The following is a 57,671-nucleotide window of genomic DNA, read 5'->3' as shown; positions in this document are numbered from 1 at the left end:
TTGATTGAAGGTGTACATTTTGATTTATCGTATACGCCACTTTTGCATTTAGGATATAAGATTGTAAGTGTGGCTTTGGCTGATTTGGCGGCGATGAATGCGATTCCTGCCCAAATCGTTTTGGGTTTAGGACTGAGTAATCGATTCTCCGTGGAGGCTGTTGAGGAACTTTATGTGGGGGTAAAAAATGCATGTGAGGAATACAAAATTGATCTAGTGGGCGGAGATACCACGGCTTCTCCCCAAGGATTAATTGTTTCTGTCACGGCGATTGGGGTAGTCGATTCTACGGAATTAGTGAAACGTTCCGGTGCGAAACCCAATGATGTTATTTGTGTTACAGGAGATTTTGGAGGGGCTTTACTTGGGCTTCAATCATTGGAGCGTGAAAAGCAGGTATTTTTGGCCAATCCAGAAATGCAGCCCGAATTAGATAATAAGAGTTATGTGGTATTACGCCAGCTTAAACCTATGGCGCGTTTTGATATTTTACATGAAATGCGGGATTTAGGGGTCGTTCCTACATCCATGATTGATAGCTCGGATGGCCTCGCTGCTGAAATTTTACACTTGTGTAAAGCATCAGCCACCGGAGCACGTATCTTCGAAAAAAATATCCCAATAGACGATGAGACATATTTGTCGGCAACCGAATTCAATCTCAGTCCTTTGACCGCGGCCTTAAATGGGGGAGAAGATTATGAATTGGTTTTTACGGTTTCGCAGGCCGACTATGACAAAATTGAAAAAATTTCGGATGTCACGGCGATTGGTTATATGACTGATAAGCAAGATGAACGTGTCATTGTTATGAAATCAGATCAGTTGGTAAATCTAACAGCCCCCGGATTCGGCGCATAAGTCATGGCAGTAGCAATCATGCAACCTTACTTTTTTCCTTACTTAGGCTATTTTCAATTAGTTCAAGCAGTGGATCATTTTGTGTTGTATGATGATGTGATGTTTATTAAAAAAGGTTGGATTAATCGTAACCGAATTTCAAACCACAATAGAATTTTTTGGATAAGGGCCCCCATTCAAAAGTTAAGTCAAAACAAAACTATCAGAGACACTTTGATAGCTTGGGATGCCGGTTTTTCATCTAAATTAATTGTTCAGTTACATTCCTCTTATAAAAAGGCACCATATTTTAACCAGGTTATCGGAATTATAGAGAATGTGATTTACAAGAAACCCTCGAATTTGGCAGAATTTGCGGGTGAAAGTATAATTTCCGTTTTTAATTATTTGGGAATAAAAAAGAATATATATTACAGTTCACAACTCGAAGATTGTGAAAAATGCGGAAGGGTAGAGCGCTTGATTTCAATAACAAATTATTTTAATGATTCCACGTATATAAATGCTATTAATGGGAAGCATTTGTACGATAAAAATCTCTTTTCAAAACACAATGTCAAATTACGTTTTTTAATCCCTGAATTACCTGAATATTCAGAATCAACTAGAAAACGATTTATTCCTGGCCTATCTATAATTGACATACTTATGTGGAATGATATTCCCCGAGTTCGCGAAATGCTAACTAGCTATACACTCGATTGAGGCAATCTTTCTCCGTAAAATAAATTTCAAAAATATTTTATCAAGTTATTGGTAACTTTGTTTCATGACTCAATCTATCTTCATTCGTAAATACTCAAACCGCTTCCTCTCTAGGTGGCTGGTATTAGTTATTGATTTGGGGATTGTCATGTTTTCGTTTACGTTAGCAACCCTATTGCGAACCAATTTTAGATATCAAGAAATTGATTTGTATAACTTTCAATTTCATTTTCTATTTCTTTTCCTAATTCGAATAGGAGCATTCCTTTACTTTCAATCCTTTACGGGGATCATTCGGCATACAAGTATTGAAGACGCTGTCTTAATTTTAAAAGCGGTATTTACCGGTACGTTTATTGCTGCATTTTTTTCGATTACACTTCGATATTACAGTGGACTGGATATGTTGTTATATGTTCCTTTGTCCATTCTAGTTATCGATTTTTTCATCTGTTTATTCTTAATGGTGACACTTCGATTTCTTGTCAAATCGTTCTATGAATCATTTATTAACGAGTTTAAGCCTGCCGTGGGGGTACTTATATACGGCGCAGGTTATTCTGGCTTGTTAACCAAAAATGTCATTCAAAATGACCGAGGAATCAATTACCAAGTGCTTGGTTTTATTGATGACAATGAGTCCAAAATTAACAAAACGATCGAGGGTATTCGCGTGTATAGTCTGGTCGAGGCCCTAGATAAGTTTGTTGACAATTACGAAGGCTTACAGGTCATTATGGCCATAAATAACATCGGGTTACAAGCCAAACGTAAGATTTCAGATGTATTTCTAGACCGAGGAGTTATTGTTAAAACATTGCCTCCAGTTGATAAATGGGTAGGCGGGGAATTTGCAATTAATCAAATCCATAATGTCAAAATTGAAGACCTATTAGGCCGAGAGGAAATTCAAATGAATAATAAACGGATCAGCGAAGAAATGAATTCGCAATCCATCATGGTGACCGGTGCCGCAGGATCAATTGGCAGTGAGATTGTCCGCCAATTAATCGCTTATTTCCCAGCCAAAATTATTTTAGTAGATCAGGCTGAGTCGGGATTATTTGATTTGGAATACGAACTATCCGGGTTAATTCCTTCCAATACAGAACTAGTGGTTAAGGTTGCGGATGTGTCGGATTACCAACGAATGGCATTTATTTTCAAGACGCATAAGCCTAGTATTGTTTTTCATGCCGCAGCGTACAAGCATGTGCCATTGATGGAAAAAAATCCATATGAGGCAGTTAAAATAAATATTATCGGGACGCAAGTTTTGGCTGAATTAGCAGCTGAAAATGGCGTGGATAAGTTTGTGATGGTATCCACGGATAAGGCAGTAAATCCCACCAACGTGATGGGTGCGACTAAACGTTTTGCCGAAATGTATACGCAATCTATGAATCAATTAGATGGCATGCGTACCAAATTTATTGCGACACGTTTTGGTAACGTATTAGGATCTAACGGTTCTGTTATTCCATTATTTAAGAAACAGATTGAACGCGGAGGACCTGTAACGGTAACCCACCCCGAAATTACACGCTACTTTATGACCATCCCGGAAGCTTGTGAACTGGTGTTAGAAGCTGCAACGATGGGTGAGGGCGGCGAGGTTTTTGTTTTTGATATGGGTGAGTCAGTTAAGATTGTCAACCTAGCTAAAAAGATGATTACGCTGAGTGGATTGCGCGTAGATCGTGACATCGAAATAAAATATACAGGGCTTCGTCCAGGTGAAAAGTTGTACGAGGAGCTTTTGAATAACGATGAAAATTCATTGCCAACACATCATCCTAAAATTTTGGTGGCGAAAGTTAATACGCCTACCTATGCATTCATGGAAATTCAAGTAGCCGAGATGATTCAGTTATTAGCGGATGGAGGTAATAATGAACTGGTAGCAAAAATCAAGCAAGTCATTCCTGAATACAAGTCAAATAATTCAGTATTCGAAAAACTAGATCGTAAGTCTTTTTCAATCAAGCGTTAATCAGTCGCTTCGCAATCCAAATAGAAGCAAGCGTAGCTATAGGTGCTGCCAAAATATCCCATGTGTAGTGCACATGCTGAATCAGCAAAAGACAAACCAAAATTCCTGTTAAAACAAGTGCGATCCTTCGTTCTATACCCCTTAAATAATAGCAAACAAATACCATCGTTGCTGTATGGCCAGAGAAAAAGAGATCTTTTGTTATCGGTAAAGTATCTCCATATATAAAAAGTTCAGCGATGGGGTCATGTAAGCCCACTAGACCTTGTGGAGGGTTTAAGGCGACAAAATAGATACTTATAAAACGCATTAAGGTTTCTATATTGAAAGCCCATGCAAACCACAGAAATTGATGGGGTTTAGCCAGTAAGCGAATTAGTAAATAAATAACACTGAAATAAATTATCCCAAAAATCAGGTATGATACATTTGCCGAAGGAATTTGCGCTAATAAAAAATCAGGCCAAACCTTGCCATCACGTAACTGTATCCACTGAAAATATTCAGCCGCTTGCCAAGGGAAAATAGCGAATACCACTAATGCTAAAATCAATCGCCACCGAAATTGCTTATCTTGCCAAGCGATAGACCAGGCAGCGGGAATCGATTTTTTAAAACTATTCATCCACTTTGTTAGTTATCTTTCAGTAATTTTAAGTTCGCAAAACTACATTAAAATAAAAAAAGATATGAGCTTCTATTTGAAAAAAGTCGGATTAATACTTAGCATAGCTGGTGCTTTTCTTCATTTTTCGTGCGGAGGTACGTCGATAAAAAAGCCAACCATGCAAGATAATTCAGTCGCAAAATTAGATACAATTACATTCGGAGCCGGATGTTTCTGGTGTGTAGAAGCCGTATACCAGCGGGTCAAAGGAGTATATTCCGTTACTTCAGGATATATGGGTGGCAAAATCAAACAACCTACCTACCGCGAAGTTTGCACAGGGTTGACAGGGCACGCAGAGGTATGCCAGATTACATATGATCCGAATGTCGTTTCATTTCAAACCTTATTAGAGGTGTTTTGGCAGACGCATGATCCGACAACCCTCAATAGACAAGGTGCGGATGTTGGGACGCAATACCGTTCAGCTATTTTCTTTTCCAATGATACACAGAAACAAGCAGCGGAAAATTGGAAACGTAATTTGAATGAAAAACATGTATTCCCCAATCCGATTGTGACAGAGATTGTTGCGGAGTCTACATTCTATCCAGCTGAAGATTACCATCAAGATTATTTCAATCAAAATGGCACTGAACCATATTGCCAGATCGTCATAAAGCCTAAAATGGATAAATTCCTTAAGGCGTTTAAAGATAAATTGAATTAGAATCCTCCCTTATCATAAAAACTTCTTCTCCTAGATAATTTTAAATCTTGGAGCAAGGACGACTTTACACGCAAGTCGAATGAATAATTACTCGCTCGACCATAAAATGGGCTTGCGATAGGTGTCCAGTTAAAATTCATTTCCCAGCAATGCAAGTCGCGGTGCACCGACATATTCGTGTAGGTTAACCCATTAAATTTGAAATCATATCCCGAAGACACGGAAAGTTTCCATTTTTCGGAAAGGCTCAATTCTCCTTGAAAAGTCAAACCTGCGATTTTTTGCGCAGCGGCTAAGCCCATCCGGTTGTAACTAAATTGATAACTGAACGAAAAAGTCCAAGGTATATTCCAATCCACATAATCATCCAAATTGCGATTAATTTGACGTAATTGAGACTCACTCCCTTCTTTGCTTATTTTCTCTTTTGTTTTTGAAGGAGCAAACCTGCGGCCTATGGATAAATTAAGTCCTTGTAGCCGGCCCAATCCCTCGCCCTTACCAAACATCAGGTCGTTGGTTCGTCGGCCCATATCAAAAAATGCCTTGTCTTGAACATATAGATACGGGTCAATACTGCCTCCGATGTTGACATCAAATTCCCTAACACGCGAATTAGCTGTGAAGCTCAGATTGGATAGTGGAAACTCTTTTGCTAGAAAGTTATAGCTTCCATTAATCCCAAAGTTGTCGATTAGGTTAATTTTTTCACTTTGTTTGGTCGCGGTATCTGATTTGGTTTTCAGTTTTGCCTCCAACGTATTTTGAATGCCAAAACTAACTGCACCCGTAGCACCCCCATAACTTAATGTTCGTGGATCAAAGCTTGAAATACGACGAATATCTCCTATTTGTTCTACTCCTTCAGCATTAATAAACTTACGGTTATTGATGCGGACGTCTTGAAAATAACCTAACGATGGATCAGAAACATCTGGTGCATAGCTCAAACTAATACTGGGAACAGCCGTATGACGTATTGCTTCTAGGCGACCTTTATTGAAACGCGCTGTTCCATATACACGCGTATTCATGCTGGCCGAAAATGAAAGTTGGGAATTGAATTTTGGCAATCCCCCCACGGTATCAATACGGACGGTCGAATCTATCGGCATGTAGGTGTATTTGTAGGATCGGGTAAACATATTTCCAGCCAATGAAACGCCTGGAGTCAGGTTGATGTACGGTGTAAGCTTTATATTGGGTAAGGAAAGTGGAACACTATACTGAAATTTCGTCTGCGCTTTTTCCCATAGCATTGGGATTGTACTAGCATTTACAGGGATAACTCCTGGCGGTAGTTCACCTGCGGTAGTTGGCAAAAACGGTCTTTGAACGGTCCCCCGTTGACTATTAGACGCTCTAGGAAAAACATCAAACTCGTAGCGTGTAAAAGGATCCGAAACTTGGTTGGTCAATGAAATACTTCCTGAAAAATCTAATCCCAGTCGAAATTGGTCCATAAATCGATCGCTAATTGAATTCTTTCGCTTGAATGGTTGGAACTGATTCAAGCCAAAGTTAAATTCTGTTCCTGCATCAAAAACGCGTGTAGTAGTGTTTTGGTTGATCCGTAAACTAACACCACTGCGAACGATTTGGCCAATATTTTTCGTGTATTGAACTGAGGATCCGATGGTATTGGTCAGGTACTGTTGCGTTGAAAACGTGTTGAATTGATTAAAGGAATTTGATGCGACATTAACTGATGCGGAGAAACTAGAATTCCCTAGACTACGTGGGCTGTGCGACCATTGAAGTGAGAAATCTGTCCGCTTAGTTGGATTAAATTCTGCTCCATTGCTATTTCTGTTGAAAGCAAAATTAAAGCTTCCATTATATCGATAACGTTTATTGTATTGTGAATTTGCGCCCAATCCCCAGCCACCTTTGGAATAAATTTGTCCGGTAAAACGTATACCAATATTTTCGCTGGCCGCCCAATAGTAACCACCTTCACGAAGATAAAACCCACGGCCTGTAGGCTCTTCTCCATAGGTAGGGAATAATATACCCGATTTGCCCGCCTCTTTTGGTTGGGAATAAGGAAAAAAGCCAAAAGGCAGTCCAATTGGCAAAGGAATATCATTTAATTCGAAGTGAAAGGGGCCAGAAATAATTTCTTTTTTACCTACTACTTTAATTTTACTCGCATTGATGTGGAAGTGTGGATGGCTTAAATTACAAGTTGTATAAATAGCGTTTCGGATGTAAAGATTTTCCTCCTCATCTTTCTTGACAGTTTTCCCTTGAACATATCCTTCGCCCTGCTGAGTCACAATTCCTTTTATCGCCGCGCGTTTACTCTTGAAATTATAGCGTATTTCGTCCGAATCATATTTATCTCCTCCTTGGGTAAATACGGGTAATCCGTCCATTTTATGGGTAGTTGAATCATATGTCCCCTTGGCAAATACTTCATTTGTTTCCCAATCTAGCCGAATGTAGTTAGCTTCTAGTACGATTTCTCCATACTTAACTTTTGCCTTTCCGTACAGATAAACAACCTGGTTTGCCGCATCCAAGATAGTCGAGTCTGAAGCTGAATAATATACGGTAGTTTGTAAATCTTGGGATTTGTTTAGCGAATCTCCCTGAATGACGCGCGACTGAGCCGAATCTTTCACAATAATCCGTTGGGCGAAAGAATCCGATATGCCAACAAGGAATAGTCCTATGAACAGAAAAAGGTAATATGTGGATTGCTTTACCAAATGGAATTTAAAAATTATCTTTGCGTGTGGCAATGGAATTTGTAAAATTACATCATTGCCACTTACCATACGTCTAATAATTGAAAAAATAATGTTTTCAGCGATTCGAGTTATTTTTATTGCGGCTTTATTTTTGGTCTACGGTCATGCACAAGCGGAACTGCAGCCTTCAACAAATCCAACTAAAAAGAATGTAATTCGGACGATTTGTTTGGATGCAGGGCATGGAGGAAAAGATCCAGGTTGCTTAGGCCCCAAGGGTGCTCGCGAAGGGAAAGTTACGTTAAAGATTATTTTAGAATTAGGACGCAAATTAAAGGCAGAATACCCAGATTTAAAGGTGATATATACCCGCGAAACAGATGAATTTATTGAGTTATTCGAGCGAGCTGATATTGCGAATCGGAACAAAGCAGATTTGTTTATTTCGGTACACTGTAACGCAGCGACGAATAAGTCGGCCTACGGAACCGAAACCTACACCATGGGTTTGCACAAAACAGACGGTAATTTGAATGTTGCAAAGCGTGAAAACTCGGTTATCCTACAAGAGAAAGATTACCAGACTGCTTATAATGGATTTGATCCAAGTTCACCATTAGCACACATTATGATGGCAAATTACCAAAGTGCCTTTATGGCTAGCTCGGTCAAATTTGCTTCATTAGTAGAAGACCAATTTGCAAAAACCTACAAACGGAAAAGTTTTGGGGTAAAGCAAGCTGGATTTTTGGTAATTTGGCGTACGGCCATGCCCAGCGTACTCGTGGAGACGGGGTTTTTGACTAATGCCGAGGAAGAGGAATATTTAAACTCAGAGCACGGACAATCCCAAGTGGCAGATGCCATTGCAACAGCATTTAAGAAGTACAAAGAAGACATAGAAAAATAGCCCAAATGTTCAAAAGCAACGAATTAAAGGTAGGTTTTTTGGCCCTATTGGCCTTTTTAATCCTCTATTTTGGGTTTAATTTCTTGAAAGGGAATGACCTATTTTCGAAGTCGAATACGTATTACATTCAATACGATAACGTTGATGGCCTCACGGCATCCAACATTGTTATGGTCAATGGTGTTGAGGTAGGCAAAGTGAAAAAGGTATTTTTGGATCCAGCAGACGGGAATAAAATCAAAGTTGAAATTTGGGTAAATAAAGGTTTGGTTTTACCGGATAAAACAGTTGCCATTTTATCAGACGGAGCCTTGCTTGGAGGAAAAGTTATTCGCTTAGAGTTGTTGGGTAAAGGGGCGATTGCCGACGAATCAACGATACCTGGCATAAATGAAAAAGGGCTTTCTTCGTTATTAAAGGAGCGTGCATTGCCCGTCTTGTCTAATGCTGATTCACTGCTAGTTACTTTCCGTAAAGTGAGTTCTAAATTTGAAAAAACAGGGTTGTACCTAAATCGATTAATTGAAAATTCCAATAGTGCTGTATCTAACATTAATGGCTCAGTGAATACGCTGGTAGCTGAAAATAGTGTAAATATCAAGCAAATTACGGCCAATATGCGCAATCTGTCACAGAGTTTAATTGAGACTGAGAAAGAATTAAAACCATTACTAACAAAGTTTAATTCGGTAGCCGATTCCATTCAGGCGGCACGGATTGGGCAAACCATACAAGAGGCTAGCCGGGCGATTGTTTCGCTCCAACGAATCGTTACAAAACTAGAACAAGGTCAGGGAAGTGCGGGTAAATTTTTGACAAACGACTCACTTTATACGGGCCTGAATAAGACGATTGTAGATCTAGATCGCCTATTGATAGATTTTAGAACGCAGCCGAAGCGTTATATACATTTCTCTGTTTTTGGGAAAAAAGACCCCAATCCGCCCACTGATAAATAGACCCTTACATGGCTACGAAGCAATTGCTTATTTCGGCATCTGTTGAAATAACGGATATTTTAATGGCCGAATTGGGCGAAATTGGATTTGATATTTTTGAGGATCTTGATTCAGGGATTGCTGCTTATTGCCCGGCAGCTTTGTATGATGCTGATCAAGCGCAAGAAATTATAGATCGCTATCGCTTTTTAGGTTCAATCGATGTAGTTTACAATGACATCGAAAAGGAAAATTGGAATGCAGTTTGGGAGACCAATTACGATCCGATTCGCATTTCAAATGAAGTTCATATTCGAGCTAGTTTTCATGAGACTGATGAATCATTTCCGCTTGAAATTATCATTAATCCCAAAATGTCTTTTGGTACCGGTCATCATCAAACTACGGCGTTGATGGTAGAGGCTTTGTTGGAAATAAATTTGACCAATAAAACGGTGCTTGATGCAGGCACAGGCACAGGCATTTTGGCTTTTGTTGCCTGTAAGCGTGGTGCTTTGCGTGTTCATGGTTTTGATATTGATTCATGGGCCGTGGAGAATTCCATAGAGAATGCTGGACTCAATGATTGTACTTCAGTGACTTTTTCACTTGGAAATATTCGGGATGAAGATGCAACCGTATACGATGTTTTGATTGCAAATATTAATCGAAATATTCTACTTGACGAATTGGAAGAATATGCGAAGCGGATTCGTTCTGGAGGTTATTTGTTCTTAAGTGGGTTTTATACGTCCGACGTATCTTTGTTGGCCGAAGCAGCCAGTTTACATGGGCTTACATTGCAGGTTCAATCTGAGAAAGAGCAATGGGCGTGTCTACGTTTGTTAAAGGCTTAGATTAAAATATCGGCAAAAAAGTCATTAATTCATGAAAAAACCTTATTTTTGAAGGTTTTACGCATATAACTCGTTGGTTCGAGTTTTTTATAGCACATGAAGATCTCCCCAAACAAACCCTTTCAGGTTGTTTACTCTTTATTATCACATGAATGCTTGGGCTACTTGTTCGAGGTGTTTGTCGTGCAATTAAATGAGAAGGGTCAGTTGACTTGGGAATATCAAACCCTTACCACCCGCAATTACCATGAATTTGTTGCAGGCTTGGATGAGCGCGATGAGGCTTGTGTGAAGTTGATTGAAGGAATGAAGCCTGCGGCCATTTTTGAAAAATACAATACATCGAAGCGTAAAACGATTGAGGAATTTTATCTCAAAACCTTTGATCCTGAGAAAGGGGATAAGGAGATTGCGGAATCAGTACACGCTAATATTGAGCGTCGGCGGGCTCAAATATTTGAACTTATTTGCCCAGATAAAACGCTTTTCATCATGGGGAATGATGGAAACCCCATGCGGCAGCCGGTGCAAATCCAGGCTGAAGCTGTTGAGGTTTTGTTTCATTTCATGCGTAATGAAGAGAATACGAATTATTTCCCCACATTAAAATATCAAGGAAACAAGCTTGAGTTCCAATATAAGGATGCGCTAATTTTATGCGATGAACCAGCTTGGATGCTTTTAAATCAAAAATTATATCACTTTAAGCCCCAGTTAGAGGGTAAAAAATTACGTGCTTTTCTGAACAAAAAATTTGTTGTCATCCCCAAAAATATGGAGGAAGACTATTTTCGAAAATTTGTAAAAGCGATGGTTGCCCGTTATCCGGTGCACGCCAAAGGGTTTGAAATAACGAATACGGAGAAGAATTGCCAGTACTTATTATCCTATGGCCCGATTGTGCCTAAGCATGATGGGGATGATAAGCCAACTTCGAAAAAGGCATTGGAAGCGGCGGATCGTTGGCAATTTGTTTTATCATTTCAGTATGGGAACAACCGTTTCCCGTGGGATGGGTTGGCGGCGGAGGCGAATGTTCTGTTTGAGAAGAAAGCCGATAGTTTTGCATTTCAAAAGATCATGCGTTCGCTTGTCAAGGAAAAACGTAGTTTCCAAAGTTTGAAATCGATGGGTTTGCCGATGGAATCGGATGGAAGGGCCACGATTTCTCGTTCAGATGCCGTTCAATGGCTGACCGCTCACAAACAAGATTTAGATCAAGCTGGATTTACCGTTCACTTTAAAGGAGATGGCTCAGCTCCGCGCTACTTCTTAGGTAAGCCAGAAATTAGTATTCGTATTGGTGAGAAATTTGATTGGTTTGACATTCAAGCCATTATTTCGTTTGGCCAATTTCAAATTCCATTTTTGAAGATTCGTCAATTAATTCTTCAGAAGAAAAAGGAATTTCATTTGCCGGATGGCTCCATCGCCATTATTCCAGATAACTGGTTTCACGATTACCAAGATTTGTTTTATTTCTCCGAGACACGTCCCGGTGATGATGGCGTTTATCTGCGCAGACAGCATTTTCAGTTGATTCAGGAGTGGGAAAATCAGGATTTGGTCAAGACTTCATTGAAGACAAAAACCCTCAATGACCTGAAGTTAGAGACGAAAGAATTTCCGATTCCAAAGAATTTCAAAGGAACACTCCGTCCGTATCAGCTTGAAGGCTACCGGTGGATGCGAACGCGTCAAGTGGCTGGCTTAGGGGCATGTTTGGCGGATGACATGGGTCTAGGAAAGACGGTACAAACACTGTGTTTATTGCAAAGTTTAAAGGAGCAAGGAGAGACACTTCCAACGTTACTCGTGATGCCCACTTCCTTGTTGTATAACTGGGAAATGGAGGCTAAAAAATTTACACCTCAGCTTCGTGTAATGGTTTATAGTGGGCCCCAACGGGAGAAATTACAGGCTCAAATTGGCAAGGTTGATTTGATTTTGTGTTCCTTTGGAATGGTGCGTTCGGATATTGATTGGTTTGAAAAGCAGTCATTTAGCTATGTTATTTTAGACGAGTCGCAGGCGATTAAAAATCCGCTCGCAAATATTACCAAGGCAGTGCAAAAATTAAATGCCAAATTTCGTTTAGTTATGACAGGCACACCGTTGGAGAATTCCACGATGGACTTGTGGTCGCAGATGAATTTTGTCAATACAGGCCTGCTTGGTACGCAACGTTATTTCAAGGATTCTTTTCAAATACCTATCGAGAAAAAGGCGGATGGTGATCAGAAAAAGCGTTTATACTTTTTGATTAAACCCTATTTATTACGAAGAGAGAAGCGTCAGGTGGCGGCCGACTTACCTGAAAAGATGGAGTCGATTACGTATTGCGCTATGTCGGAGGAGCAAGAACGCTTGTATGATAAAACGAAATCGTTTTACCGTGACATCCTTTTAAAGCAGATTAAGGATGAAGGATTACAAAAATCGCGCTTTTCGGTGTTGCAAGGTTTAACGAAATTACGCCAATTAGCCAATCACCCGGCCTTGTGTGAAGAAGGATTTACTGGGGAATCAGGTAAAATGGAAGCGGTGTTAGAAAAGCTAGAAACGGTGTTAGAGCAACATCATAAAGTGTTGATTTTTAGCCAATTTGTTCAGCATTTGGGATTGATTCGGAGGGCTTTGGACGAACGAGGTATCGCTTATGCATATTTAGATGGTAGTACATCTGACCGTATGGGTCAAGTGGAAAGTTTTCAAAAAGATGATGGGCAATCCGTTTTCTTAATTTCACTTAAAGCCGGCGGAGTAGGTTTGAATTTAACGGCTGCCGACTATGTATTTTTGTTGGATCCATGGTGGAATCCAGCTGCAGAGGCACAAGCGATTGACCGAGCCCATCGGATTGGTCAAAAGAAAACGGTGTTTACCTATAAGTTTATTAGCAAAGAAACAGTAGAGGAGAAAATTCTTTCGCTCCAACAACGTAAATTGGATTTAGCGAATGATCTAGTTACGTCAGATGAAAGTATTTTACGTGCTTTGAGTGAAGACGAGGTCTTGGATTTATTAAGCTAGCGTTTTACCAATACATTTTTGGCCACTTCGTGGCTAATCAATACCGGCGGATTATTGTCGATGCGGAGTGATACCGATAAATCAAATGCATTTATTTCAATTATTTCTAACGTCGCCCCCAATCTTAAGTTAAGTTTGGTCAGCAATTGTAGAAAAACGGCGGAGTCTTGAGCTACGCCTACTAGATTGCCCGCTTTTCCGATAGGCATATTGGCCAACGAAACATACCCTAATTGTGGTAAAATTCCATCTTTGTTCGGAATAGGATCGCCGTGTGGATCAGACCTCGGGTAGTCCAAAAAGGCATCTAACTTGTCGATGAGTTCTTTCGACTCAATATGTTCGAGTTGCTCTGCGATTTCGTGCACTTCATCCCAATTGAACCCCATTTTTTTTACGAGAAACACTTCCCATAAGCGATGCTTACGAACAATATCCAATGCTAATTTTTCACCTACGCTGCTTAATCGAACGCCTTGATATTTTTGATAGTTTACCCAACCCTTTTCTGACATTTTACGAAGCATGTCTGTCACTGAAGCCGCTTTATTCTGAGTTAATTCAGCAATGGCATTGGTTGAAATGTCTTCTTTAGTTGACTCGGATAGCCTAAAAATAATTTTCAGATAGTTTTCTTCTGCGAAGGAAATAGCCATATTATTGATTTGAAAATCAAAAGTACAAAAAATTTGTTCTAATATTTTTAGGTAAGTCTAAAAATTATTTTAGAATATTCTATATATTTGATTTTTGATTTTCATTTATGTCTAAGCCTTGGCGTTCTGAAGTTAAAACTCATTCACTGAGTGAAGTTTATGCGAGTATCCCTATTCCGAAAGGAGGGAGTTTTTGGAAGAATCTTCGTGCTTTCATGGGTCCTGGCTTTATGGTGGCTGTTGGCTATATGGATCCCGGAAATTGGGCAACGGATTTAGCTGGTGGAGCGCAATTTGGGTACACGTTGCTATCTGTTATATTAATATCAAGTTTATTTGCTATTCTTTTGCAGCACTTAGCCTTAAAGTTAGGGGTCGCCTCTGGACGTGACTTGGCTCAAGCTTGTGGCGATGCCTTTTCCCGACCTGTCGCAATTTTCTTATGGGTGATTTGTGAACTTGCGATTGTGGCCTGTGATTTAGCTGAGGTTATAGGTTCGGCATTAGCTTTAAATTTATTGTTTGGGATACCTATTTTGGGAGGAATTGTTATTACAATTTTAGATGTTTTCTTAATTTTATATTTTCAAAATCGAGGATTTAGGGTTCTTGAATCAATCGTTTTGGCACTTTTGGGTGTAATTAGTGCCTGCTTTATCTACGAGATTTTTATTGCTCAGCCGGAGATTGGCCCTGTATTGCAAGGCTTGATTCCATCGGCGGGAATTTTTCAGGATTCCAATCAATTATATGTAGCAATTGGTATTTTAGGTGCGACCGTCATGCCGCATAATTTATATTTACATTCAAGTATTGTTCAGACGCGTGCATTTGCTCATACAGATGAAGAACGGACGAAAGCCATTAAATTTGCTACATGGGATTCAACGCTTTCACTTTCTATTGCCTTTTTTGTTAATGCTGCAATTCTTATTTTGGCAGCTGCGGCGTTTCATTGGAGTGGACAACAGCATGTAGCCGATATTCGGGATGCGTATGAATTGTTAAATCCTGCCCTAGGGAGTCGGTGGGCTGCTATTTTGTTTGCTATTGCCTTATTAGCTTCTGGGCAAAATGCTACGCTAACAGGTACGTTAGCAGGTCAAATCGTTATGGAAGGGTTTTTAGATTGGCGCTTGAAACCTTGGATTCGTCGTTTGATTACACGTATGCTGGCTATTTTACCCGCTTTTTTTATTACTTGGGTCTGGGGCGAAAGTAAGATCGGTGATTTATTAATTTTTAGTCAAGTTGTTCTTTCCATGCAACTTAGCTTTGCGGTGATTCCGCTCGTTTTGTTTACGAGTGATGTAAAAAAGATGGGCAAATTCGTAAACGCACCTTGGTTGACCGTCAGCGCATGGATCATAAGCGCCATAATCTTAAGTCTTAATTTGTATTTATTAGCGCAGATTTTCTTTGGCGCGTAGCCAGTGGTTATTATTTCCTACTTGTTCGATCGAGTCCCACATAATATCTTTAAATGGACTTTTGATTCCTTTTAAAAGAGATACATCTGATCGGATTTTCAGGATTTCATTAGACAATCCTGCCGCGTAAAATGCCTCCAAGGTTTGCGCACCTCCTTCTACCAAAATTGATTGAATTCCCTGGTTGTGACAATATTTCATTATCCCCAAAAGTAGATTTTCTCCAAGCGCTATCCATTGTTTATTACTTTCTTCATACGAGAAATCTTGTGTAAATATGGTGACCGCACTTTCGTCAGTAATGAGTGTTATGTCGCGAAGCATACGGTTGTGAGGATCAATGACCATACGTATTGGGGTATTGCCCGGCCAAAATCGTGCATTTAATTTTGGATTATCAGCATTGGCCGTATTTACGCCAATCAAAATTGCCTGATGCTGTGTGCGTAATTTGTGCACCAATTTTTGGCTAAGTAGATTTGAAAAGCCAACAGGCTCTCCCGTTTCACGCGCAATAAATCCATCGCTAGATTCTGCAAATTTTAGTGTGACCCACGGCCGGCTTTTATCATGAAAATGAAAAAAATGCCGATTTAAATAGGCTCCTTTTGATTCAAGTATGCCTATGTCAACTGCGATTCCCGCTTGTAAAAGTCGCTGCATTCCTTTCCCTGACACGAGTGGATTGGGGTCTAAATTACAGATGACGACGCGAGCGACCTGTTCTCGAATTAACAAATCAGCGCATGGAGGCGTTTTCCCAAAATGACTGCACGGTTCTAAATTAACATAAACGGTTGCGCCCTTTGCTGTATGACCAAGGCTCTTAAACGCATTTACCTCTGCGTGCGAATCACCATATCGGGCATGATACCCTTCACCGATGATCTGGTTTTCGAGTACAATTACGCAGCCGACTAACGGATTAGGTGCAACGTGCCCATCGCCTAACAAGGCCAGGTCTAGCGCACGTTGCATCCAAATTTCGTCTTTAGTCATGTTCAACTTTTTTCCGGCTTGATGACATGTAACTGTAAATTGCTGGAATGATGTATAGTGTTAATGTGGTTGAGAATAACATACCTCCTACGACCGCAATACCCATTGAAACGCGGCTTTGTGAGCCTGAACCTAGGGCTAGCGCGATAGGTAAAATACCTAAAATGGTACAAAGCGATGTCATGATAATAGGGCGGAAACGAGCAGATGCTGCATTTTTTACGGCCTCCATTTTCATCAATCCCGTATCTTTTTGTTGGTTCGCAAACTCAACAATCAAAATACCATTTTTGGTCACGAGGCCAATCAACACGATAATACCAATTTGAGAGAAAATATTCAATGTTTGACCAAAATCCCAAAGGGATAACAGTGCTCCGGCAACGGCCAAAGGCACCGTAAATAGGATGATAAATGGATCAACAAAACTTTCAAATTGCGCTGAAAGAATCAGGTAGATCAACAAGATTGCTAACGCAAACGCGAAAAGTAATGAGGAGCTTGATTCTTTAAATTGCTTACTTTGACCATCATATGCTGTTGAGAATGATTCGTCGAATGTCTCCTCGGCTAATTTATCCATTTCATCAAGTGCCTCACCTAATGTTACACCTTTGGCCATTTGTGCGGTCACTGTCGCTGCTGAATAGCGGTTGAAACGAAACAATTGTGGCGGCGTACTTTGCTCAGTTATTTTGACCATGTTGTCCAATTGAATCAAATCGCCCCGATTATTTTTTACATATAGGGATTTGAGGTCGTTAACATCATTTCGAGAGGAACGATTTATTTGACCTATAACCTGATATTGTTTTCCATCCATGATGAAGTACCCGAAGCGACGACCCGAAAGTCCCAATTGTAAGGTTTGGGCCACATCTTGAATCGATACCCCTAGGTTTTGCGCTTTTGAACGATCGATTTCAAGGCGTAATTCTGGTTTAGTGAATTTTAAGTTTATGTCTGAAATTTCAAATTTTGGGGAATCACGTACCTTCGCCATAAATTGTGGCATCATTTTTTTCAACCTATCGAAATTGGGAGCTTGTACGACAAACGCAACTGGCAAGCCTCCACCACCACGCTGACCCGTTTGTAAAGTTGGCTCTTGAGTGACGATTGATTTTGCACCCGTGAATTTCTTTACCTTGGGTTGAATCGCATCTACGATGGCTTGTTGGCTCCTACGCGACGTCGTGTCCCTCAATAAAATACGAACGAAGCCAGAATTTGAACCTGCATTCCCAAATCCCGGAGAAGTAATCGTATAAATCGAAGTTCGTTCTGATTCGGGGATTTCTTTCATAAGAAATCTCGAAATTTCATCCGTATAGTTGAGCATATAATCAAATGTTGCTCCTTCAGGTGCCGTCGCACTAATCCGCATTTGACCTCTGTCTTCAAGTGGAGCCAATTCAGAAGGAATAGCACCTGTTTTGAAAAGTGTGTAAATCAAGCCCATTAAGCCGACCATGATTACCCAAGCGACCCAACGAACCCGAAGGAATGCACTAAGTGAATTTTCGTATGCTTTTGTCATCCAGACAAAGAATGGTTCGGTTACTCTGTAAAACCAAGGTTTTGAATGACCTCCTTTGAGTAATTTTGAGCTTAACATAGGTGTTAAGGTCAACGACACAAAGGCGGATATGATGACGGAACCAGCAACCACAATACCAAATTCACGGAATAATTGACCTGTAATACCCTCTAAAAAGATAACGGGTAAAAATACCGCTGCTAGTGTAACCGTGGTCGAAATAACGGCAAAGTAAATCTCGTTTGAACCTGCTAAAGCCGCCTGCCAAGGTGTTAAGCCTTCCTCGATTTTGGAATATATGTTTTCCAAAACAACAATAGCATCATCTACCACAAGACCAATGGATAATACGATTCCGAGTAATGTGAGTACATTGATTGAAAATCCTGCTAGATACATAAAAAAGAAAACACCAATTAACGAAACAGGAATTGCTGTCAGCGGAATGATCGTTGACCGCCAATCACGTAGGAATAGGAAGATAACTATTGTCACCAACAAGATAGCAATCAAGATCGTCTCCTCTACCTCTTCGATCGATTTACGCACGTATCTGGTATTGTCATATCCCTCCTTCAAAATCACATCACTAGGGATGGTCGTTTGAATTTGCTTCATTTTTTTATGAATCTGGTCGACAATTTCGATTTGATTTGAACCTGGCTGTGGAATCACAGCAATCGAAATCATGGGCACCATGTCTCGTTTAAAGAATGTCTTTTCGTTTTCGGGCGCTATGACGGCATTGCCAACGTCCGAAAATTTCACGATGCGGTCACCTTCCTCGCGGATGATTAGGTTATTAAAATCCTCCACCGTGGCTAATCGGCCTTGCGTGCGCACCGTAAGTTCCGTATTGTTTCCCTCGATACTGCCGGAAGGAAGTTCGATATTTTGTTTCGTTAACGCATTCACGATATCGGGTGCTGTTAACCGGAATGAGGCCAAGCGTTCTGGATCTATATTTAAGCGCATCGCATATTTCTTTTCGCCCCACATTTGAACAGAAGAAACCCCTGGAATTGTTTGCAGTTTTTCCTTCACACTACGTGTTGCGATTTCGTTTAAGCTTAACAAATCCCGCGTATCGGAATAAATATTCAAGTTATAGATGGGGCTTGAGTCCGAATCCGCTTTGGATACGACGGGCGGATCAACATCTTTAGGTAATAATGCCAACGAACGTGAGACACGATCGCGAACATCATTTGCGGCATCTTCAATGTTCACCGACAAATCAAATTCAACTGTGATGCTGGACCTTCCGTCTCGACTTGAGCTGGAAAGCGTCTTGATCCCGGCGATACCATTGATGGACTCCTCGAGGGGTTCCGTAATTTGAGACTCAATAATATCGGCATTCGCACCTGTATAACTTGTCTGGACTGTAACCACAGGTGGATCTACGGAAGGATATTCGCGAATCCCCAAATAGGAATAGCCAATTAACCCAAATACGATAATTGAGACCGACATCACAATGGATAAGACCGGACGTTTAATGCTAGTTTCTGATAAAGAGGCCATATGTTAAGCTAGGTTTTTTTGTGGTAGTTGGGCATAAACGTCTTCGAATGTTAATTCGGACGCGGTGCCTTTTGAGTTAAATACTATCTGAGCAAGACCATCATGTTGATATGCGCCAGAATATACATTGTATTGATCGAAATTTACAAATCGACCGCAAAGAATTAGTGCGGGAATACGAAACGCGTTTGCAATATGTGCTGGTCCAGACTCCACACCTATGAAATATTCCGCATCGCGGATAATCTGCAAGGTTTCATAGAGGCTAGTTTTTCCTACCAGCGATGTGAATCGTGACGATTGATATGCCAATGGCTCAATTACGCCTATTTCAACGACATGAACATCGTTTTCTGCAATAATCTGATCGATTAATCGGCACCATAATGAATCTTGCCAATCACGCATTTGGGCATTGGATTTGCGATGAATAATCCAATATGGTTTTTGTAATAGCGTGTTTTTTACCCCTTTTTCGAGGTAGATATGTGGATATCCGCTCAATTTTCCAAGGTCGGCTAATTGCGAAACAACTTCTAATAGATTGAAATGGTGAAGGTAGTTTTCCTTTGTTATTCCCATCTCAGCTGCTTTGGTATTTTTTAAAAATTGTCCCGGGAAGAAAGGGTCACTTCGTAAATAACCAAGGTGCAAATTGTAAAATAGGTCAAATGGATGTTTTTTTGTTACATACATGCTGAACAACACGCTTTGCTCGTCGACGAGCAATTCGATTTTCGGGTGATTTTCAAGTATTGAGCGAAAAGCGGGCTTTATAATCCACACAATTTTTGCCGAGGGGAATTTGCTACATAAAGCTTCAATTATCGGTTCTGCCGCAACGATATCACCGAGGTGCTCGGCGAGCAATATTCCTATGAATTTATCAGTTGGTCGCCTCCATTTTTGTACGCGAATTTGCAAATAGAATCGAACATAGGCAATTTGAGCCGCTAGCACGTGAGCTAGCTTGCGCCATTTATATTGCCAAACTGACAGATTCCAAAACATGTTTATTTATTGAAGAACTTCTTTGATTTCAACTTCGCCGTCTGGTTTCACTTGAATGATACCATTGGTGATTAGCGAGTCCCCAATGCTTAGTCCTGAAATGATTTCCACATTCTTTTCCCCACGGTTACCCAGTTCTACTTTTACAGGAATAGATTTTCCATTTTTCACAATGAATACCCGACTTCCTTTTGCTTCCGGCACCACAGCTTCGGTAGGAATAAGAATGGCATCACCTTTGGTTTTCAAGATCAAGTTTACCTTTGCAAATGCTCCGGGCACTAAATTCCCTGATGGATTAGGTGCTAAGGCACGTATTTGAACCGTACGTGTCAACGGGTCAATTTTAGGATCAATCGCATATACATTTCCGCGGTACATTTTTTCTTCACTCTCCGTAATAAATTCGATTGTGCTTCCCTTGCGAATAGCCGTCGCATATTTTGCAGGAATGGAGAATTCAATTTTAGCTGGGTTTGTATTCGTTAACGTCGCAATCCGTGTGGCCGGTGAGATATAACTACCCAAAGACACATAGCGGAAACCTATCGTTCCTGCGAACGGGGCCAAAACGGTCGTTTTTAATATTTGGGCTTTCAGATCTTCAATGTCAGCAGAAATCGTATTGACCGAGTTAACGGCGATGTCATATTCCCGCTGGGAAATCGCTTCTTTTTGTAAAAGTACTTTTTGGCGTGCCTCGTTATCCTCGGCTAATTTCTTATTGAAACCTAACTTGCGCAAACGGGCTTGTAAATCGTCGTCGTTGATACGGAATAATACCGTTCCTTTTTTAACCGCATCGCCTTCCTTGATATTAAGTAAAATAATTCTTCCGGCGATTTCTGAGCGTACTTCTACCTCTTCGTTCGCCAATATCGATCCAGTCGAGCTAATTAAATCGTCTAATCGGGTAGATTTGACCACTGTAACGACGACGGAAGTTTTACCGCCCTTGCCATTTTTGTCTTTTTTTGCATCCTCCGTTTTCTCTTTGCTAAACGTTTTTTTGATTTTTGGATAAAAGGCGAGTCCTAAAACAAGCGCTAGGATCAAAATTCCAAGGATCGATTTTGTTACTTTATTCATGGTTAAATGGTCAACGGTTTAAATCAATATTAAAATTACTGAGTGTGGCTAACTGCGCTATCCTCAATTGTAGGTTTATTCTTTCTTTCCTTGATTAAGCCAAGGTAAAATTTGTTCATTTTGTATTTGATTCATCACAAAATGGCTTTGAGCGTTACCGATATTCTTGATACTGGCCAATTTATGTAAAATAAAATTCCGGTATTCATCCATGTCGGAAACCACGATTTTCAACAAAAAATCACTGTGTCCCGAAACGCAATAACATTCCTGTACTTCTAAAAGCGACATGACATCCGTTTCAAATTGCTTGAGGTAATCAGCCGCATGTTCTTTTAAGGAGATATCACAAAATACGGTAAGTGATTTACCTAATTTATTCGGATTAATCATCGCACGGTAACCGGTAATGACCCCCTCTTTTTCCATCCGTTTAATGCGCTCGTGAATAGGTGTTGCACTCATTCCGAGCCGAGTGGCCATTTCCTTGTTAGATAAGAATGCGTCCTCATGCAGAAATGCCAAAATTTGTTTGTCAATATCGTCTATCTTGGCCATTGTTATAGTGGGCTAGGGACTAATGATGCGCCGACGGAAACGACACCTTTGAGTGTATCAGTTCGCATATACTGCTCCAAAGCTACGCGGTATTTTCCGCGACGTGGAAATTTCAAACCCTTTAAAATAGTATATGAGTGGCTGTACATATCCCCTAAACCGCCGCCTTTTGGCTTGCCTGTTTTGGGATCATAGAGTATCGCTTCAGCAAAAGCTTTTTTCCAAACGCCTTGTTTTTCTTGGATGAGCCAACAATTAAAATATAAATTGTAAAAGGGGTATTCATTTGATTGCCGAATCGCGACGCGTAAATCGTAGACGGTTACGGTGTCTTTAATTTCGAAAGGAAAAACGATTTGTTTTTTCTGCACCCAGCCATTTTCTGCCAAGGATTCAGTTTGGTCAAAAACGGCGTCCGACTGACAAGAGCTGCTCAGGAGACTTATCAATACCATAACCCATAAAATACTAGAGGTTATTTTCATGTCGTTTTAGGCTGATGGGGCTTCGGAAGATCCCCCTTCACGTGGTGGTCTTGGCTTAAATTTCTTCTTAAATTTCTTTTTGAAGGGTTTGGGTTGGCCCGTTGTATCTGTCAAACCACCTTCTGCTGTCGGATTTGCATTCACGTTCGGTTGAGTTGTTGCATCTGGGCGTGGTCCCCGGTTATCCGGTCTTGGTCCACGCTCAGGGCGTGGGCCTCTATTTTCAAATCGGTCACGGCCTCCGCGATTGCCCCCTTTTCCGCCTCCAGAACTCGGTTTTTTACCACCGTATTTTTTGTCCATCCGCTCTAAATCCGAATTTAATTCGGATAAGGTTGGCTTTTCAACTACCGGGGCATCTGGATTTAAGTCACTAAATGACTCAGGAATGATTCCTTTTTTATTAAGATCAATGATTTCTTTAACGCGGTCACAGCTAACAGGTATCCAGATTGCTTCTTCTCCCACAATCCCAAACCACATCATGCGCTTGAAAATATCTGTTTTTTGTAAAACAGCTTCCCCTTTTTTAGTTTTTAATCGGCCTTCAATTGTTGGGATGCTTTTTAGTGCATCCATATACGTCTCTAATTCGTAATTTAAACAACATTTTAGGCGACCGCATTGGCCACTTAATTTAACAGGGTTAAGCGATAAATTTTGATAACGCGCCGCTGAAGTAGTTACATTTTTAAAGTCGGTCAGCCATGTCGAACAACATAACTCACGCCCACAGACGCCAATACCACCCAAGCGGCCTGCTTCTTGTCGCGAAGAAATTTGTTTCATTTCTACGCGCACTTTAAATTCCGTTGCTAATAATTTGATTAATTCACGAAAATCGACGCGATCTTCCGACGAATAATAAAAGATGGCTTTCGTTCCGTCTGATTGAAATTCAACATCCGAAAGCTTCATATTTAATTTAAGATCCCCAATGATTTGTCGGCCCCGATACATCGTAGGCATATCCCGCGCTATCATTTGGTTATGTTTTTCGAGATCTTTATCGCTAGCGATCCGGATGATATTTTTTAAATTATCATCGTCTTTAATTGACTTTTTCATCAATTGCAGGCGTACTAATTCGCCTTGCAGGGAAACAACTCCCATGTGTATTCCCGAGGATGATTCCACCATGACACCATCACCTGTGTGTAGCATGAGCCCATTCGAATTCCTGAAATATTCTTTACGACCTCCTTTGAATTTGATTTCGACGATATGAAAACGCTGAAATTGAGGGACATCCAAGTCAGACAGCCAATCAAAAACATTCATCTTATTACACCCACCTGTGCCGCAACCGCCATTACTTTGGCAGCCCGAAACTTCTCCTTCTACACTTTTGGATCCACAAGATCCCGTTGAACACGATTTACATGCCATAAGCTATTGATTCCATCGATCGCTTATCCTTTATAACGTAGGATGTCGAGACCAATATCTCTTCTAAAGTTTTTACCTTCAAATTGGACCGATTGGGCCGCCTTTTGAGACTTTTGTATCGCCTTCTCTAGGGTATTTGAAGTTGCTGTGAGAGCAATAACTCGCCCCCCACTAGTCAAAATTTGTCCATTTTCTTCTCGCGTTCCCGCTTGGAAGACAATTGCATCTGTTACTAAATCCAATCCGCTAATTACGTCTCCCTTCCGATATTCTTCTGGGTAGCCCTCAGCGACAACCATTGTCGTTACGGCAAATTGCTCCGAGATTTCAATTTTCTCTTCGTGCAAAGTGCCACGTGCAGCTGCAAGCAGCAAAGATAAGAAATCCGATTCGATTCTAGGTAAGACTACCTCGGTTTCAGGATCACCCATCCTTGCATTGTATTCAATCACATAAGGTTCCCCTTCGTGATTCATTAAACCAATAAATATAAATCCCTTATACGGAATGCCTTCTTTTTTCAATCCAGCAAGCGTCGGTTTAATCACTTTTTGATCCACGGCACTCATGAACTTAGCCGTTGCAAATGGTACGGGCGAAACAGCGCCCATTCCACCCGTATTCAATCCTTCATCATTTTCACGAATCCGCTTATAATCCTTCGCTTCCGGTAAAACCACATAATTTTCGCCATCTGTCAAAACAAATACAGACATTTCAATACCACGCAAAAATTGCTCAATGACTACTTTTTCGGATGCCGCACCAAACTTTGCGTCTAACAACATCTCTTTCAACGAGCTTTGAGCCTCCGCTAATGTTTGGGCGATAATCACCCCTTTTCCAGCAGCGAGCCCATCGGCCTTCAATACGATTGGTAAAGATTCGTTTTCTAAATAGACTAAACCAGCCTCAATAGTATCCTTTGTGAATGTTTCCGAAGCGGCCGTTGGGACGCCATACATATGCATGAATTTTTTTGAAAAATCCTTGCTTCCCTCCAATTGTGCACCCGCCGCGCCTGGACCTACAATACCCACATGCGTTAAATCGGCATGTGATTCGATGTAATCTCGAACTCCTTTTACAAGGGGCTCCTCAGGCCCTACAACCACTAATTCAATTTGATTTTCGCGGATTGCCTGAACAATACCCGCTAAATCAGCAACGCCTACAGGTAAATTTGTGCCAAAAGTGGCTGTGCCCGGATTACCCGGAGCAAAAAATAAATTACTAAGTAATGGGCTTTGGGAAACCTTCCATGCAAATGCGTGCTCACGACCTCCCGAACCGATAATTAAAACATTCATAAATCTAATTGGCTAATTCACTCAAAAACTTAATGCGCATCAAACGCAATTCTTCTTCACTCACATCTTCAATATTACATTCATCCAGTGCCTGTGCGATGTTATCGGTGTCTGCCGATAAGAAATAGTCGAATATTTCGTCTTGTTTATCCGGTTCAATTACTTGATTGATAAAATAATCCAAGTTCAATTTGGTTCCTGAATAACAAATAGCCTCAATCTCCTCAATCAATTCCGACATGTTCAATTCTTTCTGCTCGGCAATTAAATCTAAATCAATCTTGCGATCAACCTGTTGAATGATGTAAATTTTGATTTTTGATTTATTGACCGTCGACTTGACCACCACTTCTTTAGCAGTTTCAATTTCGTTTTCATCCACATAGCGAATGATCGTATCTATAAACTGCTTTCCAAATTTGACTACTTTGCCCATTCCCACACCTGTAATCTGCGCCATTTCCTCCTGATTTGTCGGGTAGGTAGTCGCCATTTCCTCTAGTGATGGGTCTTGGAAAATTACATATGGAGGAAGGTTTTTCTCCTTCGCTACTTTTTTACGTAAGTTTTTTAATATTTCAAATAATGCATTATCATACGCTTTTGCGCCCAATGCCGCATTTTCTTCCTCATTTTCAGCCGTTATCGCCTCTTGCTCATAATCATGATCACGCGCGAACGTTAATGGATACGAATCTTTTACGTAGGCCGCTGATTTTTCATTAAGCTTTAAGACCCCATAATTTTCCACGTCCTTAGCAAGTAAGTCATAGATGACCATTTGCTTTATAAACGAGATCCAAGGTGATTTTTGGCTCTCCGGATTTGGCTCTCTTTTTGTTTTCTTAAGTAGCTTTGGTTTTTTCGGCGCGTCGTCATCTCCGTCTTCATCATCCTCGTCATCCTCGTCATCCTCCGGTTCAATAACATTCCAAGGTGCTATTGCCCCAATCCCAAAGCAACTCAGTTTTTCATGCTCGTAACTTTGGGTATATTGATTGCTTTTCCCTTCCAATACATCCGCTAAATGCTCTGCATCAAACCTTTCCCCCGTTTGTTTCACGGCATCTAAGACCCAATGAACTTCCTTTTCTACCTTAAATGTGGCCGTTGGGTGCTTGCAATTATCGCAGAAACCACAATTTTCAGCCATGTGCTCGCCAAAATAGCTGAGTAGTTGCTTGCGCCGACAAACCCCCAAATTGGCATAATAGACCATTTCACTCAAGAGTAATTTGGCATTTTCTTTTTCGGAAACGGCTTTGTCTTTATTGAATTTATCAAGCTTCAGTATATCGTCGTAGGTATAAAACAAGATACATGTGCCATCCAGGCCATCACGTCCTGCTCGACCTGTTTCTTGATAATATCCTTCCAGCGATTTAGGCGCATCATAGTGAATTACAAAACGCACATCCGGCTTGTCGATGCCCATTCCAAAGGCTATCGTCGCCACCATCACGTCTACTTCCTCATTCAAAAATGCCTCTTGATTGCTTATACGAACCTGCGGATCTAAGCCGGCATGATAGGGAAGGGCGTTTATCCCATTCACCAAAAGCAGGTCAGAAATTTCCTCCACACGCTTTCTGCTTAAACAATAGATGATACCCGCTTTTCCGGAATGACCTTTAATGAAGCGGATCAGTTGTTTGTCAATATCCTTCTTAGATCGAATTTCATAGTAAAGATTTTTCCGATTAAAGGACGTTTTAAAAACTGTCGCATCTTCTAAATTTAATGTTTTTTGGATGTCTTGTTGGACCTTCGGAGTCGCCGTCGCCGTTAACGCAATAATTGGTAATTTTGCATTTATATTCTCAATGATCGTTCGGATCTTACGGTATTCAGGTCGGAAATCATGGCCCCATTCGGAGATGCAATGCGCTTCATCGATCGCCACGAATGAAATATTGGCTTGTTGGAGGAAATTCAAATTCTCCTGCTTATTCAACGACTCAGGCGCGATGTACAATAATTTGACGACACCACTAATCACTTCTGCTTTGACGCGATTGATTTCGGCCCGACTTAATGAAGAGTTTAAAAATTGAGCATTGATGCCAAAAGCAAGCATTTGGTCTACTTGGTTTTTCATTAATGCAATCAAAGGCGAGATGACGATTGCTGTGCCTGGCATGATGATGGCAGGTAATTGGTAGCACAGTGATTTGCCGGCGCCCGTAGGCATTAGGACAAAACTGTGGTTTCCAGCAATTGTATTTTGGATTATCGCCTCTTGCTCGCCTCGAAACTGACTAAAGCCAAATGTCTTTTTGAGTTGCTCTTTTAAAACATTAGGTGAAATGGGATTGGTCATACGATTGATCGTGGCGTTTGCGTTTTGTTACTTGGCGGAATTCTTTTTGATTGTCTTATCTTTGAACCCTTATAATCCTTACTAACATTGAAATTAAGCAAAAATATTCAATCCACAGCAAAAAAAGTTTTAACGCAAGAAGCGAAGGCCATTTTACATGTAAGTCAAGCAATCGATTCCGAATTTGAAGCCTGTGTTGAACATTTGCTAGCTCGCCCGGGCAGGATTGTATTTACGGGAATTGGTAAATCTGCCATTATTGCTCAGAAGATTGTTGCCACAATGAATTCAACGGGGACGCCCGCTTTGTTTATGCATGCTGCCGATGCCATTCATGGAGATTTAGGAATGATTCAGTCGGGTGATTCCGTGATTTGCATCTCCAAATCCGGCGATACCCCCGAAATCAAAGTGCTTGTGCCCTTAATTAAACGTCTAGACGTTTCGTTAATTGCCATGGTTTCGAATAGAGAGTCGTATTTGGGGCAGCAGGCCAACTATATTTTACATGCGTTCGCAGAACAAGAGGCGGACTTAATGAATTTGGCGCCTACAACATCAACGACCGTAGCCTTAGCTCTTGGTGATGCCTTAGCCGTTTGCTTGTTGGAATGCAAAGGGTTTACCGCTCAAGATTTTGCCAAATACCATCCCGGTGGAGCCCTTGGAAAGCGGATGTATTTGAAGGTTTCTGATTTATATCCTCAGCATGATTTTCCTTCCATTGTGTCTGCGGCAACTATTAAAGAGGCAATTCACGAGATTAGTTCGAAGCGGCTTGGGGCCACCGCTGTAGTAGAGGGCGGTGAATTATTGGGGATTATTACGGATGGCGACGTGCGCCGTATGTTAGAAACGCAGGCCGACTGGTCAGCTATTCAGGTCATCGATATGATGAATCGAACCCCAAAAACCATTGATTCAGACGCTTATGCGACGGAGGCATTGGCGATTATGCAATCCTTAAATATTACGCAATTGATTGTGCTTGCAAATAAAAAGGCCGTGGGATTTGTCCATATCCACGACCTTTTAAAAGAGGGAATTGTCTAAATTAGCGCATGCGATTCGAAGACTGCACGAGCATTTCGTCCTTCCGAATTAACCGATTCGCAATCATATTTGCTAGTAGCGCGACCACCATCGCGTAAAATCCATAGCCATATTTTCCTTGAATTTCCGGATCAAATGTAGGCATCGCCTCTTTAAATATCACCCAAAAAGCGTAGGCCATCGCGCCTGCAAGTAATAAGGAATTGACTAAGCCCAACATCATTTGGCGGACGCGGTTTTTAAATGAAAAAATCGTTACTATGGTGATGATGGTGGATAAGGTGATTAAAATCGCAATCGCGATCGTCGGGTGAGTTGCTGTTATTTGTTCCCCTTGCGATACTGTCCATTCATTGAAGAAAAGGGTTGCTTTTTGTCCTGATGCACCTATTTTACTCCATATTGGCCAGCCCGTTGATGTAACAAGGCTGTTGGCGATAATTACTAAGGCTAATAAAAGGGATTGTGGTCTCTGAATCATACGTATTAAGAATTTGATGCAAAATTAAGCATTTTCTTGAAATAGCTTGGCTGCGATTTTTGCTGAGCTGAGGCATAAAGGAATCCCGCCTCCTGGATGGACACTTCCGCCAATCCAATAGAGGTTTTTGATGCTCGGTCGGTAATTAGGATGCCGTAAAAACGCCGCAAATTTATTATTGGATGCATTGCCATACAAGGCACCACCTGAAGAGGAGGTACGCGTTTCGATACGGCGGGGATCCAGGTAGTCCTCGGAAACAATGTGTTTTTCAAGATCCACCCCTAAAATTTGGCTAATTTTTGCGATTACATTTTTACGTGTTTCAGCGACTAGATTGTCCCAATCTTGCCCGCTATTTGCCGGGGCATTCATTAAAACAAACCAGTTCTCACAACCTGCAGGTGCATCTTCTGAAGCTACTTTACTTGAAATGTGAACATAGGCCGTTGGGTCTTCGTCCATTGTTTGCGTTTTAAAAATTGCGTCAAATTCCCGCTTATAATTTTCTGCAAAAAAGATGTTATGCACGCCCAATTCATCGAATGTGCGGTTTACCCCCCAATAAAAAATAATTCCTGAGCTTGATTTTGGCTGATTTAGTAATTTTTTCGGTTTGGTGATTTCAGGTAATAATCGATCATATGTGGGACGAATGTCTGCATTGCTAGCTACGTAGTCAAAGTCATAAGTTCCTTTTGTTGTGTCCAACCCGGTAACTTGATTACCAGCACATCGAATGTTGGTCACCGGTTCTTCCAGGTGGAATTCAACGCCTAAATCTTTTGCCAAGCGGGTTAAAGATCTAGGTATTTCAATCATTCCCCCTGATGGAAAATACGCCCCCAAATTGTATTCTAAATGTGGAATAATGGATAAAGTGGCCGGTGTTTGATAGGGGTCAGACCCATTATAGGTGGCATATCGATCGAATAACTGGGCCGTTTTGGGGTTTAAAAATCTTTTTTGGTGATGTGTATGCATGGTCTCGAAAAGACCGAGGCGGTGTAAATTGGCATATCCCGTTAGTGCTTTTTTGCCTGTCCAGGTAGCTAATTTATGTAAGGAGTTGTCTAGAAAAAGATCGCTTACGATGTTATATTTTATTCCTGCCTCCGCGATATAATTACGAATGTTGGTGGCTGATTCTCCAAGTACTTCGGCGATTTCCTTAGAAGTTTTATCAGGATCTTGATGGGTATTCAGGCGTGTCCCATCTTCCCAGAAGTACCGACAAATTTCCGGCAGACGTTCGTATTGTAAGTATTCTCGTGGGTTTTTTCCAGCAAGGGTAAATAATTCATCAACGAGTTGCGGTAATGTAAATAACGACGGCCCCGCATCGAATCGATAGCCATCGAGCGTGATTTCGGCTAATTTTCCGCCAGGATAGGCATTAGCTTCAAACACGTGAACTTGTTGGCCCAAGCATGCCATTCGAATCGCAAAAGCGATACCTCCAATTCCTGATCCTACGATTCCGATTTGCGCCACTGATTTATTTTTGAAGCTCTAAATTAACTAAATAAGAATAAACGGGTAAATGTTTTACACTCCATTTCATTTTCTGTAATTTTGCACGAATTTTTAATTTAAAATATGCTACGTACACACACGAACGGCGAATTGCGCATGGGCCATGTAGGTCAAACGGTCACTTTATGTGGTTGGATACAAAAGACGCGCGACAAAGGAGGGATGATTTGGGTTGATTTACGTGACCGGTATGGGATTACGCAATTGATGCTAGAGGAGGGGAAATCGACTCCAGAGGCGTTACAAATCGCCCGTAGTTTAGGCCGTGAATTTGTTGTGGAGGCGATAGGTGTGGTTGTAGAACGTTTGGCGAAAAATGACAAAATGCCCACGGGCGACATTGAGATAAAAGTGACGGGAATTCGGGTTTTAAATCCAGCCAAACTGCCACCTTTTTTGATTGAAGATGAAACGGATGGAGGGGATGATATCCGCATGAAATACCGGTATTTAGACTTACGTCGTAATCCGATTCGTGCGAGTTTGCAATTGCGCCATCACGTAGGTCGCGAAGTGCGTAATTACTTAGATAAGCAAGATTTTATTGAGGTTGAAACGCCTGTATTAATCAAATCCACTCCGGAGGGAGCGCGTGATTTTGTCGTGCCTTCGCGCATGAATCCAGGTGAATTTTATGCCTTACCACAATCTCCACAAACATTTAAGCAATTATTGATGGTTTCCGGTTTCGACCGTTACTACCAAATTGTGAAGTGTTTTCGGGATGAGGATTTACGCGCAGATCGCCAGCCTGAGTTTACGCAAATCGACTGCGAAATGTCATTTGTGGAGCAAGAAGATATTCTGAATATGTTTGAGGGATTGATTCGTCATTTGTTCCAAAATGTGAAAGGCTTCGACATCGGCCAAGTGCCACGTATGACCTATGCGGATGCGATGAAATATTACGGTTCGGATAAGCCGGACATTCGATTTGATATGAAGTTTGTGGAATTGAAAGGCGAAGGCGTGGATTTAACGTCTGGCAAAGATTTTCAAGTTTTTGATACGGTGAACACCGTAGTGGGTATTTGCGTTAAGGGTGCTGCTGAGTATACGCGGAAGCAATTAGATGAATTAACCGATTTTGTTCGTCGGCCGCAAATCGGGGCCAAAGGCTTGATTTATGCCCGTGTTCAACCGGATGGAGTTGTTAAATCGTCGGTGGATAAATTTTATTCAGAAGCAGATTTGGCAACTTGGTCAGCAGCTTTTAATGCGGCGCCTGGCGACTTAATTTTAGTTCTTTCAGGGGAAGGTGACAAGGTGCGCAAGCAATTAAATGAATTACGTTTAGAAATGGGAACGCGTATGGGATTACGTGATCCGAATAATTATAAAGTTCACTGGGTAGTTGATTTCCCACTATTAGAGTACGGTGAGGAGGAAGATCGCTGGTTTGCGATGCATCATCCATTTACAAGTCCGAAACCGGAAGATATTCCATTGATGTTAGCGGGCGAATTTGCAAAAGTTCGTGCGAACGCCTACGATTTAGTCGTGAATGGCGTGGAAGTAGGAGGAGGTTCGATTCGTATTTTCCAAAAAGATCTTCAGTCTAAAATGTTCGAAGTGCTTGGATTCACTCCAGAGGAAGCGCAAGCACAATTTGGTTTCTTATTAGATGCCTTTGAATATGGGGCGCCGCCGCATGGTGGTTTGGCCTTTGGTTTTGACCGCCTTTGCTCGTTGTTCGGTGGTACGGATTCAATTCGGGATTACATTGCCTTCCCTAAGAATAACGCAGGACGTGACGTGATGATCGATTCTCCTTCTCCATTGGCGCAAGCACAGTTGGATGAATTGAAGATTAAGACGACGGTTTAAATTAGTGAATATAATGAAAGAGGGGGCCGCGCAGCGGCCCCCTCTTTTTTTTAAAAATCGTAATGGAAAACAGGACTTTTCCATTCGCCGGCATTGATATTCAACACCTCTTTAATCTCGCCTTTGTGGATATCGAATACCCAGCCGTGCAAGTGAGGGAATTGGCGTTTTCCCCAAGCTTTCTGGACGATAGAAGTCTTGGCTAAGTTTTGGATCTGTTCCGCAACATTCAATTCCACTAGTTTATTGAAACGTGCCGTTTCATCCTTGATGTCATGCAAATCTTCGTAGTGTTTTTCATAGACCTCTTTGATGTTACGTAGCCATTTGTTAATTAGTCCAAAATCGTGATTGGTCATCGCTGCCTTCACCCCACCACAATTATAATGCCCACAAACAATGATGTGTTTTACTTCAAGTACTTCGACGGCGTATTGAAGCACCGACAATAAATTAATGTCCGTATGGACGACCATGTTGGCCACATTCCGGTGAACGAAAATATCACCTGGATCCGCATGCGTAATTTCTTCCGCAGGGACGCGGCTGTCAGCACAACCGATCCAAAGGAAAAGAGGGGTTTGGGTTTTTGACAAATTGTCAAAATAGGTCGGGTCTAATTCTAGTCTTTCGCTAGCCCAAGCTTTGTTACTCAGTAGTAATTTTTTGTATTCTTTCATGATTATTTCTTTTTTAAATCTGCCTCAATGCCTCTTTCGTGAGCTGTGGCGATAAATTCTTGAATAAGTAAATTAATGTCGTGATCCATGAAATGCACTTTGGAAATATCAATAAACACTTCAGAGCCAGTTGGGATCTTCCGTAGCGCTTCTTTTAAGGCCATTTTGTGTAAAAAAGTTACGTCCTTTTGGAATTTAATTAATACTTCATTTCCATTTTGGAAAACGGTGAAAACTGACGAATAATTCGTCACTAAGACGAAGACTAGGCCCACCAAGGTTCCTACAAAAATACCCCACAATAAGTCAACACCTACGACTACGACGATAGTGACTAAAAAGGGAACCCATTGCTTCCAACCTTCTGCAATTACCTTTTTAAAAGCGGAAGGGTGGGCAAGTTTATAGCCCGTGTACAATAAAACACTCGCTAAACAGGCCAATGGAATTTTGTTCAGGTACAACGGCAAAGCAAGTACCGCTGCGAGAAGCAAGATACCATGGAAAAACCCTGACATGCGGCTTTTTCCACCCGAATAGATATTTGTGGAGGAGCGTACAATCACCGAAGTAATCGGAATTCCGCCTAATAGTCCACTAGCTACATTTCCAGCCCCTTGAGCTAAAAGTTCTCTATCTGGTGAAGAGATTCTTTTTAAAGGGTCTAAAGAATCTGTTGCTTCTAAGGACAATAAGGATTCTAAAGATGCGACAATCGCTAATGTTAAGGCGATGGAATACACTTTGGAATTCGAAATAAAACTCCAATCAGGCGAAACTAATCCACCCCAAACCTCGCTAGTCGAAGCAAAAATGGGCAGATTCACCATATGATCTTTAGAATCCCCTAAATACCAGTCAGGCGCCCAAAAAGCAAAACTTTCATTCATCGCCACTCCCGCCAAAACCACAAATAAGGAGGCAGGAAGCGCATTCATAAATCGAAATGTTTCACCTAGCTTCGTCCAAGAAAACAGAATAATTAATCCAATGGTCGAGATGAGTAAGGCCCCAGATTTAAGGGTAGTAAAGGATGCTAAAATCTCCGAAAAGGTATTTTTTCCATCTTTTTGGTCAAATTCAAATTCGCCAATAAAGTCCAAATCATCCCCAATGGCATGCGGAATTTGTTTTAAAATGATGACAATTCCGATTGCAACTAACATGCCTCGAATGACAGATGAAGGGAAGAATCCACCGATTTTCCCCAACTTAAGCAGCCCAAGTGCAATTTGAATTACACCGGCAAGTATGACAGCAACTAAAAAGCCAGGAAATGAACCTAGATCAATAATGGCAGTCGCTACGATGATCGTAAGTCCAGCGGCGGGTCCACTGACAGATAGCTCAGATCCAGATAAAAGAGAAACGATAATTCCTCCCACGATACCAGCCACAAGGCCAGCTAACAAGGGCGCACCTGATGCAAGTGCTATCCCTAAGCAAAGAGGAAGGGCTACTAAAAATACAGCAATGCCCGATTTCCAATCTCCTTTGAGAAAGGACTGTATGTAATGATTCATATGTTTTTATATTTTAATTAATGAAAAGTTAGTTAGGTCAGGGCATGCAATCAGGTGGGGTTAGGATCGGATTTACATGCGCATTTGTTTTCCTTACTAAATAAAAATTAATTAAAATATTTTTATGAAAAGAGTCTGGGAGTAAGCTGCATTCCATTGAATAAATTGATTCATCTGAAAAATCCTGATCCTCATCCGTTATTTCATCCTCCTCTTGATTTTCTTGTTTTTGATTTACGGGCTTCGAATGATGATCAGATTGCGTTGTAAGTTGACATGGCGCGGAGGCACGCGCATACGTCGTCGCCTGTACTTGCGAGAAGCTCAGTAAGCAAATCAATAAAGTGATTATCGCACGCATTAGTCGAATTTAATTTTAGTCTGATTCGTTATTTTGCCTTTTTCATCGCGTTCCTGAACGACAATAGGTTCAATATCCTCAAATTTATCTTTTCCATAGCGCATTTCCTTTTTTAATCGGCCTCCCGATCCAAATTCGTAAAATTCACGCCATCTACCCACGCGAATACCTTCGTCTAGTTTCCCCTCAATCGCTAAATTCCCAGACGGGAAAAAAAGTAAATACTGGCCCGTTGACTTCCCATAAACGAACGGAATGACCTCTTTAATCTTAAGCTTAGCCGCATCAAAATAACTTATTTCGGACCCTGCAGGAAATCCACGGTCAAAATAATTTTTCGTCAAAAGTATACCTTCTGAATCATAGGCTTCCCATCGGTCATTCTTCGCCCCCATGTAAAAGTAGCCCTCTTCGACGAGCACCTCATTGATTATTTTTCGATACGAACCATGGCAAATTTGTGCGCGTTGGTTTTCCTTTAATGGCGTATTTACGATACGAGATTGGCCGGGATCGTACCACCAAATCTCCTGCACATAGGGGCTTACAGATTCATCTTCGACATACTTGACGACATTGAATTCTTCAATGGTAGCTCTTCCTCCTGTACCGTAACTTCCAACTCTACGTTCTGTTTTAGTACCCTCGTACTCGTCTTTAAGTTGGACTTTCTTTTTCAACCGCCGGGCTGTCATGCTTGCTTTTAGGCTTACATCTTCCCAAATCGCCTGACTTTCATTTTTGATATTTTTAGCTGATTCCAGCCCTTGCTCGAGTCCTGTACTGAGCCGACCGCCAAACAAACCTCCTGCTTTTTTCGTCGTATCTGTTAAGGGCTTATTGCTTGAAAAAATGGATTTGTCTTGCGCCCCACTTAAGAAGCAAATGGACAGCAACAAACAGAAAAAGACACAATTAAATTTCATATGTATGGAACGTTCAACGTCCAAAAAAATTTTCCAAAAATAGGAATTTAAATGTTTCCCTCGGGTAGTTTGTGTATTTTTGTAACGTTTTTTATTACAAGAAGATAAATAATCAAATTACGCATTGGAAAAGCACGCAAAAATATATGTAGCTGGGCACCGCGGGATGGTCGGTTCTGCCATCGTTCGGTCACTTGAAAAAAGAGGATATCAAAACCTTATTTTAAAGACTTCGGCGGAGCTAGATTTGAGGAACCAACAAGCCGTTGCGGACTTTTTTGCAACCGAAAAGCCAGCCTATGTTTTTTTAGCAGCTGCCAAAGTGGGGGGGATTGTAGCAAATAATACGTATCGCGCCGACTTCCTTTATGAAAATTTGGCTATTCAAAATAATGTCATTCATGCCGCTTATGTGAATCAGGTAACTAAATTAATGTTTCTTGGATCTTCGTGCATCTACCCTAAATTAGCCCCTCAGCCACTTAAAGAATCTTATTTATTGACAGGTCTCTTAGAGCCGACCAATGAACCTTATGCGATTGCCAAAATTGCAGGCATTAAGATGTGCGAAGCTTACCGAGCCCAATATGGTTGTAATTTTATTTCAGTGATGCCCACCAATTTATATGGCCCGAATGATAATTACGATTTGCAAAATTCACATGTTTTGCCGGCAATGATTCGAAAGTTTCACGAAGCTAAAGAACGTGGTGATCAGTCGATGGAATTATGGGGTACAGGGTCTCCAATGCGCGAATTTTTGTATGCTGACGATTTAGCCGAGGCATGTATGTTTCTTATGGAAACATACAATGATGCCGAATTAGTTAACATTGGTACCGGAGTTGATGTGACGATTAAGGAGTTAGCAGAAACAGTCCAACGGATCGTTGGCTTTACGGGAACTATCAAATGGGACACTTCGCGTCCTGACGGCACACCTCGTAAGCTGATGGATGTGAATAAGTTACACGGCTTGGGGTGGAAACATCATATTGAGCTTGCTGATGGTATTCAATTAGCCTATCAAGATTTTTTGGCGAATGTTACGATTCGCAAATAATGGAAAAAGAGCTGGAGTGGTTTAGTGCCTGGTTTGATTCGCCCTATTACCACATTTTGTATGCGGAGCGTGACGAAGCGGAAGCAGCCATGTTTATTCAATCGTTGCAAATACATTTGCAAATTCAAGTAGGTGCCCACGTGCTAGATGCTGCCTGTGGAAAAGGACGCCATGCCAAAACGCTCGAACAATTGGGCCTTCAGGTAGATGCGTACGATTTGTCCCCCAAAAATATTCAAGAGGCGAATGAATTAGCTTCCGAGAATCTAACGTTTTTTGTGCACGATATTCGCGTGCCTGTGCCCAAGCGCCTCAGCTATGATGTGGTTTTTAATTTCTTTACAAGCTTTGGTTATTTTGATGAAAAGGTAGATAATTTATTGGCTTTTCATGCCTTTGCAGATGCATTAAAGTCAGGAGGAATGTTAGTTATGGACTTTTTCAACCCAACGTATGTGTTAGCTAATTTGGTGCGCGAGGAAGAGGTGCAGCATGGTGGAATTACGTTTTCGATTAAGCGCTGGGAGGCCAACAGTTTTTTATATAAATCGATTAAGTTCTCAGACAAGGGTAGGGATTTTCAGTTTGAGGAAAAAGTTGAATTGATTCCGAAACAGGACTTTTTCACGTATGCTGCCGAGTCCGGGCTAATTTTAGTAGATTTAATGGGAGATTATTCCCTTGCGCCATTCGATGAAAATACCTCTCCTCGAATGGTTTTCATTTGGGTGAAAAAATAAATGCTATGGAAACTTTTCAAGCACTTTGGACATCAGAAATGGCTGATGGAAAATTCGAAACATCAGTGCACGCATTGCCTTTTAGTACGTTAGGTGAGCAAGATGTACTTATTCGAGTAAGCTATTCATCCCTAAACTATAAAGATGCGCTGTCGGCCAGTGGCCACCGCGGTATCACACGGGATTTTCCACATATTCCAGGGATTGATGCTGCAGGAACGGTGGTCTCAGATAAACGTGGAATTTTTCGCGCCGGGGATCACGTTTTGGTAACAGGTTTTGACCAAGGAATGAATAGTCATGGTGGGCTATCTGAATTTGTTGCTGTACCGGGGGATTGGGTAATTGTAATGCCCGAAGGTCTCAATGCGCGCTCTGCGATGCAAATTGGAACCGCGGGACTGACGGCGGGTTTGGCGGTCCAAGCATTAATAGGCAATGGTCTTAGGCCTGAATCTGGAGAAATTTTAGTGACTGGAGCTTCAGGCGGTGTAGGGATGATTGCTGTCAAGTTATTAACGCACTTGCATTTTAATGTAGTCGCCATGTGTGGCAAACCTGAATTGGATGAAACTTTATTGGGTTTGGGGGCGAAGCGGATTGTGCGCCGACAAGATTATTTGTCCGAGAAACCAAGGGCATTATATCCCATGCAATTTGCCGGAGCGATTGATGTGCTCGGCGGAGAGGTACTCGTAAAATTGTTGAAAAGTTTACAATACGATGGTGTTGTCGCTGCTTGCGGAATGGCGGTAGGCATTGAATTGCCTTTGCAAGTTTATCCTTTCATTCTTCGTGGAGTGCGGTTAATTGGCATATATTCAGCAGATGCACCTTTAGCTCGGAAGCAAGAAATATGGCAATTATTGGCAAAAGACTGGTCGATTGCATTGGGTGATTTCACGACTGAAATTTCACTTTCCGAAGCTCCTCAAATCCTGAATGAGCTCTTAGCTGGTCGCTCATCCGGGCGTTACCTCGTTAAAATTTAATGAATTTGATGGGTTTTTGGCCGGGCACGCCAATGAATTGGATGAAATAGGCCCCAGCAGGTATGCTGCGAAGATCAATAAATTCACTGTTCAAGGGCTTTTCCAACCATCGTTTTCCGGTTAAATCCACTATTTCGATGCGCGCGCTTACTGTTTTCCAACGCGTTGGGATGCCCATTTGTATTCCACCTTGTGTTGGATTCGGATAGGCCGTAATTTGGGTAAATGGATTTTCTGCTTCTTGACCCAAAATACTAACAAAAATCTTATCTGATAAGGCCAAGCATTTATTAATATCAACTAACTGAATTTGATAGGCTCCGGTTTGGGTTGGTAAAAATTTCGCTTCGGTAGCTCCTGTAATTTTTTTATCATCTAGTAGCCATTGCATATTTGTTCCTGCCGTTGTCGAATTCAGGTAGCCATCTGAATAGGATACAAGCGGCGATACGGGGTTTGTAATATTCAGGGTGAATGTATTTGAAAGTGTTGGGCAAACACCCCCAAAACTAGCTAAAACTTGGTAGGTCCCATTTTTTGATGCCGTGATATTCGGTCCCGTTTGGCCTGTTGGTACTCCATTGAATTGCCAACTTAAATCTGCGTTATCTTTTGTGACTGCGCTTAGTGTTTCACTTGTCCCATTGCAGATTGTTTTCGTTCCAACTTTATCCAAGCTAATGACTGGGGATTTCAGTTCGCTAAGGGGCACATTTACCCGAGGACTTGGGCAACCCAATGAGCTAAATTTCATGTCATATAGGTAATAAAAACCCGATGTGATGGGTGCTCCATTGAATAAAGCACCTGTCATGGATAGAACAAATGGGATTGAATAAGGGTAACCTAAGTTGATGGGGGCATTAATTGTATCATTCAAGGAGCGGTTACTTCGGAAGATACTTGCTCCATTGCTGCAATTTTGTGAAATCATGTAATTACCAGCTTTCGGGAATGGGAGGTTAAGTTCGACAATTTGGCCGGGATCATTTTTGTCATCAATTAACTGGCTGTTTATTCTAGTGGAATTACGTTGTGTCCGAGTAGCAACGAGGTCTTTGGCGATGGAATAAATTAATTCGCCAGTATCCTTATTTAATACAGAGAATGTGATGGTACCTGAGGTGCCCACATATACACGTGCCGTTGTTAAAATTACCGGGGTTTTAATTTCAAAGATTGGAGTTGGGCCAAAATTTTCAAAGTAGCTCCCTGAACCAAATGCCGATTTGGTCGTTGGCCCAAAATCACCTTTAAAATCCCCCGTTGCCACAAAATAGGTTTGCCCGGGAGTGGCGGAAACTTTTAACCCTGCGCCTATTAGTGTGTTATTTGCATACCAAAGAGGATTGCCGCTATTTGCACTTAATGTTAAGTTGTTTGCTCCTAGGCAACTAATTCCAGTTGCGGTAGGGGCAATTGGGCTTTCAGTTTGGTATTGAATGGAGACCTCATTATTCCCGGTAAATTGATCATTGGGAAGGTTCGATTGAAGGACAAATTGGTAATTTTTTCCTGGCTGCAATGAAATTGGCCCACTGACTGAAACTAACGTTTCTTTTCCTGAAGCGAGGTTGGGAACCGTGCCGGTCATTTGGCCTATTTCTACTTGATTTAAAAGCACACGTACGCGCAGAGGAATTTGTGACTGTGCCTTGCTACCTACATTTTTAATTTTCGCTTGTAGGGTGGTTGACCCTGTTGTGGCACAGTTAAATCCGGTCGTGCTATTCAGTGAAATAGCTGCGATATCTTTTGAAGCTTGGGTGATTTCCAGTAAAAACTCGTTCGTTTCACCGGCAGCATAGTTGCCGCAGGTACTCGGACGTCCATTCGTGCTCGAAATGAGTCGCATGCGGTAATAATTACCGGCGGTTGCCAACGAAGAAATACTGAGGCTTTCGCGATAAGTTAGGTTAGCTTGGAAGGATTTAATGGTTTCATCTGCATCGTCAAAGTCCCCATCTTGATTCCAGTCAGCTAGTAGGATTACTTCTTTTGATTGTGCTGTTGTGAAATCAAATTGGCAATCCAATTGTGACCCTTGTTCCGTTTGAATTCTTTTTTGGGTAAAATCTCCTGTGCTCGCGTCACTAAATTCAATGGATCCAAATTTAGATTTAGCTATGTTATTATTGTTGGTCGTGGGCGCAGACACACAATACCCTCTTCCTCCGATGCCCGACATGATCAAACTAAAATCTTGTTTATCTAGTTTTAAAACGCCTTTATGGGAAAGGGTTAAGGTATATGTTTGGCCTGGGATGGTGCCGATAACGCGGATTTTCTCCACGTTATCGCGGAAGTTGTTTCCTGTGGTAGCGGGATTTCCTGGATTTTCCGGATCTAAAATATAAGGAAGGGATACACCTTGCGCATTTTGAATTTGAATGTCTAAATCATTGACAAGCCGAGGGCTACGATTGTTCAGATTTTCGGGTGTTATTGAAAGCACATTTGCCTCAGGGTCAGTCCATGAAAGGGTTACCTCGAGATCCCCTTTCCCGGAAGCGATGAGCGGAAAGGTTTGTTTTGTTCCGGTGGCCAAAGCCCCCTCAGTAATGCGGTATGCACCATTTTTGTTTTGGATGGCCATGGAAGCTTTTTCAACATTGATTAAACCCCAACCGCTTTTGTAGTCAGGGCCCACATTTCCGATGTCCAACGCGGTATGTATCGCTAGCCCTTTTAGTGTTGCGGCACGCATGAATGCCCCTTTATTTAGACGATTGTATAATTGTTGTAATAAAAAGAGTGATCCGGCAACCTGTGGAGATGCCATGGAGGTTCCAGTCAATGAGGCATACGAAGAATTGCCTGTATTTGTTGTGGATAAAACATCGGTCCCTATGCCTACAACGTCTGGTTTGATACGTCCATCGTCTGTAGGGCCCCAACTTGAAAATTCGCTGATTTGAACATCTGAGCCATACATTGGCACTTGCGTACTTAGCTCAGCCGCACCTACTGTCAATATATTTTTTGCATTTCCGGTTGTTGATATGATATCGAATCCGTCGTTTTTGGTGCGTGAAATTGCGGAAGAGTCTCTCGAATTTCGAAGTAGGTAAAATGAGCCGGCTGTAGGACCATTTTGGTTGCGGCTATTCCCCGCAGATTTGGTCATTAGGTACATGGGGGCATTAAAAGCGATGCGATCGAGGGCTTGTGTATTACTGTCGTAAAAGCCAAATTTGTAGTCTTCCAATGAACTGACTGCATCATTTCCCCACCATTGCCATTTGGATTTCGTGGAATCGTACACCCAGCCAGCTTGATAACCGTAGGAATGATTACTTATTAATAATTTAAGAGATGCGGCGCTAATTTCGGAATTGTCGTTCGTATAATCCCAAGCTTTTAGATTTGCCCCAAAAGCCATACCCCGTGCTGAGCTATTAATTCCTGACGCGATTAATGTCCCAGCTACGTGTGTGCCGTGCGAATCAGAGGTGATTGCCGATTCCTGTGGCATGATTCGGCCGGTAAATTCTTGGTGGGTAGTTAAGGGTGTTCCTCCATCCCAAAGCCCGAGCCATCCCGAAAGTGTGTCTGATCCGCCACTCAAAGAGAGGCCTAATGAACCACCTCGATATAGCTGATCCGTTCTTGTCATCTGCCCCGCGAACCGGTTGGAGTGGTGGGTCATATACATGGCTTCACCGATTTCATTAAATTGCTGGAACACAATTTTCATCCCCTCACCAAGGTCCTCACTCAAATGAAGCCCCCTAATTTTAGCTTGTGCCTGACTTTTTTGGAATAAACTGTCGCTTGATTTACTGAATGCTGTTGCATTGGCTTGTCGTTTACTTAATTGATCATCCAGCCGATAAAGCGACTTGGCTTGACCGAAAAGTGGCCTATTTCCAACCAAGAGTAGGGTAAAAAGCAACCAGATTAGGTATTGAGGCGAGGCCTTCGACTGCATGTTGTTACTAAAGTAAAGATCTAATTTAGCTTATTTCTTTTATTTCCACACGAAAGGTTTTTCGGTGGATTGGACTAAATCCTTTTTTTAGTACAGCTTTTCTATGTTCTAAGGTTGGATACCCTGCATTTCGTTCCCATCCATATCCTGGAAATTGGAGTGCTGCCTCGCGCATCCATTGATCGCGGTAGGTTTTGGCCAATATCGAAGCGGCTGCAATGGAAAAAAATTTCGAATCCCCTTTGACGATGCAGGTGTGTGAGATAAATGGATATTCGATGAAGCGGTTTCCGTCCACCAACAAATGATCGGGACGAATGGAAAGCTGTTCTACCGCTAGGTGCATCGCGTGTACGCTGGCCTTGTAAATATTGATTTCATCAATTTTCGCGTGATCTACTTCGGCGATTGCATACGCTATGGATTCGGTTTTTATGACTTCGATGAGTGTTTCTCGTTGCTTGGCCGATAGTTTTTTCGAGTCGGTCAATAGGGGATGATAAAAGTCTTTGGATAAAACAACAGCTGCCGCGACTACAGGGCCTGCTAAACACCCACGACCCGCTTCGTCGAGTCCAGCCTCAATCCCATTCGGTGAATAATATGATAAAAGCGTACTCACTTTATTTTGCATATAATGTACCCATTAATCAAAAATACTTGGTGATTACATAAATATGGGTTAAAATTGAAGATTATTTCCAAAGGTATCCTTATGTTACGTCAAATTACACTGCTTACTATTTTCATTTTTGCATTCGTTGGCCAAATCTCCGCTCAAAAATACAAGCCGAAAAAGATTTTCCATTTAGAGGCAAAGTCGGCGCGATTTGTAGGCAGCGGCATTTCAAACGAATCTTACTATTTCAAGCCCTCATTGGAGTTAGGAATTGGTATTCAGTATCCCATTACATCGCGTGTGAATTTTAGCCCTCAATTAACCTTATCACAGCGCGGTTTCAGTGGCAAGACTACTTTCTCTGATTCGGCATATACCAAACGTAATATTACTACCCAGTATTTAGACGTAAGCCCAAATTTTGAATTCAAGCTAGGTAGTTTATCTGAGTTTGGTAGTGGCTATTCTATTTGGGGTGGTCCATATTTGGGCATAGGTTTGTGGGATAATTCAACGTATGAAAAGCGGGCACAGACAGCGGCAGGAAATTTTGCTACGGTTACAACTACCGGTGAAAGTTTTTCTCGGGATATTCGCCGTTTAGATATGGGTATTAAAGTGGGTATTGGCGTAGTAACACAAAACTTTGTTTCCTTTGGTCTTACGTATCAAACGGGTTTTATGGATATTTCCACGAAACCAGGTGAATTACGCAATCAATCACTTGGTTTTTACATGCGTGTCTTTTTCGACGAGATTTTATAGTTAACGCGTAAATAACAAACGTTCCCCTTTTTTCGAAAGATCAAATTTACCCGCCTGGTAAGCTATATGGCCGGATACAAATGTGTGGCTGATGCTGTGCGGAAAAATGTGTCCTTCCAAAGGTGACCACCCACATTGGTATTCAATATTTGACTTAGAAACGGTATACGGAGTTTGCATGTCGACGATAGCTAAATCAGCCCAATAACCTTCGCGAATATATCCTCTTTCCGTTATTTGAAAGCATTCTGCAACATGGTGAGCCGTTTTTTCAGCGATTTGTTCCAGGCTCAAGACGCCTTCTGTGGACATTTCCAATAGCATCAAAAGTGGATGCTGTACTAAAGGCAGACCTGAAGGTGATTTCCAATATCCTTGTTGTTTTTCTTCCCACGTATGTGGCGCGTGATCCGTTGCAATAACATCAATTGCTCCGGATTGCAATGCAGCCCGAATTGCTTGGCGATGTCTTACTTCCTTTATAGCCGGATTACATTTGATTAAGTCACCTAAGGTTTCGTAATCCGATGCATCAAACCACAGGTGGTGAACACAGGCTTCGGAAGTGATGCGTTTATCTTTGACAGCTTTCCCCGTTTCAAATAAGGCAATCTCCTCCGCTGTACTGATATGCAGAATATGCAAGCGGGTGTTTGACTTTTTAGCTAAGTCCACAGCCATAGAGGACGATAAATAGCATGCCTCTTCATTTCGAATCAATGGATGAATGAAGGATGGAGCATCCTCTGGATACCTTGAACGAAACAATTCCAACCGCGCGCGCACGGTAGACTCATCCTCGCAATGTGTCGCAATTAACATTTCGCTACTAGCAAATAGGGTTTCAAGTGTTTTCATGTTGTCCACCAACATGTTTCCCGTACTTGAACCCATAAATACCTTAACTCCACATACATTTTGTTTATTAGTGCGAAGCACTTCCTCTAAATTGTCATTCGCCGCCCCCATAAAAAAGGAGTAGTTGGCCAACGAATTTTCGTGCGCTATGTGGTATTTATCAGCTAATAGTTCTTGAGTCAATGCATTGGGAACGGTATTGGGCATTTCCATAAAGGAAGTTACGCCACCAGCCACTGCGGCACGCGCTTCACTCGCAATTGTCGCCTTATGTGTCAAACCAGGCTCCCTAAAATGAACTTGATCATCGATCATCCCGGGAAAGATATATTTGCCCGTCAAGTCAATTACCGTATCGGCAGGTGTGGCACTAATTTGCGATGCAATCTGGTCAATACGTCCATGCTTAATTCGGATATCTCCCGAACTGATTTTTCCTTCGTTGACTATTTGGGCATTCTGCAATAGATACTGAGCCATGTTAATCGATTTTGATTTGGGTAATTCTGAATTCCGTCCGACGGTTTTGTTGGTGCATCTCTTCCGGACAATCCACGCCATCCACACACGCGTTCAGCAATTGGCTTTCGCCAAAACCCTTAGGTTTTATGCGTGTTTGACTAATTCCCTTAGCTAAAATATAGTTAACTGCAGACTCAGCTCTCGCTTGCGATAATTTCTGATTATAGGCTTTCGTTGACCTAGCATCTGTATGCGCACCTAATTCTAAATTTATTTGTGGATTATCATTTAGAAAATAGATGACTTTATCTAATTCCTGTGCGGCATCTGGCCTAATATCTGATTTATTTACATTGTAATAGATGGAAGAGATTCCATATAATTGGGAAATTTCTTGGCCTACTTCCGGTTGGTCCATCGCTAATTCGAATGTATACGTTGTATCTGTTTGGTCCTTTGTGAGCTTGCTTACAGGAATGTTTCGACCTTGCATGGAGAATGCGTTTCGAACGGTTAGGTAGGATTCTTTTGATCCCTTAAAGTTTAGCTCATCTGTTTCCAGTAGGTCAAAAATGGGCAAATACCCTTGTTTATCGGAGCTGAATACCTGAGCTTCTTCATTTTCGCGTTTGATGCTAACGCTCGCACCAGGAATTGCTTGCCCTTCTAAATTTACGACACGCGTTTTTAAATGATAAGCGACTGTTTTGTTAATGGGGCTTTCTTTGAGTTTTTTGGGATCTTCGATTCCCCACCATGTATTCTCAGCTTGAGGTGATTTAAAATAATAGATGTCGTCGTCTCCTTTGCCACCTGGTCGGTTTGAACTAAAATATCCAGAAGTGGAATCAGAGAAGCAAATGGCAAAGTCATCCCCAATGGAATTCAGAGGTGTGCCTAGGTGTTCAACAACGATTTCATTTTCGTTCCGACTGGCCACATATAAATCCAGACCTCCAATCGAAGGGTGTCCATCAGAAGCAAAATATAATTTACCGGCGTCACTTACTTGTGGAAATACTTCATCTCCCGGGGTATTTATGGTTGATCCCATGTTAATCGGTCGGCCAAATCTTCCCGAATTATCAATATTAACGCGGTATAAATCGAGCCCACCTTTTCCACCTCTTCGGTTTGAGCTGAAATATAGGGTCCGGTCATCGGTTGAAAAGCATGGACTACCATCCCATGCGACGGAATCTGATATAGCCAGTCGTTCTGGGGTGGACCATGAATCCCCAATTTTGGCAGAAATGAATAAATCTACATCAGGCGAAGCATCTTTTTTGCCCGTATTTCCGCGCGCAAAAACCATTTTTTTACCATCGTTTGAAAAGGCTGGGGTGCCATCATTCGCATTTTCTAAATAGATTTGTTTACTAAAAAATGTGGGTGTGCCAATCTCAAGCTCGGATTTTAATGGGGCAGTCACTAAACCCAAAAAGGGTAATCCATTATTCTTGTAAATCAGTGGCTTACTCGAACTTGTAAAAAGTAAGTTGGCCCCCTGTAAAACTGGAGCAAATTCAGTTTGAGCTGTATTTCCAATGATTGGATAAACCTGAACAAGACTTTTTTGCTTAATTAAATCGGGAATTTTGCTTAGGTTTTCTAATTCCATTTCGGCTTTTATTTGATTAGGCCGACTGGGTTTAGCGAGTAGAAATTTTTCAAGGTAAGTTTTGGCTTTGGCATAGTCACCCGTAGACTTAGCGGCCATGGCGATATGATAGCTGAGTAAATCGTCTGGTATTCCGGCTGTTAAAGCTTTTTCGAGATAGGGAAGCGCGTTGCTGATGCGGTTAGAGAGGCGGTACGATTCGCCAATTATATACGCGGATTGATTATCAAGCTTGTTTTTGGTTGCTAAAGGTTTTAGCGTTTGAATCGCCAAATCGTACTCTCCTCGTTCAAAATAGTTTTGTCCTTTTTGTGTAACCGATTGCATGAAACTGCAGCCGGTCCCGATTGAAATAATCAGGACATAAATCAATGGACAGGCTAAATTTGATATGAATCGAGGCATAGCGTAAGTAAGAACTTTCAAATGTAATAAGCTATGCTCATTATTTTCATGTACATTTGTAGAAATTATCAAATAGGTAAGGAATATTATTCCGAATTAATACAGCAGTGATGTTGCATGTTTTATGAGAAAAAGAATTCAAAAGGACGACAACCGTCGTTCAGATGCACCGCGTAACGCGTCCGCATCAAGATCTGAAGGTAGATCATCAGCAAGAAATTTTGGAGATAGTTCGACAGGACCGCGCAGCGAGTCAAGAGGAGAGCGTAAACCATTTAACCGGGAAGGATCAAGCGATCGTCCGTATACACCTCGCGCACCTCGTGCAGAAGGTGGCGAACGTCGGCCATATAACCGGGAAGGATCAAGCGATCGTCCGTACACGCCTCGCGCGCCACGTGCAAATGATGGTGAACGTCGGCCTTACAACCGGGAAGGATCAAGCGATCGTCCGTATACACCTCGCGCACCACGTGCAGAAGGTGGCGAACGCCGACCTTACAACCGGGAAGGATCAAGTGATCGTCCGTACACGCCTCGCGCACCACGTGCAGATGATGGTGAACGCCGACCATACAACCGCGAAGGTTCTAGCGATCGTCCGTACACGCCTCGCGCACCACGTGCAGATGATGGTGAACGTCGGCCTTACAACCGGGAAGAATCTAGTGATCGCCCGTACACGCCTCGTGTTCCTCGTGAAGAAGGTGGTGAGCGCCGTGCATATAATGGAAAACCTTTTACTCCTAGGACGCCACGACAAGAATTTGACGGAGGAGAAAATACGCCTACACCATACCGCCGCGACGGGGGAGATTTCGAGCCTCGACCTGCGCGCGAATCAAAACCAAGTTTTGAACCAAGAGAGGAAAGTCGTTCTTTTACCCCACGTGAAGAGGGTGCTAGAAAAACTAAATTTTCGCAACGAGAAACATTCAAAAGTAGAAATCGGCATGATGAAGCTCCTGCATTTACCCCACAATATAAATTAGATCGTTATAAGGAGCGCGCTCCTGCCAAAATTCAAAAGAAAATTGCTCAAACGGAGCGAAGAGGAGACGAGGTTCGCTTAAATCGTTTCATTGCCAATGCGGGTATATGTTCGCGACGAGATGCGGATAAGTTGATTGAGGCTGGTGAAATCAAAGTGAACAACAAAGTGGTAACCGAAATGGGTTATCAGGTGAACCCGACCGACGTGGTGAAATATGGTAATCGTAGATTAAACCGCGAGAAGCCAGCCTATGTATTATTAAATAAGCCTAAGGATTTCTTAACGACAACGGAAGATCCTCAAGATCGTAAGACTGTTATGGAATTAGTGAAAAATGCGGGCGAAGCACGTATTTATCCGGTAGGTCGTTTGGACCGAAACACAACGGGCTTAATTTTATTGACAAACGATGGCGAATTAGCAGATAAATTGACGCACCCATCGAATGAGATTGAAAAAATCTATCAAGCCGAATTAGACAAACCGCTTACGGATGAGGACTTTGAGAAAATCAAGGCCGGTTTAACTTTAGAAGATGGTGAAGTTAAAGTAGATGATTTGGCGAAAGTAACTCCCGATGGCTATGTCGTTGGCGTGAAAATTCACTCAGGTAAAAACCGCATTGTTCGTCGTATTTTTGAACACTTGGGTTATGAAGTGACTAAATTGGACCGAACAACTTTTGCAGGGTTAACTAAAAAAGATCTACCTCGAGGAAGTTGGCGCTACCTAACAGAGCGCGAGTTAGTGAAGTTGAAGTACCTATTATAACAAAGAAAAGGCCCGATTCTCATCGGGCCTTTTCTTTGATTTGGAAGTACATATTAAATATTCATCAATGATTCGCGGCGTCTCATTTTTCCTGCAGGAATACCAAACATCATTTTAAATCGACGGCAGAAATAGGCCGTGTCTTTGTACCCAACTTCAGAACCAATCGCACGGATGGATTTCTTAGTTGTGCGAAGTAGGCCAACGGCCGCTTCCATGCGTTGATATTCAATATAGTCTTGTGGATTTATACCGGTCAACATTTTGAAATATTGGCCAACGTAATCTTCGGAAACGTTCGCAACATTTGCGAGCACTTTATTGGATAAGTCGCCACCAATATGATCTTTGATGTACGCAAAAATATCTATTAAACGTGGATCTTTGAAATACGTACTGTTCGTTGCTAGCTGCTCGACGAACAAACGGTTTTGGATAATGTACCGAATAACTTCGATGACAATTTCTTCCGTTTTAATTTTTATAATACGGCCTTTCCCGATTTCATCCGATAAATCTTCGAGCAAAATCTCCTTGATCGTTTGTGCTAATTTTTCGTCCTTCTTGATCAAAAAAGGAGGAATGTCTAAGGAGGTAAAGAAATTGACCGAATCAAAAACTTTTGCCTCAAAAGCAACCATACCAAATGAATTTTGATGTGATCCAATTAGGGAAGAATCCATATTCAGATCAAAATATAATTCACGGTGTGTCATGAATTCCTCGTTATTGACAGCCTTTGGTTTTTCAGCGTTACCATAGGTTACGCTAACCATTTTACCGCCTGGAATAAAAAGCATATCACCTTCTTCTACAGGAGTATCTTCTTCGCCAAATGAAACCTCCCCTTTGTACAAAATCAAGAGGGAGTTTTCTACATCGTAGTAATTTTTGATGCGAATAGGTTGTAATATTCTAATGTTTCGGGCCTTGATAAATTTAACTCCAAGGGACTCGATGATCTTATTATAATCTTCCATAAAATGCTGAATTAATGGCTCTAAACGCTACTTTGATTTTAAAAACTTGGACAAAACTAATAAATCAGATAATAATTCCAAATTATTTAGCGTAATATTTTAACGAAAATGACAAATCATTTTTGACGTATATTATTGTAATATACCTATAAGCTTCGTTTGAGGGCTTTGAGAACTTTATAAATCAATGCCAGTCTGTTTTTTATAATTATTTTTAGAGTTGGCAGAAAATTGAAATAAAATAAATTATTAGGTCATTTTTTATCTGTAAATTTGTTTTTTATGAAATTAGGCGGCGCTTTGACGCCCTTTTTTGAAACACCATGGGACTATTTAATTTCCTTACCAAGGACATTGCAATCGATTTAGGAACTGCAAATACCTTGATTATTCACAAAGATCAAGTGGTTGTGGATGAACCATCCATCATTGCGCTCGACCGGAACACAAATAAAGTGTTGGCTGTTGGTCGTCAAGCCATGATGATGCACGAGAAAACCAACGATAATATTAAAACTATTCGTCCTTTAAAGGATGGCGTTATTGCTGATTTTACTGCGGCAGAGTTAATGATGCGCGGTTTGATTAAAATGATGGACAAGGGTAATTCCTTTTTCACTCCAGCATTGCGCATGGTAATTTGTATACCATCAGGTATCACGGAAGTTGAGAAGCGTGCGGTAAAGGATTCAGCTGAGCATGCGGGCGCTCGCGAGGTTTACATGGTTCATGAGCCTATTGCCGCAGCTATTGGTATTGGTATTGATATTGAGCAGCCTAATGGCTCGTTGGTAGTTGATATTGGTGGTGGAACAACCGAAGTTGCGATCATATCCTTAAGTGGAATTGTCGTTGAAAATTCGATTCGTGTTGCTGGAGATGAATTCACACGTGACATTAAAGATTATTTATTGCGTGAGCACAAGTTGGTTATCGGAGAGCGTTCTGCTGAACAAATTAAAATACAAGTTGGCGCTGCATTACCGGAATTAGATAATCCTCCAGCAGATTTTGAGATTCGTGGACGTGATCAAATGACGGGTATTCCCAAGGAAATTTTAATCAACTACTCGGAGATTGCCTACGCATTGGATAGTTCGATTACGAAAATTGAGGTAGCCATCATGGAAACCTTGCAACGTGCTCCAGCTGAACTTTCGGGGGATATATTCCACAATGGAATTCACTTAGCCGGTGGAGGAGCGATGTTACACGGATTGGATAAGCGTATCGAAAAGAAGACTCAATTAAAAGTACACGTGGCTGATGATCCGCTGAAGGCGGTAGTACGCGGTACGGGAGAAATCTTGAAAAACTTGGAAAAATATAAAGCAGTTTTAATTACCTAGATTTTCCATTCATTTTTAATTGCGTTTGGCATGAATCAATTGTTCCAATTCCTACTGAGACAGCGGACATTCCTCCTGTTTTTGGTGTTGGAAATTGTGAATCTTTGGGCGATTTTTAGTTACAATTCATACCAGCATACCTGGTATTTTAATACCACTAATCAGTGGGCTGCTTCGATTTTATCTACCACTCAGGAGGTTAAAAAGTATCACCAATTACGTATTGTAAATGCGCAGTTAGCCGCGGAAAATGCACGATTACACACGCAATTATTGCAGTTGCGTAGTCAGCAGCAACCAACTGGAAAAATACCTTATTTTGCGAGTGCGGCGCTATTAAATCGCTATCAAGCTGTTGCCTGCAAAGTGATGGATCAAACGACGCAATTGGCTCAAAATTATTTGACAATAGACAAAGGACTTGCGGATGGAATTAAACCAGGAATGGCGGTGATTTCATCCACGGGAATTGTGGGTAAAGTCATGTCGTGTACTCAAAATTTGTCGCTGATTGTTTCCGTATTACATACGAGTAATACCGTTTCTGCTAAATTGAAATCTTCAGGGGAATTGGGCTATATGAAGTGGTCTGGCTACCAAGCGGAAGTAGGTGAATTAATGGATGTATCAAAATATAAGAAAGTGGTTAAAGGGGATACTGTTGTAACTTCTGATTACAATGCCGTTTTTCCTCCCAACGTCCCCATTGGGATCGTTGCGAAAGTAGGGATTGAAAAGGATGATACATTTCATGACATAAAAGTAATGTTGCTCACACAGTTTTCTACGTTGACATATGTGTATGTGATAAAGAACAGACTAGCTTACCAACAAGCTAAATTGGAGCAAAATAAACCTAAAGCGGAATAGCATGAATACGAGCTTATCGGTGAAGTGGTTTTTGGGGGCAACGGCAGCAATGGCTTTGCAGGTTTTATTTTTGCGGGATATTGCGTTTGCCAACGTAGCTTTTTGCTTTATTTACGTGTGGGTAATTATCAAAGCGCCCATGCGTGTAGCCACCCCTTTATTACTTGTGGTTGCTTTTTTTTCTGGTTGGATCATAGATGTGTTTTATAATACCCATGGACTACATGCCTTTGGGACGGTTCTAGTTGCCTTGTTACGGCCTACTTTTTTTCGGATTTTAACACCTGCAAATGGCTATGATGAGCGGTCTGAAATCTCGTTATCTGAAATGAAATGGCTGTGGTTTTTTCCGTATGTAGGTTTAATGCTCGTATCGCATCATTTGATTTTGTTTCTTTTTGAAGCGAGTGATCTTGCGATGTTTGGCCTTAGTTTAGTTCGCGCCTTCAGTTCAGCTATTTTAGGGTTACTCGTATTTGGGTTATTGGAATTTTTCAATCGGGACCAATAAGTCTTTTTGGCAGATTATTTCTTCGAAATTTTTTGGATACGGAATTGCAAGAGTTAGTGCACGCAAAATTTTGCCTAAATGCCTAACTTATGGATATTCTAATAGAAAATTCTAAAATTTCTCCAACTGTGGCGCATGCTACTTTTAAGCGAGAGTTTTTTCCACACATGGATGCGATGTACAATTTCGCATTAAAATTAACGAATGACGTGGATGAGGCGCGTGATTTGGTACAGGATACGTGCATGAAAGCCTTCCGCTTTATTCATTCCTTCGAGCCAGGGACGTATGCCAAAGCCTGGTTATTTCGCATACTTAAGAATAATTTTATTAATGATTACCGTAAAAAATCACGGGGGCCATCCAAAGTTGAGTTTGAATGGGTCGAGCAATCAATCACAGGGGATGAAGATTCGGAACCTGCCTTTCAAGCTGATTTGCAGGCAGAAACTGTTAATGAAATGCTTGGCGATGAAATTACGGCGGCGATTCAAGCCCTACCTGTCGATTTTCGCATGATCATTATACTCTGTGATCTTGAAGAATTTAGCTATGAAGAAATGGCTCGAATTTTGAATATCCCGATTGGCACCGTGCGTTCGCGACTACATCGTGCGCGGACTTTACTTAAAGAGGCTTTGACTACCTATGCTAGATCAAAAGGATATGTATGACACTTTGTCATTGAATAAACGAACTAAAATGACCTTGACCATTGTTAGGTATGAGTCCAAAATGTAAGCTATAGGGTATGAAAACGAGTTGCACACATCATAAAGAATGCCTTCAGGTGATTCAGCGAATCTTAGATAAGGAAGCAACATCAGCCGAAGAGGCTCAATTTTTGGCTAATAAAGATCAGTGTTTACCTTGTCAAGAAGGGTACAACTTAGAACAATCCTTGAAAAACGCGATTAAAACTAAATGTTCCGTCTCTTGTCCATCGGACTTATTTACGCGCATTGAGGCAAAACTTTTTTTAGTTTTAATCCTTATTTCCATCTTAATTCCCTTATTTTGTTAGCTTAAATCAATAACCTTGGAAGGTAAATTAATCATATTCTCTGCGCCCTCCGGTTCGGGAAAAACAACAATTGTTAAACAATTACTCGCAAATAATTCCAATCTGGGATTTTCTATTTCTGCGTGTACCCGAGATAAACGAGGTCGTGCAGAGACAGATGGACAAGATTATTATTTTTTATCACCCGATGAGTTTCGTAACAAAATTAATGAAGGAGCTTTTGTTGAGTGGGAAGAGGTGTATCCAGGGGCCTATTACGGCACCTTGAAATCTGAAATTGAACGTATTTGGGCGTCAGGGAAACATGTGATTTTTGATGTGGATGTCAAAGGTGGTTTAGCGCTTAAACAGTATTACAAAGAACGGGCTTTGGCAGTTTTTGTCAAAGTTCCCTCCCTGGACATTTTGGAAGAGCGGCTTCGTTCGCGCGGGACTGAAACAGAAGAATCGCTTTCCAAGCGTATATTTAAAATGAAGTTTGAATGGGCTTTTCAGGATAAATTTGACGTTGTTTTGGTGAACGATGTGCTAGAAAATGCGGTGGAAGAAGCCCAACGCCTATTTGACAATCTTACTCAATAGTATGAAAATTGGCTTATTTTTTGGTTCGTTCAACCCCATTCATCATGGCCATTTAATCATTGCACAAGCCGTATTGAATCAAACGGATGTGGACCAAATTTGGTTTGTTGTATCACCACAAAACCCGCTTAAGAAAAGTAAGACTTTATTGCATGAATTCGATCGGCTTGATATGGTAGAGCGTGCAATTGAGGCGAATTTTAATTTTAAGAGTTGCGACATCGAGTTCCATCTGCGTAAACCATCGTATACGATTGATACACTCACGCATCTGTCAGAACGGCACCCAAATCATACATTTACGCTTATACTTGGTGGCGACAACTTAGAACAGTTTACGCGCTGGAAAAACTATAACCAAATACTTGATTATTATGGTCTTTTCGTTTATCCAAGAGGGGAGGAGCAAATTAGTGATTTGTGGCATCACAAACATGTTACACGAATTGATGCACCTGTTTTACAGATTTCGGCAACCTATATTCGCGCGTGTATTCAACGTGGGAAATCCATAAAATATCTAGTTCCTGATCAAGTGGAGCAACAAATCGATATTAAAAAATTCTACCTTTAGGCCTTTTCGCCTCAGGTCGTGTATTCATTTTTTAGTCCATTTCCTTATGTTCGTTTATTGATTTATTGGGTTCTCGGAACGCTGATGGCACGATTTTGTCCGCAATGGACTTGGGCTCCTTTAGCCACGTTAGGCCTTTGTTTAAGTCTTTTTCAAGCTGAATTTTTGTTCGCACTCGCATTAATTACCCTCAGTATTTTTCGTTTTGATCAAGTACAAATTCCTTGTTCCCTAGCCCATGATTCAGCCATGCGTGCATGTGTGGTGGAGGTAGTGGAGCCACCCATCGAAAAGGCGAAAACATGGTTAGTTGTAGGTCGTGCGCTCGCTTTGCGTGATCAGGGCACATGGCATTCCGCTTCTGGATTTTGGCGCGTCTATTTTGAGAAGTCGGCACGCCCACCCCAGCGCGGAGCTACTTATTTAGTCATTGGTTATTTAAATCCTATGCCAGCACCTATATTTCCTGGCGGTATGGATTGGTCGGCATACTTTGCACAAAAGGGTGTAGGCGGGCAAATATATGTCAAAAACGACCAATGGGAGCAATTTGGTAGCATAGAATATTCGTGGGATTGGTTGGCACGCAGTCAAAAATATTTTCAAACGGCCCTTCAGCGTGCCCTCCCCGCGGGAGTCGATCGCGATGTTGCGGAGGCGATGTTTTTGGGTGTAGCATCTACCATTGATTTTGAGACGATGCAGCGCTATGCTTCTTTAGGGGCAATACATATTTTGTCTGTCTCGGGTTTACATGTTGGTTTTCTGTATCTAGGTTTAGCATTTATATTTGGCTTTTTACGCCGCTCGCCGGGGATACATTTTTTGATGTTTATGCTTTTTCTGTGGGCTTATGCAGGCTTGACGGGTTTCTCTGGGCCTGTTTTGCGTTCCGCTTGGATGTTTTCTGTCATTTTGGGGGCTAAGTCATTTCGTCAAAATCATCACCCCGTCAATACGCTTGCATTTTCTTGTTTAGTTCTCTTGGCCTGGGATCCTCAATTCATTTTTCAAGCTGGATTTCAGATGTCCTATGCTGCAGTTCTTGGGTTGATCCTGTTTCAGTCTAAGATGAAAAATTGGTATACAAGTAAATTCTGGCTAGTCAATCAGTTATGGGAAGTTACGTGTGTGGCGATTGCGGCTCAAATACTTACTTGGCCTTTGGTTTTGTATTATTTTCATCAATTCCCTCATCCGTTCTATTTTTTTCTTCTCAACCCGCTTTTAATTCTCTTGTCAAGTATCACGTTAGCGGTCGGTTTTATATTTCTGGCATTAAGCCCATTTAATTTCTCTTGGTTGGGTTATTTACTTTCCTTTTGTTTCCAATGTTTTCATGGGCTACTGTTTTTTGTTGCCGATTATTTTCAACCGGTAATTCCATTGCTCCAACTAAGTTTTTGGGAGGTTGTTGCTTATTTTTTCATGGTATGTTTACTCGTGATTTGGTGGTATAGGCGTGCAATTGGGGTGATTTTTTTGATGGGGGCGCTGATTCTATGTTTAACTTTTCAGCGAATATGTTGGGTGCCTAAAGATGAGTTATTCGTTACAGTTCATGAGAATCGGGCTATAGCTGTTCAGGTAGCTGGAGCACACGCGGTACTTTATGGACAGATAACTCCGTCTTGGGTGCAATCGAACATTGTTCCTTTGTTGGCATCCTCGCACGTTCAAGACACCATATCGCGTATTTTACCGCGTGCTTGGAAGTATGCGGGGCGAAGCTTTTTTGTGGCGAGTAAACCTTGTGCGCCGGGTTCGCATGTCGCCACCGACTTGATTATTGAGCCTGATCAAGTAAATAGAGATTTGCGGTGGTTAAAATTTTGGCCGATGTCTCATTGGTATTTTGTACGTAGGCCAAGTATCTACCGGTTGAGTCAAATCCGAGGTTTACCTTCTCGCGGGGTAACATTTTTGAGCGAAGGCCCTGCGGTTAATTTCACAAAAAAGGCTGCCCTTTTGAGGCAGCCTGAATTAAATTAGCTTGGTTTCTTCTCGTTACGTTTACGCTCGTTTGGATCTAGCCAAATTTTACGCATACGTAAAGATTTAGGTGTAATTTCTAAGTATTCATCCTTTTGGATAAATTCCATACACTCTTCTAATGAGAAGTTTAATTTAGGAGCAATTTTGGTATTTGAATCCGTACCTGAAGCACGCATATTCGTTAATTGCTTAGCTGCTTGAAGGTTTACTTCGATGTCGTTTTGACGATTATGCTCGCCTACAACCATCCCTGTATAAATTTCTTCACCAGGATCAATGAAGAATACCCCTCTGTCTTGTAATTTATCGATTGCATACGGAATCGCAGGACCTGTATTCATCGAGATTAAAGACCCGTTGATACGCCCAGGAATCGCACCTTTAAACTCTTCATATTGAATAAATCGGTGGGCCATGATTGCCTCACCAAAAGTAGCAGTTAATACTTTTGAGCGTAATCCAATTAAACCACGTGATGGAATGTTGAATTCTAAGTGTTGCAAGTCACCTTTCGGTTCCATAATCAACAATTCG

48 protein-coding genes (2 of these 48 cut by a window edge) are annotated in these 57,671 nt (G+C 41.5%); 24 read left to right on the top strand and 24 right to left on the bottom strand.

Translation table 11 applies throughout. The features are described from left to right. The 3 genes from thiL to ACIQ6T_RS00510 form a co-directional block, all read left to right on the top strand. On the top strand, positions 1 to 861 hold the 3' portion of the coding sequence (thiL, locus tag ACIQ6T_RS00520; protein WP_395783118.1) for a thiamine-phosphate kinase. 162 nt of this gene lie to the left of the window's left edge; the window shows 861 of its 1,023 coding nt (coding positions 163-1,023); its start codon lies off the left edge, out of view; the stop codon is at positions 859 to 861. A 3-nt stretch (positions 862 to 864) separates the two neighbouring features. Then, on the top strand, positions 865 to 1,566 hold the full coding sequence (locus ACIQ6T_RS00515; RefSeq protein ID WP_395783116.1) for a WbqC family protein: 702 nt from the start codon (positions 865 to 867) through the stop codon (positions 1,564 to 1,566). 64 nt (positions 1,567 to 1,630) lie between these two features. Beyond that, positions 1,631 to 3,559 (top strand): polysaccharide biosynthesis protein, encoded by a 1,929-nt coding sequence (locus tag ACIQ6T_RS00510; RefSeq protein WP_395783114.1) that lies wholly within the window; start codon positions 1,631 to 1,633, stop codon positions 3,557 to 3,559. On the opposite strand, the gene ACIQ6T_RS00505 is transcribed toward ACIQ6T_RS00510, so the two are convergent. Continuing rightward, positions 3,549 to 4,184 (bottom strand): phosphatase PAP2-related protein, encoded by a 636-nt coding sequence (locus ACIQ6T_RS00505; protein WP_395783112.1) that lies wholly within the window; start codon positions 4,182 to 4,184, stop codon positions 3,549 to 3,551. The two genes, ACIQ6T_RS00510 and ACIQ6T_RS00505, sit on opposite strands and share 11 nt — an antisense overlap. 64 nt (positions 4,185 to 4,248) lie before the next feature. Between ACIQ6T_RS00505 and msrA the strand changes: the two genes are divergently transcribed. Next, the gene (gene msrA, locus ACIQ6T_RS00500; RefSeq protein WP_395783110.1) at positions 4,249 to 4,896 is read left to right on the top strand and encodes a peptide-methionine (S)-S-oxide reductase MsrA; all 648 of its coding nucleotides are present in this window, start codon (positions 4,249 to 4,251) and stop codon (positions 4,894 to 4,896) included. On the opposite strand, the gene ACIQ6T_RS00495 is transcribed toward msrA, so the two are convergent. Continuing rightward, positions 4,893 to 7,679 carry a putative LPS assembly protein LptD gene (locus ACIQ6T_RS00495; protein WP_395783108.1) on the bottom strand — a complete coding sequence of 929 codons (2,787 nt, stop codon included), beginning with the start codon at positions 7,677 to 7,679 and terminating at the stop codon, positions 4,893 to 4,895. The two genes, msrA and ACIQ6T_RS00495, sit on opposite strands and share 4 nt — an antisense overlap. Before the next feature lie 22 nt (positions 7,680 to 7,701). Between ACIQ6T_RS00495 and ACIQ6T_RS00490 the strand changes: the two genes are divergently transcribed. From ACIQ6T_RS00490 to ACIQ6T_RS00475, 4 genes are all read left to right on the top strand, one after another. Beyond that, a complete protein-coding gene (locus ACIQ6T_RS00490) occupies positions 7,702 to 8,502 on the top strand; it encodes an N-acetylmuramoyl-L-alanine amidase (RefSeq protein WP_395783106.1) in 801 nt (266 codons plus the stop codon). Positions 8,503 to 8,507: 5 nt separating this feature from the next. Beyond that, on the top strand, positions 8,508 to 9,461 hold the full coding sequence (locus ACIQ6T_RS00485) for an MlaD family protein (protein WP_395783104.1): 954 nt from the start codon (positions 8,508 to 8,510) through the stop codon (positions 9,459 to 9,461). Positions 9,462 to 9,469: 8 nt separating this feature from the next. Then, positions 9,470 to 10,297 carry a 50S ribosomal protein L11 methyltransferase gene (gene prmA, locus ACIQ6T_RS00480; RefSeq protein WP_395783102.1) on the top strand — a complete coding sequence of 276 codons (828 nt, stop codon included), beginning with the start codon at positions 9,470 to 9,472 and terminating at the stop codon, positions 10,295 to 10,297. A gap of 96 nt (positions 10,298 to 10,393) precedes the next feature. Continuing rightward, the gene (locus tag ACIQ6T_RS00475; protein ID WP_395783100.1) at positions 10,394 to 13,330 is read left to right on the top strand and encodes a DEAD/DEAH box helicase; all 2,937 of its coding nucleotides are present in this window, start codon (positions 10,394 to 10,396) and stop codon (positions 13,328 to 13,330) included. Here ACIQ6T_RS00475 and ACIQ6T_RS00470 read toward each other — a convergent pair. Then, complete coding sequence (locus ACIQ6T_RS00470; protein WP_395783098.1) at positions 13,327 to 13,986, bottom strand: metal-dependent transcriptional regulator; 660 nt, start codon at positions 13,984 to 13,986, stop codon at positions 13,327 to 13,329. The two genes, ACIQ6T_RS00475 and ACIQ6T_RS00470, sit on opposite strands and share 4 nt — an antisense overlap. Before the next feature lie 107 nt (positions 13,987 to 14,093). On the opposite strand from ACIQ6T_RS00470, the gene ACIQ6T_RS00465 reads away from it, so the two are divergent. Next, on the top strand, positions 14,094 to 15,416 hold the full coding sequence (locus ACIQ6T_RS00465; RefSeq protein ID WP_395783096.1) for an Nramp family divalent metal transporter: 1,323 nt from the start codon (positions 14,094 to 14,096) through the stop codon (positions 15,414 to 15,416). Here the strand turns inward: ACIQ6T_RS00465 and ribD are convergent. From ribD to ACIQ6T_RS00420, 9 genes are all read right to left on the bottom strand, one after another. Continuing rightward, a complete protein-coding gene (ribD, locus tag ACIQ6T_RS00460) occupies positions 15,390 to 16,415 on the bottom strand; it encodes a bifunctional diaminohydroxyphosphoribosylaminopyrimidine deaminase/5-amino-6-(5-phosphoribosylamino)uracil reductase RibD (protein WP_395783094.1) in 1,026 nt (341 codons plus the stop codon). The genes ACIQ6T_RS00465 and ribD overlap by 27 nt on opposite strands. Continuing rightward, a complete protein-coding gene (locus tag ACIQ6T_RS00455; RefSeq protein WP_395783092.1) occupies positions 16,408 to 19,482 on the bottom strand; it encodes an efflux RND transporter permease subunit in 3,075 nt (1,024 codons plus the stop codon). The genes ribD and ACIQ6T_RS00455 overlap by 8 nt, the downstream gene beginning before the upstream one ends. 3 nt (positions 19,483 to 19,485) lie before the next feature. Then, the gene (locus ACIQ6T_RS00450) at positions 19,486 to 20,493 is read right to left on the bottom strand and encodes a glycosyltransferase family 9 protein (protein ID WP_395783090.1); all 1,008 of its coding nucleotides are present in this window, start codon (positions 20,491 to 20,493) and stop codon (positions 19,486 to 19,488) included. Between the two features lie 6 nt (positions 20,494 to 20,499). Then, positions 20,500 to 21,582 carry an efflux RND transporter periplasmic adaptor subunit gene (locus ACIQ6T_RS00445; RefSeq protein ID WP_395783088.1) on the bottom strand — a complete coding sequence of 361 codons (1,083 nt, stop codon included), beginning with the start codon at positions 21,580 to 21,582 and terminating at the stop codon, positions 20,500 to 20,502. Positions 21,583 to 21,657: 75 nt separating this feature from the next. Beyond that, a complete protein-coding gene (locus ACIQ6T_RS00440) occupies positions 21,658 to 22,140 on the bottom strand; it encodes an Lrp/AsnC family transcriptional regulator (protein ID WP_395783086.1) in 483 nt (160 codons plus the stop codon). A 2-nt stretch (positions 22,141 to 22,142) separates the two neighbouring features. Further along, positions 22,143 to 22,625 carry a gliding motility lipoprotein GldH gene (locus ACIQ6T_RS00435; RefSeq protein ID WP_395783084.1) on the bottom strand — a complete coding sequence of 161 codons (483 nt, stop codon included), beginning with the start codon at positions 22,623 to 22,625 and terminating at the stop codon, positions 22,143 to 22,145. 6 nt (positions 22,626 to 22,631) lie between these two features. Beyond that, positions 22,632 to 24,014 (bottom strand): stage 0 sporulation family protein, encoded by a 1,383-nt coding sequence (locus tag ACIQ6T_RS00430; protein WP_395783082.1) that lies wholly within the window; start codon positions 24,012 to 24,014, stop codon positions 22,632 to 22,634. Positions 24,015 to 24,037: 23 nt separating this feature from the next. Further along, positions 24,038 to 25,324, bottom strand: coding sequence for a phosphoribosylamine--glycine ligase (gene purD / locus ACIQ6T_RS00425; protein ID WP_395783080.1), 1,287 nt, complete (start codon positions 25,322 to 25,324; stop codon positions 24,038 to 24,040). A gap of 4 nt (positions 25,325 to 25,328) precedes the next feature. Then, entirely contained in the window at positions 25,329 to 27,644 is a 2,316-nt protein-coding gene (locus ACIQ6T_RS00420; RefSeq protein WP_395783078.1) for a RecQ family ATP-dependent DNA helicase, read from the bottom strand. Between the two features lie 87 nt (positions 27,645 to 27,731). Here ACIQ6T_RS00420 and ACIQ6T_RS00415 point away from each other — a divergent pair, with 87 nt between their 5' ends. Beyond that, positions 27,732 to 28,697, top strand: a complete 966-nt coding sequence (locus tag ACIQ6T_RS00415) for an SIS domain-containing protein (protein ID WP_395783076.1) — start codon at positions 27,732 to 27,734, stop codon at positions 28,695 to 28,697. A gap of 1 nt (position 28,698) precedes the next feature. Here the strand turns inward: ACIQ6T_RS00415 and ACIQ6T_RS00410 are convergent, their stop codons facing one another. Together ACIQ6T_RS00410 and crtD are read right to left on the bottom strand one after the other, a co-directional pair. Further along, positions 28,699 to 29,178, bottom strand: coding sequence for a DUF4293 domain-containing protein (locus ACIQ6T_RS00410; protein WP_395783074.1), 480 nt, complete (start codon positions 29,176 to 29,178; stop codon positions 28,699 to 28,701). A 24-nt stretch (positions 29,179 to 29,202) separates the two neighbouring features. Then, positions 29,203 to 30,672 (bottom strand): 1-hydroxycarotenoid 3,4-desaturase CrtD, encoded by a 1,470-nt coding sequence (crtD, locus tag ACIQ6T_RS00405; RefSeq protein ID WP_395783072.1) that lies wholly within the window; start codon positions 30,670 to 30,672, stop codon positions 29,203 to 29,205. Positions 30,673 to 30,777: 105 nt separating this feature from the next. Between crtD and aspS the strand changes: the two genes are divergently transcribed. After that, the gene (gene aspS / locus ACIQ6T_RS00400; protein ID WP_395783070.1) at positions 30,778 to 32,541 is read left to right on the top strand and encodes an aspartate--tRNA ligase; all 1,764 of its coding nucleotides are present in this window, start codon (positions 30,778 to 30,780) and stop codon (positions 32,539 to 32,541) included. A gap of 50 nt (positions 32,542 to 32,591) precedes the next feature. On the opposite strand, the gene ACIQ6T_RS00395 is transcribed toward aspS, so the two are convergent. The 4 genes from ACIQ6T_RS00395 to ACIQ6T_RS00380 are packed head-to-tail and all read right to left on the bottom strand — an operon-like array spanning position 32,592 to position 36,031. Continuing rightward, positions 32,592 to 33,221, bottom strand: coding sequence for a carbonic anhydrase (locus tag ACIQ6T_RS00395; protein WP_395783068.1), 630 nt, complete (start codon positions 33,219 to 33,221; stop codon positions 32,592 to 32,594). A gap of 2 nt (positions 33,222 to 33,223) precedes the next feature. After that, positions 33,224 to 34,744 (bottom strand): SulP family inorganic anion transporter, encoded by a 1,521-nt coding sequence (locus tag ACIQ6T_RS00390; protein WP_395783066.1) that lies wholly within the window; start codon positions 34,742 to 34,744, stop codon positions 33,224 to 33,226. Between the two features lie 37 nt (positions 34,745 to 34,781). Continuing rightward, positions 34,782 to 35,105 (bottom strand): hypothetical protein, encoded by a 324-nt coding sequence (locus tag ACIQ6T_RS00385; protein ID WP_395783064.1) that lies wholly within the window; start codon positions 35,103 to 35,105, stop codon positions 34,782 to 34,784. Then, the gene (locus tag ACIQ6T_RS00380; protein WP_395783062.1) at positions 35,105 to 36,031 is read right to left on the bottom strand and encodes a toxin-antitoxin system YwqK family antitoxin; all 927 of its coding nucleotides are present in this window, start codon (positions 36,029 to 36,031) and stop codon (positions 35,105 to 35,107) included. Before ACIQ6T_RS00380 ends, ACIQ6T_RS00385 begins: the two co-directional genes overlap by 1 nt. Before the next feature lie 124 nt (positions 36,032 to 36,155). Here ACIQ6T_RS00380 and ACIQ6T_RS00375 point away from each other — a divergent pair, with 124 nt between their 5' ends. Genes ACIQ6T_RS00375 through ACIQ6T_RS00365 form a run of 3 tightly spaced genes read left to right on the top strand, consistent with a single transcriptional unit; the run spans position 36,156 to position 38,826 of the window. Further along, positions 36,156 to 37,094: a GDP-L-fucose synthase family protein gene (locus ACIQ6T_RS00375; RefSeq protein WP_395783060.1), complete on the top strand. Its 939-nt coding sequence runs from the start codon at positions 36,156 to 36,158 to the stop codon at positions 37,092 to 37,094. Continuing rightward, on the top strand, positions 37,094 to 37,834 hold the full coding sequence (locus ACIQ6T_RS00370; protein ID WP_395783058.1) for a class I SAM-dependent methyltransferase: 741 nt from the start codon (positions 37,094 to 37,096) through the stop codon (positions 37,832 to 37,834). Before ACIQ6T_RS00375 ends, ACIQ6T_RS00370 begins: the two co-directional genes overlap by 1 nt. 5 nt (positions 37,835 to 37,839) lie before the next feature. Further along, positions 37,840 to 38,826 carry a YhdH/YhfP family quinone oxidoreductase gene (locus ACIQ6T_RS00365; RefSeq protein ID WP_395783056.1) on the top strand — a complete coding sequence of 329 codons (987 nt, stop codon included), beginning with the start codon at positions 37,840 to 37,842 and terminating at the stop codon, positions 38,824 to 38,826. Here the strand turns inward: ACIQ6T_RS00365 and ACIQ6T_RS00360 are convergent. Both ACIQ6T_RS00360 and ACIQ6T_RS00355 read right to left on the bottom strand, forming a co-directional pair. Next, positions 38,816 to 42,757: a S8 family serine peptidase gene (locus ACIQ6T_RS00360; protein ID WP_395783054.1), complete on the bottom strand. Its 3,942-nt coding sequence runs from the start codon at positions 42,755 to 42,757 to the stop codon at positions 38,816 to 38,818. The two genes, ACIQ6T_RS00365 and ACIQ6T_RS00360, sit on opposite strands and share 11 nt — an antisense overlap. Before the next feature lie 25 nt (positions 42,758 to 42,782). Beyond that, a complete protein-coding gene (locus ACIQ6T_RS00355; protein ID WP_395783052.1) occupies positions 42,783 to 43,391 on the bottom strand; it encodes a ribonuclease HII in 609 nt (202 codons plus the stop codon). An 81-nt stretch (positions 43,392 to 43,472) separates the two neighbouring features. On the opposite strand from ACIQ6T_RS00355, the gene ACIQ6T_RS00350 reads away from it, so the two are divergent. After that, a complete protein-coding gene (locus ACIQ6T_RS00350; protein WP_395783050.1) occupies positions 43,473 to 44,141 on the top strand; it encodes an outer membrane beta-barrel protein in 669 nt (222 codons plus the stop codon). On the opposite strand, the gene ACIQ6T_RS00345 is transcribed toward ACIQ6T_RS00350, so the two are convergent. Beyond that, on the bottom strand, positions 44,142 to 45,479 hold the full coding sequence (locus ACIQ6T_RS00345) for a dihydroorotase (protein ID WP_395783048.1): 1,338 nt from the start codon (positions 45,477 to 45,479) through the stop codon (positions 44,142 to 44,144). Between the two features lies 1 nt (position 45,480). Further along, positions 45,481 to 47,487 carry an OmpA family protein gene (locus tag ACIQ6T_RS00340; RefSeq protein ID WP_395783046.1) on the bottom strand — a complete coding sequence of 669 codons (2,007 nt, stop codon included), beginning with the start codon at positions 47,485 to 47,487 and terminating at the stop codon, positions 45,481 to 45,483. A 124-nt stretch (positions 47,488 to 47,611) separates the two neighbouring features. Here ACIQ6T_RS00340 and ACIQ6T_RS00335 point away from each other — a divergent pair, with 124 nt between their 5' ends. Then, positions 47,612 to 49,252: a pseudouridine synthase gene (locus ACIQ6T_RS00335; protein ID WP_395783044.1), complete on the top strand. Its 1,641-nt coding sequence runs from the start codon at positions 47,612 to 47,614 to the stop codon at positions 49,250 to 49,252. A gap of 53 nt (positions 49,253 to 49,305) precedes the next feature. Here the strand turns inward: ACIQ6T_RS00335 and ACIQ6T_RS00330 are convergent, their stop codons facing one another. Further along, positions 49,306 to 50,232 (bottom strand): helix-turn-helix domain-containing protein, encoded by a 927-nt coding sequence (locus tag ACIQ6T_RS00330; RefSeq protein ID WP_395783042.1) that lies wholly within the window; start codon positions 50,230 to 50,232, stop codon positions 49,306 to 49,308. 323 nt (positions 50,233 to 50,555) lie between these two features. On the opposite strand from ACIQ6T_RS00330, the gene ACIQ6T_RS00325 reads away from it, so the two are divergent. The 8 genes from ACIQ6T_RS00325 to ACIQ6T_RS00290 all read left to right on the top strand — a co-directional run bounded on the left by ACIQ6T_RS00325 (position 50,556) and on the right by ACIQ6T_RS00290 (position 57,134). Continuing rightward, positions 50,556 to 51,581 carry a rod shape-determining protein gene (locus ACIQ6T_RS00325; protein WP_395783040.1) on the top strand — a complete coding sequence of 342 codons (1,026 nt, stop codon included), beginning with the start codon at positions 50,556 to 50,558 and terminating at the stop codon, positions 51,579 to 51,581. Between the two features lie 30 nt (positions 51,582 to 51,611). Beyond that, a complete protein-coding gene (gene mreC / locus ACIQ6T_RS00320) occupies positions 51,612 to 52,451 on the top strand; it encodes a rod shape-determining protein MreC (RefSeq protein WP_395783038.1) in 840 nt (279 codons plus the stop codon). A 1-nt stretch (position 52,452) separates the two neighbouring features. Beyond that, on the top strand, positions 52,453 to 52,962 hold the full coding sequence (locus ACIQ6T_RS00315) for a hypothetical protein (protein ID WP_395783036.1): 510 nt from the start codon (positions 52,453 to 52,455) through the stop codon (positions 52,960 to 52,962). An 89-nt stretch (positions 52,963 to 53,051) separates the two neighbouring features. After that, positions 53,052 to 53,636 (top strand): sigma-70 family RNA polymerase sigma factor, encoded by a 585-nt coding sequence (locus ACIQ6T_RS00310; RefSeq protein WP_395783034.1) that lies wholly within the window; start codon positions 53,052 to 53,054, stop codon positions 53,634 to 53,636. Between the two features lie 77 nt (positions 53,637 to 53,713). After that, the gene (locus ACIQ6T_RS00305; protein WP_395783032.1) at positions 53,714 to 53,986 is read left to right on the top strand and encodes a phosphohydrolase; all 273 of its coding nucleotides are present in this window, start codon (positions 53,714 to 53,716) and stop codon (positions 53,984 to 53,986) included. A 15-nt stretch (positions 53,987 to 54,001) separates the two neighbouring features. Further along, entirely contained in the window at positions 54,002 to 54,568 is a 567-nt protein-coding gene (gmk, locus tag ACIQ6T_RS00300; protein ID WP_395783031.1) for a guanylate kinase, read from the top strand. 1 nt (position 54,569) lies between these two features. Continuing rightward, positions 54,570 to 55,142, top strand: a complete 573-nt coding sequence (nadD, locus tag ACIQ6T_RS00295; RefSeq protein ID WP_395783029.1) for a nicotinate (nicotinamide) nucleotide adenylyltransferase — start codon at positions 54,570 to 54,572, stop codon at positions 55,140 to 55,142. 18 nt (positions 55,143 to 55,160) lie between these two features. Then, positions 55,161 to 57,134: a ComEC/Rec2 family competence protein gene (locus ACIQ6T_RS00290; protein ID WP_395783027.1), complete on the top strand. Its 1,974-nt coding sequence runs from the start codon at positions 55,161 to 55,163 to the stop codon at positions 57,132 to 57,134. Here ACIQ6T_RS00290 and typA read toward each other — a convergent pair. Further along, positions 57,131 to 57,671, bottom strand: partial view of a translational GTPase TypA gene (typA, locus tag ACIQ6T_RS00285; RefSeq protein ID WP_395783025.1) — the final stretch only. The gene runs 1,268 nt beyond the window's last position; 541 of the gene's 1,809 nt are visible here — the last part of the coding sequence; its start codon lies off the right edge, out of view; the stop codon is at positions 57,131 to 57,133. The two genes, ACIQ6T_RS00290 and typA, sit on opposite strands and share 4 nt — an antisense overlap.

This window comes from Aquirufa sp. (genome assembly GCF_044377215.1).
GTDB lineage: Bacteria > Bacteroidota > Bacteroidia > Cytophagales > Spirosomataceae > Aquirufa.
This window is presented reverse-complemented; position numbering and strand designations above follow the sequence as displayed.

Coding starts and splice junctions, on each gene's coding strand:
- ACIQ6T_RS00515 (WP_395783116.1), top strand. CDS start 865: ATGGCAGTAGCAATCATGCAACCTTACTTTTTTCCTTACTTAGGCTAT.
- ACIQ6T_RS00510 (WP_395783114.1), top strand. CDS start 1,631: ATGACTCAATCTATCTTCATTCGTAAATACTCAAACCGCTTCCTCTCT.
- ACIQ6T_RS00505 (WP_395783112.1), bottom strand. CDS start 4,184: ATGAATAGTTTTAAAAAATCGATTCCCGCTGCCTGGTCTATCGCTTGG.
- msrA (WP_395783110.1), top strand. CDS start 4,249: ATGAGCTTCTATTTGAAAAAAGTCGGATTAATACTTAGCATAGCTGGT.
- ACIQ6T_RS00495 (WP_395783108.1), bottom strand. CDS start 7,679: ATGGTAAGTGGCAATGATGTAATTTTACAAATTCCATTGCCACACGCA.
- ACIQ6T_RS00490 (WP_395783106.1), top strand. CDS start 7,702: ATGTTTTCAGCGATTCGAGTTATTTTTATTGCGGCTTTATTTTTGGTC.
- ACIQ6T_RS00485 (WP_395783104.1), top strand. CDS start 8,508: ATGTTCAAAAGCAACGAATTAAAGGTAGGTTTTTTGGCCCTATTGGCC.
- prmA (WP_395783102.1), top strand. CDS start 9,470: ATGGCTACGAAGCAATTGCTTATTTCGGCATCTGTTGAAATAACGGAT.
- ACIQ6T_RS00475 (WP_395783100.1), top strand. CDS start 10,394: ATGAAGATCTCCCCAAACAAACCCTTTCAGGTTGTTTACTCTTTATTA.
- ACIQ6T_RS00470 (WP_395783098.1), bottom strand. CDS start 13,986: ATGGCTATTTCCTTCGCAGAAGAAAACTATCTGAAAATTATTTTTAGG.
- ACIQ6T_RS00465 (WP_395783096.1), top strand. CDS start 14,094: ATGTCTAAGCCTTGGCGTTCTGAAGTTAAAACTCATTCACTGAGTGAA.
- ribD (WP_395783094.1), bottom strand. CDS start 16,415: ATGACTAAAGACGAAATTTGGATGCAACGTGCGCTAGACCTGGCCTTG.
- ACIQ6T_RS00455 (WP_395783092.1), bottom strand. CDS start 19,482: ATGGCCTCTTTATCAGAAACTAGCATTAAACGTCCGGTCTTATCCATT.
- ACIQ6T_RS00450 (WP_395783090.1), bottom strand. CDS start 20,493: ATGTTTTGGAATCTGTCAGTTTGGCAATATAAATGGCGCAAGCTAGCT.
- ACIQ6T_RS00445 (WP_395783088.1), bottom strand. CDS start 21,582: ATGAATAAAGTAACAAAATCGATCCTTGGAATTTTGATCCTAGCGCTT.
- ACIQ6T_RS00440 (WP_395783086.1), bottom strand. CDS start 22,140: ATGGCCAAGATAGACGATATTGACAAACAAATTTTGGCATTTCTGCAT.
- ACIQ6T_RS00435 (WP_395783084.1), bottom strand. CDS start 22,625: ATGAAAATAACCTCTAGTATTTTATGGGTTATGGTATTGATAAGTCTC.
- ACIQ6T_RS00430 (WP_395783082.1), bottom strand. CDS start 24,014: ATGGCATGTAAATCGTGTTCAACGGGATCTTGTGGATCCAAAAGTGTA.
- purD (WP_395783080.1), bottom strand. CDS start 25,324: ATGAATGTTTTAATTATCGGTTCGGGAGGTCGTGAGCACGCATTTGCA.
- ACIQ6T_RS00420 (WP_395783078.1), bottom strand. CDS start 27,644: ATGACCAATCCCATTTCACCTAATGTTTTAAAAGAGCAACTCAAAAAG.
- ACIQ6T_RS00410 (WP_395783074.1), bottom strand. CDS start 29,178: ATGATTCAGAGACCACAATCCCTTTTATTAGCCTTAGTAATTATCGCC.
- aspS (WP_395783070.1), top strand. CDS start 30,778: ATGCTACGTACACACACGAACGGCGAATTGCGCATGGGCCATGTAGGT.
- ACIQ6T_RS00395 (WP_395783068.1), bottom strand. CDS start 33,221: ATGAAAGAATACAAAAAATTACTACTGAGTAACAAAGCTTGGGCTAGC.
- ACIQ6T_RS00390 (WP_395783066.1), bottom strand. CDS start 34,744: ATGAATCATTACATACAGTCCTTTCTCAAAGGAGATTGGAAATCGGGC.
- ACIQ6T_RS00385 (WP_395783064.1), bottom strand. CDS start 35,105: ATGCGTGCGATAATCACTTTATTGATTTGCTTACTGAGCTTCTCGCAA.
- ACIQ6T_RS00380 (WP_395783062.1), bottom strand. CDS start 36,031: ATGAAATTTAATTGTGTCTTTTTCTGTTTGTTGCTGTCCATTTGCTTC.
- ACIQ6T_RS00370 (WP_395783058.1), top strand. CDS start 37,094: ATGGAAAAAGAGCTGGAGTGGTTTAGTGCCTGGTTTGATTCGCCCTAT.
- ACIQ6T_RS00365 (WP_395783056.1), top strand. CDS start 37,840: ATGGAAACTTTTCAAGCACTTTGGACATCAGAAATGGCTGATGGAAAA.
- ACIQ6T_RS00360 (WP_395783054.1), bottom strand. CDS start 42,757: ATGCAGTCGAAGGCCTCGCCTCAATACCTAATCTGGTTGCTTTTTACC.
- ACIQ6T_RS00355 (WP_395783052.1), bottom strand. CDS start 43,391: ATGCAAAATAAAGTGAGTACGCTTTTATCATATTATTCACCGAATGGG.
- ACIQ6T_RS00350 (WP_395783050.1), top strand. CDS start 43,473: ATGTTACGTCAAATTACACTGCTTACTATTTTCATTTTTGCATTCGTT.
- ACIQ6T_RS00345 (WP_395783048.1), bottom strand. CDS start 45,479: ATGGCTCAGTATCTATTGCAGAATGCCCAAATAGTCAACGAAGGAAAA.
- ACIQ6T_RS00340 (WP_395783046.1), bottom strand. CDS start 47,487: ATGCCTCGATTCATATCAAATTTAGCCTGTCCATTGATTTATGTCCTG.
- ACIQ6T_RS00335 (WP_395783044.1), top strand. CDS start 47,612: ATGAGAAAAAGAATTCAAAAGGACGACAACCGTCGTTCAGATGCACCG.
- ACIQ6T_RS00330 (WP_395783042.1), bottom strand. CDS start 50,232: ATGGAAGATTATAATAAGATCATCGAGTCCCTTGGAGTTAAATTTATC.
- ACIQ6T_RS00325 (WP_395783040.1), top strand. CDS start 50,556: ATGGGACTATTTAATTTCCTTACCAAGGACATTGCAATCGATTTAGGA.
- mreC (WP_395783038.1), top strand. CDS start 51,612: ATGAATCAATTGTTCCAATTCCTACTGAGACAGCGGACATTCCTCCTG.
- ACIQ6T_RS00315 (WP_395783036.1), top strand. CDS start 52,453: ATGAATACGAGCTTATCGGTGAAGTGGTTTTTGGGGGCAACGGCAGCA.
- ACIQ6T_RS00310 (WP_395783034.1), top strand. CDS start 53,052: ATGGATATTCTAATAGAAAATTCTAAAATTTCTCCAACTGTGGCGCAT.
- ACIQ6T_RS00305 (WP_395783032.1), top strand. CDS start 53,714: ATGAAAACGAGTTGCACACATCATAAAGAATGCCTTCAGGTGATTCAG.
- nadD (WP_395783029.1), top strand. CDS start 54,570: ATGAAAATTGGCTTATTTTTTGGTTCGTTCAACCCCATTCATCATGGC.